We start from the raw sequence: 57,553 nt of genomic DNA on the forward strand, positions 1-57,553 counted from the left end.
GCCCGCCGTCGACATGCGCAGGGTATTCGAGCGTCTGCGCGCCGAGCGCATCGTCATTGCGCCCGGCGAGCTGTTCAGTCAGCAAGGCGCCTGGCGCCATCACCTACGCCTGAGCTACACCCTCGACTGGGGCAAGGATATCGCCCAGGCCGTAAACCTGCTGGCCCAGGCGATGCGTCAAAGCCCGTAGCAATGCCGCGCCTCGGGGAATCGCCCGTGGCGTACGTCATCGGCAAAGCGCTCGCAGGCATCGCGAATCACCGCGCCGACATCCGCGTACTGTTTGACGAAACGTGGCAGGTGCTCACCGCCCAGGCCCAGCACGTCTTCGGTGACCAACACCGGCCGTCGCAGGCGGGCGAGGCGCCGATGCCGATCGTCGGCATTTTCGCGTCCTGGGTGATCTGCCGGGCCACACCTTCGGCCACGCCTTCCAGCAGCAGGCTGAAAGCGCCCGCCTCCAGGTTGGCACGCGCATCTTCAGCGATCACCGCAGCGGTTTGAATCGTGAGCCCTTGCGCCTTGAAGCCGCCCATCACATTCACAAACTGCGGCATCAGCCCCACATGGGCCATCACCGGAATGCCGCGCGCCACCAGAAACTCAACCGTGCTGGCCAGCGCCAGGTTGGCTTCCAGCTTGACCGCATCGCAACCGGTGCGCGCCAACACCTGGGCGCAGTTGCGAAACGCCTGCGCGTGGGATTCCTGGTAGCTGCCAAACGGCATGTCGGCGATGACACAGGCCAGGCGCGTGCTATCGACCACCGCGCGAGTGTGGCCGATGATTTCTTCGAGCTGCATGCTCAAGGTTGAAGGCCGGCCATAGCCGACCATGGCCGTGGAATCACCGACCAGAATGAAGTCGACCAACGGGTCGATCAGCTTGGCAATGGCGCTGGAATACGCCGTCAGGGAGACGATTTTCTGCTGGCCTTTCATCGCGACCAGTTGCGGGACGGTGGTGCGTTGGGTGCGGGTATGCGTGCTCATCAAATGGCTTCCGTTTGCGCTGAATACCCGGCCTGATTATTGGCAAAACACCCGGTGATTCAATGCACAGATCGGCGCTGAAAAGCGACCCAGATGCCAAGACGTTCCGTTGTGGCGAGGGCCGTTGCGCGTTCGCCAACAGCACCGGGGTCACGCAGAGGGGTTTATTTGCCCTCGATCAACCGCAGCGCCAACGGCGCGCTGAACGTGCCGGCCGCCGGCCCACCATGGCAGTCGGCGATGGGCGAAGAGGCGCCGTCCGAGTTGCCCGGCAGCTTGATCCACAGCGCCAGCAGGTTGGGCATGACGACGCGCGGCAGCATGCCCAGCTTGCGCGCAGGCGGGTTGCACCAGTCGCCACGGACGGCGCCGTTGCCGTTGCGGCTGGTGTCGACGACCACGGCCTTTGTGTAGGCGTGATTGGCAAAGAGCCTGGCGTTGATCCGGTCGGCGTAGTCACGGGATTGATCGAGCGTGTAGAAATTGGAGACGTTCAGCGCAAAACCGCGTGCGTTTTTTATCCCGGCCGCATGCAGGGTATCGGCCATCTGCGCGGCGGGCTTCCAGTGCGCGTTACCAGCGTCCAGGTACACATCGGCCTGGGGCGCGCGTTGCTTGAAACCTGAGACTGCGTAGTTGAACAGCGCCAGGCGCTCGTCTCGCTGAGACTGGCTGAGGCACTGCATGTCCGGCAAGGCGTCGGGCTCCAGGATGATGATCGCCGGTTTGCGGCGAACGCCGTTGATCAGGTGGTCGATCCAGGCGCGATACGCTGCCGCATCGGCCGCGCCGCCTGCAGAGGCGCCGCCGCTGCAGTCACGGTGCGGCAGGTTGTAGGCGACCAGAATCGGTGTGGCGCGGGCCGTGGCGGCGGCGGATACGTAGCGGTGCACACGCGGCTCAAGTTGATCGCTGCCCTGGCTGCTGCCGGTCAGCCACAGGGCACTCGGCACCTGGGCAATGGCAACACGGATGGTTGCCGCGTCGGGCGCCTGCGGGTTGTGTTTTACCCACTGGGCAGCGTTCGATTCGGGATTGATGTAGAAGGCGTCGCCGGCGTGGGCAGCCGGTAGCACCGATAACAACACCAGACTGGCAACGCCAACGATGAACCTGAGCACGTATCGACTCCACAAGGCCGGGGCCTGACGCACTGCCTCAAACTGATATCATGCGATCAATTACCCGCTGAGTAGCACACCATGAACCGCCAGAAAAAACTGCAGCAGCTCTTCAAGGCCAAAGCGAAAAAGGCCAGCGCCAAATTGGCCCCCAAGAGCAAAGATAAATACATCAGCAAAGCCGACCGCGCCAAACTCGAAGCGCAGGCCGATCAAGCGTCAACCACTGCCACCGACACGCCCGGCTGAAGGCGTCCCCGCTTCATATTTGCCCCAGATACGCCGCAGATGCCGCGCCGAACCAAAGCCCGCGCGCTCGGCGACGGTTTCCATGTCCAGGGTCGACTCAACCAGTAATTCACGCGCCACGGTTAAACGCAGGGTGTGCAGATAATCCAGCGGACTGATGCCGACGTGTTCGTGAAACAGTCGCGCCAGGTGCCGGCTGCTGGTGCAAGCCAGGCTGGCCATACGCGTGACGGTCCACGGCTCACACGGGGCTGCGGCGACGGCGTCCTGCACCCGATGCACGGCGGGATGCAGGTGATTGCGCCCGGCGATCCAGGCCGACAGCTGTGGATCGGCACCGCTGCGCCGCATGTACACCACCATGTCCCGCGCAACCGCGCAGGCCAGTCGCGGCCCGGCCAGCTCGGCAACCCAATGCAGCATCAGGTCGATGCCGGCGGTGACGCCGGCGCTGCAACTGATGTTGCCATCGGTGACGTACAAGCGGTTTTCCAGTACTCGAGCCTTGGGCGCCAGGGTTTGCAAAGCGGCGCACAGCGCGTGGTGCGTGGTGCATTGGCGTCCGTCCAGCAGCCCGGCGCGGGCGGCGCTCAAGGCGCCCGCACAGACGCAGACCAGTTTCTCGCCGGACGGCGCGAACACCGCTTGCAGCCACTGGGTCAGCACGCTGCTGGCCGAGTCAAATGCCTGCAGACCCGCCTTGCTGACCTTCGACGTGGAGCCCACCAATACCACCAGCGTGCCCGGCGCCAGGGTTGGCGGAAGCGGCGCCAACCCGGTCAGGGGCAAGCCGATGGACGTTTGCAGCGTTTCAACCGGGCTGACGTACTGCAAGTCGAACTCAACGGCCGTCGAGTCCTCGACCTGAGCGGCCAGGCGCAGCACTTCGGCGGGACCGGCCAGGTCCAGCATCAGCACGTTGGGCAGCAGCACAAACAGCACCGGCACGCTCACGGGGTCAATCCTCCAATGCCTGGGCGACCGTGACGATGCGCGCAAAGCGGCCTTCCAGCACCAACTCCGTACGCTCGCGTATTTCGGCTGCGGTATAGACCCGGCCGCTGCGCGCGTGGGTCATCGGGAAGGTCAACGTCGCTTCGCTGACAAAATCCACACTCAGGCCACTGTCCGACGCCTGCCGCGTGGTGGTTTCACAGCACTGTTCGGTGCGGATGCCGCTGATGATCACTGTGGTCACTCCCATTTCCGTGAGCCGCGCCGCCAAGGGCGTGCCGGCGAACGCGCTGTGAAAGCGCTTGTGAATGACCCGGTCAGGGTTGATCGACAATTCGCTCAATGCCCGAACATTGCCCGAGGCCAGCGAAAAATGCCCCTGGTCTTCCACATGGAAGACTTGTATCACCGGGATGCCCTGTTGAACACACCCATCAATGAGGGCCTGCTGCTTTTCCAGGTAACCCGGCAGGTCATTTTCGGACCAGTAGCTTGAATGGCGGAACGAATGCTGGGCATCAATAACAATAAGGGCTTTGCGGCTCATGAGGTGTCCTGTTGGCGTGCAGTTCAGTGAATGATGCAAGCCATACTAGGCAGTGCGGCAGGTGAGCAACAGGCACGTGCCGGACCACTTGAGGACGTATTCGGACATCCACTGTCAGCGACGCAAAGCACCTTGCGAGGTTTCACGCAGGGTGGTCAAGGCAATCAACGCACAGACCGCCGCGCCGGCCATGAAAAACCCCGGGATCAGCAAATTGCCGGTCGAGCCGATCAGTGATGTGACGATATAAGGCGTGATCCCGCCGCCCAGGATGGCGCCCAGATTGATGCTGATGGCCATGCCGGTGTAACGAACCCGAGTGGGAAACTGCTCGGCATAGGTCGGGTAGCCCACCGACTGGATCACCGGCATCGGCAGCGTCGCCACAAAAAACGCCAGGACCGCGATGAACAGGCTGCTGTTGTTCATCAACACCATCATCGGAATCACCAGCACCGCATAACCGACAAAGCCGATGGCCAGGGCTTTCTTGCGCCCGATGCGATCCGACAGCCCGCCCCAGAACGGCATCAGCGCGGCCATGCACAGGCTGACGCCGGCGATGACCCAATAGATCTTGGACTTCTCGAAATGCAGGTAGGTGGTCAGGTAGATGTTCATGAACACCAGGCCGATGTAGTAGCCGGCGTTCTGTGCAAAGGCGAACACCACCACGCGCAGCACCGCCGGCAGGTTCTGCGTGAGCACCTCCTTGACCGGCGCGGTGGGCGGCTTTTCCACCGCGAGAAAGGCTTTGAACTCAGGCGTCTCCTCGACGTTGTGGCGCATGATGCACGAGAAGATCACCAACGGAATCGCCAGGAAAAACGGGATACGCCAGGCCCAGGCTTGCAGCTGCTGTGCATCGACCAGGCCGGTGGTGATGCCGCAGATGATCGCTGCCATCGACCCGCCAATCGCAACACCCACCGGCGTGAAGGCACCGTAGAAGCCACGGCGGCCCCTGGGTGAAGACTCGGCCAGAAAGGCCGCAGCGCCGATCACCTCACCGCCGGCGAAAAAGCCCTGCGCCAGCCGGATCAGCACCAGCAGGATCGGCGCAGCAATCCCCACGTGGGCCGCCGTCGGCAACAGCCCGATCATCGCGGTCGCGGTGCCCATTCCGATGACGGTGCTCAGCAATACTTTGCGCCGACCGATGCGGTCCGCCAGCCGCCCGAGCAGAATGCCGCCCAACGGCCGGATCAAGAACGCACTGCCAAACACCGCCAACGTGGCCAGCAGCGCGGCGGCGGCGTTATCACTGGGGAAAAACAACGGCGCGATAATCGTCGCCATAAAGCCGTACACACCGAACTCGTAATACTCCACCGCAGTGCCCGTCGCGGCAGCGATGGCTGCCCGCTTGGCGATCCTGGTGGCGCTGCTGTCAGCGGTCTTGTCGAACTCGCCCAAACGCGGCGATGGGATGGGAGTAGCGATCACGCGAGACATAAACACCTTCCACTCTGACCGTTGGTCATTTGAGTTATTGAGGTGGACAGTTCCACCCAGAAGTAAACCCGTCAGGTTGCGAGGGGTTTTAATGCTCGACAGTTAAAAGTTTGAACGTGGGCTTAATCATCTAGCGCTCCTGTTTTTATTATCGGTAGCGACGGCTTTTGCTCAGTGGGCGGCCTCCAGTCGTTGCAGCGCGTGTGCACGCGCCACGAACAACGCTTGAGCCGTGGGTAAATCAATCAGCGAGAATCGAATGTCATCGCCGGGCATCAGTTGCGCCAGCTTGGGTAAATCCACACTGGCCACCTGGGCGATGCGCGGGTAGCCACCGGTGGTTTGCCGGTCTGCCATCAGCACAATCGGCTGGCCGCCGGCGGGCACTTGCACGGTGCCGAATGCCACGCTTTCGGAAAGCAGCTGGCGCGGCTGCGTCAGGTCCAGCGCGGCGCCGTCCAATCGATACCCCATGCGATCCGAGGCAGCGGTCAGCTGATAGGGCTCATGCAGGAAGTCATGGCGAGCCGTTTCGGTGAAGTCGGCCCATTCGCGCCCCGGCAGCACCCGAATGCAAGCTGGACGTGTCGGCGCGCCAAGCCGCCAGCCCGCAGGAATATTCAACCGCACGGGGTTTGCGAACGATGAGCAAATGGGGATCACATCGCCGGCTTGCAGTGCGCGCCCCGACAGCCCGCCAAACCCTCCCCGGCTATACGTGCTGGCGCTGTTCATCACCGGCGTGAGCAGATAACCGCCGGCCACGGCCAGATAGGCCCGCGCGCCGTACTCACGCTTCTCGAAGCCAAGCATCGCGCCCGGTTTGACGCGCACGGCGTGCCCCGGTTGCAGCGCAACACCGTCCAGGCGCGCGCCCAGGTCTGCCCCGGCCAGGGCGATCAGCGCCTGTGCCTGAAAGCACAAGACCGGGCCTTGAAGGGTGATTTCCAGGGTTGCAGCAGTGGTCGGGTTGCCCACCAACAGGTTGGCCAGCGCATGCGCGTCCTGGTCCATGGCGCCGTTGACCGGCACGCCCCAATGCTGGAAGCCCACGCGGCCGGTGTCTTGAAAGGTGGAAAACAGACCGGGCCTGAGCACTTTGATGGTCATCGCTGCGCTCCGGCCAGTTGTTCAAATTCACGGGCGGTGATGGGCACGAAGCGCACCTGATCGCCACCGCTCAACAGGCACGGCGGCTGATTGGCCGGCGAAAACATCGACAACGGTGTGCGGCCCACAATGTTCCAGCCACCCGGCAAATCAGCGGGGTAAATCACGCTCTGACAATTGGCCAGGCCGACGCTGCCGCGCGTGACCTGCGTGCGCGGTACGGCGCGGCGCGCCAGTTTCAGCGCAGGCTCGTGCATGCCGATATAGGGATGGCCCGGTGCGAAACCCACCATCAGCACATCGACCCACTGCCCGCTGTGTGCTGCGATGACTTCGCTGGGTGTGATGGCGCAGGCGTTGGCGATGTCCAGCAGATCCGGCGCGTAGTCGCCCTCATAGCACACCGGGATTTCCAGGCGCTTTGGCGTGATGCGCGCCAGGTGGTGCTGTTGTGTCAGGGCGTTTTCCAACACCTGGGCAATTGCGTCGTAGGGCACTGATCCGGGGTACAGCCTGGCGATGATAGGCGGGGCATAATGCACGCCCACGGACACCATCGCCGGGATCACATCGGTCACGCCGCCAAGCAACCCGCGCGCCAACAGGTCATGCAGCGTGGCGCTGAATGCCACCGCACGGCGGTTGGCCGGCGCGCTGAACAGCGTTGCAAACACCACCACGATGCAGCCGTCGCCACACGGCTCGAACTGCCAGCGCTGTTCGGCACGCACAGGCCGAAAATCACAGTCAACGTCAGACATCACGTCACTTCTCTCATGCGGCAGGCATGCAGCTTCACGTCTTATTGACGCCGTCGCTCGGGTGGCGACGGTCGCGCGGATGACAACTACTTGGCGAACAACTGGCTCATGTCCTTGAACGCCTTGAACTCCAGCGCGTTGCCGCACGGGTCAAACAGGAACATGGTGGCTTGCTCGCCGACCTGGCCCTGAAAGCGGATGTAGGGTTCGATCACAAACCGGGTTTCACGCGCTCTGAGCCGATCGGCCAGGGCTTCCCATTGGTCCCAGTGCAGGATGATGCCGAAATGCGGGACCGGTACGTCGTGACCATCGACAGGGTTGGAGTGCACCGATGCCTGGGATTGAGTCTTGGGGTGTTCGTGGATGACCAACTGGTGACCGTAAAAGTCGAAATCGACCCATTGCGCGCTGGAGCGACCTTCGCGAAGGCCAAACACGTCGCCGTAGAAATGGCGGGCGGCGGCGAGGTCGTAGACGGGAATAGCTAAATGAAAGGGCGAAAGGCTCACGGTGGCTACCTGCGGGTTCTGTTATTCAGAACCCGATTCTTCACCAGAAAGACCGTGCGATAAAGCGCATATCTTTCGTCCTGAGCCTCAATTTTTTCGATGCTCGCGCCCTACTTCGGCGCACCGAGCACTTCCATGATGCACGCCCTGAATAACGCGAAGAGCGGCAGTTGGCGCTGGGTGTACTTGGTGAGCAAGACGATTTCGCGATGGAAAGTCAGCTCGTCCAATCGCAAAACCCGCACGTCGCTGCCGTGTTCCAGCCACAAGCCGGCCAGTGGCACCAGGGACACGCCGAGGCCGCTGCGGACCATCTTGACGATGGCGTCCAACTCATCAAGCTCCAGCGCCTGCTGCGTCTGAATCTTTTGCTCCTTGAGAAACTGCGTGACCTGGCGGCCACCGAACGAGCCCCGGTCGTATCGCACAAACGGCTGCTCGCGCAGGATCTGCAACGGGTCATCACCCGGCACGTCCTTGGCGGTGATCAGCACAAAAGGCTCGCGGGCGATGACCTCGACATTCAGCTCCTTTGGCAGATTGAACGGCGGGCGAATCATGATCGCCAGGTCCAGTTCACCGGCATCGACCTGGCTGAGCAGGTTCAGCGAAACCCCCGGCACCAGGTTGACTTCAATAAACGGCGCACGCTGTTTGAGGGCCACCAGCGCCTTGGGCAGGATGCCGGTCTGCACACTGCCAATGGCGCCGATGCGCAACGAACCGTGGAAGTTGTTGGCCCTGTCGGGCGTGCCCATGCGCGAGAAAATATCGAGGATTTCCTCCGCCAGCGGCACCGCACGCTGCCCTGCCGAGTTGAGCGTGGCGGAGCGGCCGGTGCGGTCGAACAGCTTCACCCCCAGCGCGTCTTCAAGGTGCTTGATCTGCGCGCTCACGGCCGATTGCGTCAGCCCCACCTGCTGGCCGGCAGCGGCAAAAGTGCCGCGCCGCGCGGCGCTGACGAAGGTCCTCAGTTCTCGAATCATGCCGCATACCTCACTGGTTCGCTCAGCAGCCGCTCAACGCCACCTGCGGCCGCTCGCCCGCAAAGAAGAAGGGACGCAACCGCACGCCCACGCCGTTACCGATAAACGCCGCCACCAACCATACCCAGCCATGCAGGCTGCCCGAGGCGATGCCGCTGAAGTACGCGCCGATATTGCAACCGTACGCCAGGCGCGAACCGTAACCCAGCAACAAGCCACCGATCACCGCCGCCACCAGCGAGCGCGCGGGGATTTTCAGGCTTGGCGCAAAACGCCCGGCCAGGCCGGCCGCCAGCAGCGCACCAAGGACGATGCCGATGTCCATCACGCTGGTGATGTCTTCCCACACCGGTGCGGCCAGGGCCTTGGCATTGCCCGGCACCTGCCAGAACACCCAGTTGGCCACGTCCACACCCAAACCGCTGGCGACCTTGGCGCCCCACAGCGCGAACGCCGAGGTAATGCCCCACGGCCGCCCGGCCAGCGCCAGGGTGGCGTAGTTGAGCAGCGCCAGGCCAATCGCGCCCCATACCAAGGGCCACGGCCCGCGCAGGAAACGGCGCAGGCCGGTGTGCTCGCTGGTCACGCCCTCTTCCAGTTGGCCATGACGGCCCTTCTCCAGGCGCAAGGTGACGGCTGCAATGATCGCGAACACCGCCAGGCTCAAGAGCAGCGCCGGTACGACGCCGAAGCTTTTGACGATGGACACCGCCGGAAACGCCGGCAGTGCAAACCACCAATCAACATGGTGGGTGGCGATCAACGACCCGCAAATGAAGAAGAACAACGTCACCAACATACGCGCATTGCCGCCGCCCACGGTGAACAACGTGCCCGAGGCACAACCGCCGCCCAGCTGCATGCCGATGCCGAAGATAAACGCGCCAAACACCACCGACACGCCGGCCGGCGCCACCAGCCCGACCACCGGCTGACCAAACAGCGTGCCTGCCCCCAGCGCCGGGAAAAACAGCACGACCGCCACCGCCAGCATCACCATCTGCGCTCGCAAGCCGGCGCCACGCCGATCATTGATGAACACGCGCCAGGCCGAGGTAAAGCCAAAGGCGGCGTGATACAGGGTCAAACCCAGTGCCGCGCCGACCACCAGCAACAGCACCTGGCGTGAGCCGACACTGCTTTGCAGGAACACGGCGCCCGCCACCAAGATGATAAAAGCCACCAGCGGCGCGATAGGCTTGCGCGCGGGGGCAAGGGAGAGAGAGGTACTCATCGGGGATCTCGGGTTGTTTGAGTTTGAAGGTTTGCAATGGGGGGCGAGTATAAACCGAGGGCCGTGGTGTGGTGCGCTCGCTTATTTTGACCAGCGGGCATCCTGTGGCGAGCGGGCTTGCCCCGCACTGGGGCGCGAAGCGGCCCTAAAACCTGCCAGCGAGGTCTTACTGGAAAATCGCGTTAACCGAACTGGGGCTGCTTCGCAGCCCAACGCGGGGCAAGCCCGCTCGCCACAACAAGCCCACTCGCCACAACAAGTAGCCTTTATGAAGAAAAATTTATACAGCCAAACTGTAGAGTTTTCCTGCACGGGTGCTACGGTTAAGGCATGACCGACTCTTCTCCTGACACCGCCACCCTGGCCGCCGAACTGCGCATCTCACTGGGCAAGCTGATCCGCCGCCTGCGCGAACAGACTCACCCCGATGATTTCACCACCGCGCAAAAGTCGGTGTTGCTGCGCCTGGACCGCGATGGCCCGACGACCGTGTCCGCCCTCGCCCGCGCTGAAAGTGTGCGGCCGCAGTCGATGCGCATCACCGTGGCTGGGCTTGAGGCAATGCAAGCCGTCAGCGGCAAGCCTGACCCATCCGATGGCCGGCAGACGCTGATCGAACTGACGCCCACCTTGCGCAAACACCTGACCCAAAGCCGCGCCGCCAAAGACGATTGGCTGCTGCACGCGCTGCAGGAACAGCTGTCACCCCAGGAACAACACGAACTCGCCGCTGCGGTGAAACTGCTGGAGCGCCTCGCCGACTTTTGAATCACCCGATTGAGGAAATAGCATGGCTGTCACCTCGCTGGATGCAACAACCGCCCTGATCATCGTGGACCTGCAACACGGCATCGTGGGTTACCCTTTTATTCATCCCATTGGCGAGGTGATAGAGCGGTCGCGTGCACTGCTCGACGCCTTTCGCGAACGCGGGCTGCCGGTGGCGCTGGTGAATGTCAGCGGCTTTGCGCCGGGACGCACCGAGCGGCCGCGTCGCAGCACTGAGCTGCCAGCCGATTGGGCCGATTTGATTGCGCAACTCGGCCAGCAGCCCAGCGACATTCTGGTGACCAAACGCAGTTGGGGCGCCTTCGCCAATACGGACCTTGAAGCGCAGTTGAAGGCGCTCAATGTCACGCAAGTGGTGATCACGGGCGTCGTCACCGGCACCGGCGTCGAAGCCACCGCGCGGCAGGCGTATGAATTCGGCTTCAACGTGACCCTGGCCATCGATGCCATGACCGACGTCAGCCCCGAGGCCCACGCCTACAGCCTGCAGCACGTGTTCCCCAAGCTGGGCGAATCGGGCACGGCGAAAGCCATCATCGAGTTGCTCGACAACCGGGGGAACTGAAGCCGTCATGAGTTTCCTCGGCACGTTCCGTTCCCTGCGCAGCCCCAACTACCGCATCTGGGCCGCCGGCGCGCTGGTGTCCAACGTCGGCACCTGGATGCAACGCACCGCCCAGGATTGGCTGGTGCTGACTCAACTCACGCCGCACAACGCCGCCGCGGTGGGTATCGTGATGGCGCTGCAGTTCGGGCCGCAACTGTTGTTGCTGCCGTGGACCGGGTTTGCCGCCGATCACTACGACCAGCGCAAGCTGTTGATCTTCACTCAGGCGGTGATGGGCCTGCTGGCGCTGACGCTGGGCGTGTTCACCATCACCGGCTTCGTGCAGCTGTGGCATGTGTACGTGTTCGCGTTTTTATCCGGCTGCGCCTCGGCATTCGATGCGCCGGTGCGGCAGATTTTCGTCGCGGAACTGGTGGGCGAGAAGGACTTGTCCAACGCCATCGCACTCAACTCCACCTCGTTCAACATGGCGCGCATGATCGGCCCGGCCGTGGCCGGCGTGACCATCGCGTCGGTGGGTACCGGCTGGGCGTTCCTGCTCAATGGCTCGAGCTTTTTTGCGGTGCTGGCGTCGCTGTTTTTCCTGCGCGTCTCAACTCAACACACCAAGGTGCGCGCGCTGCGTACCAAAGGCAGCCTTACCGAAGGCATGCGTTACGTGTGGGCACGGCCGGACCTGAAGGCGATCCTGCTGATGCTGTTTCTGATCGGCACCTTCGGCATGAACTTCCCGATTTTCATCTCGACCATGGCCGTCACCGTGTTCCATGCCGACGCGCGCGGCTACGGGCTGCTGACCTCGACCCTGGCCATCGGCACCATCGCCGGTGCGCTGATTGCCGCGGGCAGCGAACGCCCCCGGTTCAAGTCTCTGCTGACCGGTGCGGCAGTGTTTGGATTTGGCTGCATGCTGGCAGCCCTGGCGCCCAATTACTGGACGTTTGCGATTGCGCTGGTGGTCATCGGCGTGGGCGCCATGACCTTCAGCAACACCACCAACAGCCTGATGCAACTGACCACCGAGCCCGCGATGCGCGGCCGGGTAATCGCCCTGCGCGTCGCCGTCGCCTTGGGCGGCACGCCAATTGGCGCGCCCATCGTCGGTTGGGTCGCCGACCACTTGGGCCCGCGCTGGGCGCTGGTGGTCGGCGCGGTGTCAGGCATCCTGGCGGTGGGCGTGGCGCTCTACACAATCAAGCGCCAGCTGGATCGGCCGCAGGTGATCACGTCCGACCCACCGACCCCGTGACCGGCAGATTGCCCAGCAGCTTGAGGCCAGTGCTCTTCACAAACGTCTCGTAGTCCATCGGCTTCTGGATGCGCGTTTCAGCGTTGGGCAGCACATAGGCCCAGGCACGTTTCGACGAGGCGTCGTACACCAGCTTGAACAGGCGCGTCGGCACCCAGACCTTGTTGTCGCCGATGGTGCTGTAGCCCGCGTCGAACAACGGGCCAGTGAACACAAACACATCGCCGCCGGCACGCACGGCAAACTTGCGCACATCCGCCTCGACCTTGCTCCAGATCTTGCGGTTGTTGGTAGGGTCTTGCGGCACCATGTTCGACAGCGCGAAGGATTGCGCCATGGCGTTCGCGCTCGGCGCGTCGGCCGCCGGAGACTGATGACCACGGTCCACGGCCGGGTGCTGACTGCGGTAGTCGCTCAACTCGGCGCGAGCGCCTTTGGGGATGCGCGGGTCTGCGTAGAACTGGTTGGTGCGTTCCTCGCCTTTGGCGTTCCTGAGCTGCGCGGCGTTCAAGCGCTCGACCACCACCAGCGGCGTCTTGCTCGTTTGCGAGTAGAGCACCGCAAAATTATCGGAACACAACGCCATGGGTTTCATGGTGCTGGGCACGGTGGCGGTGTTGATCGGTGTTGCACCGGGGAACAGATCGGCGCAGCTGGCGAACGTGGGTTGCTGTTGCTTGCTGGAATAGAGGTCGAGGGCCGCGCGCTGGCTGGTCGAGCCTGCGCGTGAAGTGTGTGCCTGGGCGGGTGGCTTGATAAGGTCGAACAAACCACGGGCATCTGCCCCGGTGGAAAGCAAAACAAGGGCTGACAGCCCGACTGCAATTTTGCGCAGGTGCATGCATGACTTCTTTGAAAGGGAGTAAGCGGCAGGCTCCGCTGGCGGAGCCAAGTGGATGATCTTGCGAGGTTTATTGACCCTCGCAAGGCATTTTAGTGCGGCCTCTTCACGCGTTTTTCAGCAACCCTGTCAATGCCCCGCCACGGCGGGCTTGCCCGCCCCGCGCGCGCCTGGCTTGAAGGCATGGGTGTGCGCGCGCCAGGCAATCGCAAACGACAGCGCGACCAACAACGCCATCGCCCAGGGAAATGAGGCAACGCCCCAGGTATCGAGCAGTACGCCGCCCACAACGCCACTGCCGGCAATCGCGCTGTTCTATGCCACCACGTTCAGCGACAGCGCCACGTCTGCGCCGTCACCCGCCGCGTCCGCGAGGGCTGTTTGCAGCAAGGTCGCCGCGCCGCCAAAACTCAAACCCCACACTGCCACGCCGAGGTAAATCACCTGCGGCCTATTGCCTACAAAACCGAACACCACGCTCACGGCCGCAAACGTCGCCAGGCTGACCAGCACGGTGCGGCGCAACAGCGGTTCGACCAACTTGGCCGTCAGCCAAATCCCCGCCAACGCAGCAATCCCGAACACCAGCAGCACCACATCCACGCGGTCGCCCAAGCCGGCCAGCGCCACGAACGGGGCGATATAGGTGTACAGAATGTTGTGCGCCAGCATCCAACTGATCACCACCGCCAGCACGGGCCGTACACCGGGCGTGGTCAGCACCTTGCCGAGCGACACACGCTGGTGCGCGGCCTGGGGCGGATAGTCCGGGAATTTCACCAGCACCCACACAATCAACATCAGCGTCAGCGCCGACATGAGGCCGAACGTGGTACGCCAGCCCACCAGCCCGCCCAGCCAAGTGCCCAGCGGTACACCCAGCGACAGCGCAATCGGCGTGCCGACCATCGCCAAGGCCAGCGCCCTGCCCTGTTGATGCGGCGCGACCATGCGGCGGGCGTAACCGGCCAGCAGGCTCCAGGCCAACCCTGCCGCCACGCCGGCGAAGAAGCGCGCCACCAGGGTTACGCCATAGTGCGACGACAGCGCAGTGATGGAATTGAACAGCAGAAACCCGACGATGGTCAGCAACAGCACATTGCGCCGGCGCCAGCCGCGGGTGGCAATGGTCATGGGGATCACCGCCAGCACCGAACCCAGCGCGTAGGCGGTGACCATCTGCCCGGCCAACGACGGCGAAATCGCCAGGCCCTCGCTGATCAACGGCAGCAGGCCGGCGGGCAGGGTTTCGGTGACGATGCAGATGAAGCCGGTCATGGCCAGCGCGAGCAATGCGCCGATGGGCAGGCGGTCGGACGCGGCGGATACGCTGGGTGAGGGTGTCACAGGCAACTCCTTAAAGCTGAGGCGATTTAAATATCAATCTGGCGCTGCCGACCGCCATGATCTGCAACAACCTCGAAGCCCGGATTTGCTTTGCCGTGCAGGGCATCGGTATCGCCTATCTGCCCGACTTGGCCATCCGCCACGCACTTGCCGCCAACACGCGGGTGCAAATCCTCAAAGACTGTTCACGCGCATCTGCTTCCCGAGCAAGCATTAACGCCTGGCACTACGGCTGAGACGCACGCGCTCGCTGACCACTTCCACTAATTCGGTTTGATTGCGAACCAACACATTCGAATCGTGCGGTTGATGTGGGGAATAATGAAGAGATAGCCTTGAGCCGCTATTCGAGTGCGATCGTAGGACTGGCGAACCGAGAGCATCAACGCGTGATGGCGCACCAAATCCAAGGCAAAAAAAAGCCTGCATCTCTGCAGGCTTTTCTCTATCTGGCTCCACGACCTGGACTCGAACCAGGGACCCAATGATTAACAGTCATTTGCTCTACCAACTGAGCTATCGCGGAATGCGCCGTATGTTACTGATTAAAAAGAAGAAGTCAAGCACTGAGGCATATTTTCCAGAATTCCCTCGGATAACCACTGCAAACGTCTATACCGGGCTGGCCATTTCCTTGGCCAGGTCCAGCCAGGCGCGGGCGGCGGGCGGCAGGTGCGCACTGGCGCGCCACGCCAGGGCGATGTGCCAATCAGTGTGCGCCTCGTCCAGGGCAATCAAGGCGATGCCGGGTTGTTGATGCTTGTGCGCAAGCATGCGCGGCAGGAAAGCGACGCCTAGCCCCGCCGCCACCAAGTCGACGATAAAGTCGATCTGGCCGCTGCGGGCCGTCACCCTCGGCGTCACGCCTTTGCGTTCACAGGCGGCAAGGATCTTGGCATTCAGGGCAAAACCCGCTTCGAACAGGATAAACGGCGAATCCGCCAAGTCGTTGAAATCAATGCGTGTGCGTTGGGCGAGTGGATGGCTCATGGGCAGCACGGCCATCAAGGGTTCGTTGCGCACCGACTGATAGTCGAAATCTTCATCCATGGGCAACAGCAGCGCCGCCAGATCGACCTCCCCGGCTTCCAGGCATTCACGCAATTTCTTGCTGCCATACTCGGTAAGCTCGATATCGATATCCGGGTACAGCCTGCGGTAAGCGGCGAACATCGCGGCAAACAACACGCCGCAGCCCACGGGCGGCAAGCCAATGCGCAATACGCCGCGCTTGAGCCCGCGCAGGTCGTTGATCTCGGCCACCAAATCGTTGCGTTCAGCGAGCAACACCAGCGCGCGGCGGTAGGCAATTTCGCCAGCGGCGGTCAGTTCGTTCCTGTGGCCGAGGCGATTGAGCAGCGGCGTACCCAACTCATCTTCCAGCGTCTTGACCGCCTTGCTCACGGTGGACTGAGTCAGGGACACCACCTGGGCCGCCTGGGAGAAACCGCCCTGACGCACCACTTCGACAAAGGCGCGCAATGTTCTGAGGTTCATCGGTATTCCTTTAGCGACTGGCTGCTAGCGATAAAAGTTGTTTTTATCATGCCAGATATTTCCTTATGCTGAACCCACCTTGCCTTGTGGAGACCCTGTTGATGATCATCTCGTCCGCTTCCGATTACCGCGCAGCCGCAAAGCGCAAACTGCCGCGCTTTCTGTTCGACTACATCGACGGCGGCGCCTACGCCGAACACACGATGCGCGCCAACAGTTCGGATTTGGCCGAGATCAGCCTGCGCCAGCGCATCCTGCGCAATGTCGACAACCTGAGCCTCAAGACCCACCTGTTCGGCCAGGAACTGGCCATGCCCGTGATCCTGAGCCCGGTGGGGCTTACCGGCATGTACGCGCGGCGCGGTGAGGTGCAAGCGGCAAAGGCAGCGGCGAACCAGGGCATTCCGTTTTGTTTGTCGACGGTGTCGGTGTGTTCGATTGAAGAAGTGGCGTCGCAGAGCCCGCAGTCGATCTGGTTCCAGCTCTACGTGCTCAAGGACCGTGGGTTCATGCGCAATGCGCTGGAGCGTGCGCAGGCTGCCGGGGTCACCACACTGGTATTCACCGTGGACATGCCGACGCCTGGCGCGCGTTACCGCGATGCGCACTCCGGCATGTCCGGGCCGTTCGCGGCATCGCGACGCATGCTGCAAGCGGTCACCAAACCGCAATGGGCCTTCGACGTAGGCCTGATGGGCCGCCCGCACGACCTGGGCAATATCTCAAAATACCTCGGCAAACCTACTCATCTGGAAGATTACATCGGCTGGCTGGCCAACAACTTCGACCCGTCCATCAGTTGGAAAGACCTGGAGTGGATCCGTGAATTCTGGAAAGGCCCGATGATCATCAAAGGCATTCTCGACCCGCAGGATGCCAAGGATGCGCTGAGTTTCGGCGCCGACGGTATCGTGGTCTCCAACCACGGCGGCCGTCAGCTCGATGGCGTGCTCTCCACCGCCAGAGCCTTGCCGCCGATTGCCGATGTGGTTGGCGATGACCTGACGGTACTGGTCGACTCGGGCATCCGTTCCGGGCTGGATGTGGTGCGCATGCTCGCACTGGGTGCCAAGGCCTGCCTGCTGGGACGCGCGACGGCCTACGCGCTGGCCGCCGATGGCCAGCACGGCGTTGAAAACCTGCTGGACATCTTCGCCAAGGAGATGCGCGTGGCCATGACGCTGACCGGCGTGACGTCGATTGACCAGATTGACAGCACTACGCTGGTTCAATCAGCCAAATAACTGACGTCATTACCCAACGACTGTTTTTACTCTGTAAAACGGTCGTTGATTTATAAGAAGTTTTAATAAGTTAAACGAAATGGCATGAATCTCGCTCTAATCCCTTTCAAGCAGGTTAGGCGATGACAAGACGTGCGGCGGTATCCAGGGGTTATAACCCATGGTAAAGCGGTTTAAACTGTTACCAATGTTTTACGGAACTGAAGGAACAGTAAGACGCTTGGCACTCGCCACTCTCACGCAGCCTGTAAGACAGTTAAGTGCTTAGAGGCAGATAGCTTATGAAAACACCGACCCAGACTCACGCAATTGACTTCGACAGTGCCAAATTGCAACGCCTGGGTTTTGGTCAGCCATCTCTCCTGCCACCCCGTCGACCGACGTCGTTTGCCCAGCTTCGTCAGCAATTGAGCCAACAATTGCAAGTCAGTCTGGAGCCCCAGCGCATCCTTGGCCTGTTCTTTCGCGAGATTCAGCGCCTGGTGCCTCTGGACGCATTGCAGTATCGCCACGAAGCCAGCGACCTGCGCCTGGAATTTGGTCATCGCGGCCACCACTCGGTGAGCTATGCCTTGAGCCATGAAGGTGAGCACTTGGGCGAGCTGGTATTTCGACGCAATCAACGCTTGCTGGAAGACGAACTGGTCCAGCTTGAAGCGCTGCTGGCAACCTTGCTTTACCCGATGCGCAATGCCCTGCTCTACCGCGCCGCCACTCGCAGCGCTCTGCGCGACCCGTTGACCGAAACCGGTAATCGCGTGGCCATGGACCAGACCCTGCAACGCGAAATCGACATGGCCCGGCGGCACATGAACCCGTTGTCCCTGCTGATGCTGGACATCGATCACTTCAAGAACATCAACGACACTCACGGCCATGCAACCGGCGACACCGTCCTGCGCGCGGTGGCCGGGGCGATCAAGAGCCAGTTGCGCAATGTCGACATGGTGTTTCGATTTGGCGGGGAAGAGTTTCTGATCCTGCTCTCCAACACCGGCCGGGACGCGGCAGGGATGGTTGGCGAGCGCCTGCGCAAGGCGGCACAAGCTCAGGACTATTGGGCGGAGACCACACGGGTCGAGCTGACGGTGAGCCTGGGATGTTCGACGCTGTTGGCCGCCGAGTCTGCCGAAAGCCTGTTGCGCCGTGCCGACAACGCCTTGTACGTGGCCAAGCGCGAAGGTCGCAACCGCTTGGCAATGGCGGGGTAAACACCCCGCCATCACGCTTACATCACGCCTCGCTGGCGACGCGAACCTGACGTTCGCGAGTGGCCGCAGGCGCCTTTGCTTTTTCGTTCTCCAACCGCATGCAGCTTTCCAAGAACAGGTACATGTAGTCGTAGCTCTTGCACACCGCCTGACGCAGCTCTACCTGCAGGGCTTTGCTGGGGTTCATCCCGGCCAGGGTGCAGATGATTTCCAGCGCTTCCCATGGGTGGGCGTCGTCATACTGCGCGTGCATCTTCAACCACTTCATGGCGCGCTTGCGGTCTTCCTCAGGGAAGGCTGCCGCGTACACACCGGTCGAGCACACCACCGCCGACCACTCACCGGTTGCGCCTTCGATCGCGTAGTTGGTGGCGGCAATCGCGACAATCAACGAATCGGCCGAGCTGGTATGCCAGCACCAATGGCTCAGTGCGTGCAGTTCAGGCGGTACGTTCTGCGCTTGCAGTTCTTCCAGGCTGACGCCGTGGGCACGGGCCCAATGCACCCAATAGTCGGCGTGGTTGAGCTCCACGCGAATATTGCGCATCAACCACCGGCGCGCCATATCCTCCCCAGGATGACGGGCAAACTTGGTCTTGGTGAGGTTTTGTGCCATGTACAAGGCAAACTGTTCAACCACTGGCCAGCCACCGATCAGGTAGTGACGCAGGGTCTTGGCGCTGAGCGTGTTGTCACGCATGCGCTGATACAGTTCGTGCTCGACAACTCGGCGCTTGCTCTCGCTACAGTCCTGGATCAATTGCTGCGCCCAGGCGGGGTAACTCGAGGCTTCCATAAGCGGGCCGGTTCTGTTGAATGTGTCGATCACTGTAAGGCTCCTTTTTAAGTGTGATTGTACAGACCAGCAAAGTTTCAGCGGAATGTGCCGGGCGCCTTGAATAACAGAGGCTGCGGCCGCACAGGTCGACACTGCAAGCTGTCAAAGGTAAACAATTGCGGGCGTTCAATCAGGTAGCCCTGAGCGTAATCCACACCTATCTCCAGTAACGCCTGTTCGATTTGCGGTGTTTCAACAAACTCGGCAATTGTGCGCTTACCCATGACATGGCCGATGTGGTTGATCACTTCGACCATAGCGCGGTTAATCGGGTCGTCCAGCATATCCTTTACGAAACTTCCATCGATCTTCAGGAAGTCTACAGGTAAATGTTTCAGATAGGCGAATGAGGACATTCCGGCGCAAAAATCGTCGAGCGAAAAATGGCAACCTAAGGCTTTGAGTTCATTAATAAAGCGAATTGCACTGCCCAAATTCGCTATAGCGCTGGTTTCGGTTATTTCAAAACAAATCATTTCAGGCGGAATGCTGTAAGTCTCGAATTTCTCACGTAAAAACCCAAGAAAATCGTCATCTCCAATAGTTATCCCTGACAGATTTATCGCACACATGGCCATAGGTCGGCCCGCACGCTCGTGCATGCAACGAGCGATGATCTTGAATACGTTCTCCACCACCCAGCGGTCCAGCGAAGTCATTAAACCGTAACGTTCGGCGGCGGGGATAAAACTGTCGGGAAGGATGATCCGGCCCGCCTCGTCGTGCAGGCGCAGCAGGATTTCAATATGGCCATTGCCGCCATCTGTTTGGCCCAGCGGGGAGATTTCCTGCGCGTAGAGGCAAAAGCGATTCTCCTCCAACGCCATGTGCAGGCGCTGCACCCAAGCCATCTCGCCAAAACGCACGGACAACTCCGAGTCATCCGCGTGGTAGACCTGCACACGGTTGCGCCCCTTTTCCTTGGCCATGTAGCACGCCATGTCGGCGGCTCGTAACGAGGCTTCCAGCGTGGTCGGGGTTTGCGAAATGTGCACCAGGCCAATACTGACAGTGGTCATGAAGGGCCGCCCCTTCCACACAAAATGCAGGCTTTGCACGGTATGGCGCAGGCTCTCGGCGATCTTTTCCGCCACAGGTACCGGGCAGTTCTCCAGCAGAATGCCGAACTCGTCCCCGCCCAGCCGCGCCAGCGTGTCACCCTCACGCAGGTCCGATTGCAGCAGTGCGCAGATGTGGCGCAGCAACTCATCGCCCGCCGCATGACCGCAGGTGTCGTTGACCAATTTGAACTGGTCAAGGTCGAGAAACATCAGCGCATGCCGCCCGCTTTGCTGGCGCCCCGCAGGGTGCAGCACTTGCTCAAGGCGATACTCGAATTCGCGGCGGTTGGCCAGGCCGGTCAACGCATCGTGGGTCGCTTGCCAGGAGAGGTTGGCAATGTATTGACGCTCCTGAGTCATGTCGTGCAGCACCAGCACCGCGCCGCTGACCTTGCCTGCACTGCGAATCGGCGCGCCCACCAACGTCACTGAAACGGTACTGCCGTCCAGGCGCTGGATCAGCTTCGAATGTTCGCTGCCGCCACTGAGCTGGCCCTTGATAATGTGCTCCAGCAGCGTAAAACCGTCCGGCTCGGCGTTTTCGTCCAGCAGCTTGAACAGCGCCGCCAGGGGCAACCCTTGGGCCTGCGCCGAGCGCCAGTGAGTCAGTGCCTCCGCCGCAGGGTTCATGTAGGCAATGGCGCCGTCGACGTCGGTGGTGATCACGCCGTCGCCGATCGACTCAAGAGTGATCTGCGCTCGCTCCTTCTCCACCTGCAGGGCATCGGCGAAGGCATGGCGCTGGGTCAGCAACTTGTGGGTGCGCAGCAGGGCCAGCACGATCAGGCCCAGTGCGGTGGCCAGGTTAGTGATCAACAGCAGGCGCAGGATGACCCGCGAGCCCTCGCCCAGGGCATCACTGAAGGCCTTGGCAGCCGGCGTAACGCCGTCGTTGATGGCGGTGATGCGCGTTTTCCAGGCGTGCACGTCGGTGCTGCTGGCCTGGTCAGCGCTGATCGCCCGATGCATGGTGCGCGCCAGGTCATCCAGTTGCACCAGGTAACCGTCGCCCACGGTCCACAGCTCGATGGCCTTTTCCAGATAACTGAAATGGCGGAAGTTGAGGTACAGCCAGATCAGGCTGGAAACGTCATCAGGGTGGTTGCCGCCCTTGAGGATACCCAGGCGCGCGGCCGTCAGGTCGGGGGTGGGCCGGTCGAGGGCAATGCGCAATTCATGCCCGCCTTGGGGCACTGAGATGGCTTGCTGGTATTTGAGGTAAGTGGCCGGATCGCGGTTGTCGGCGTAAAGGGTCAGGTAGTAGATCGCATCTTTCTGGCCCTTGGACCACAGGCTTTCACCGGCCACATAACCGCGTACCGCCGAGAGCATGTAGAGGCTGACGCAACCCAGCAATGCCTGGAACAGTACCACCGCGATAAACGGCCAGACGATGCCCAACAACCGAGGCGTACTTAACGTCGTTCCGAGAGTGCGCTTTTGCTTCATGAGGTCCCTTGCACAAGCACTACCAAAAACAGGCGAGTGATTAACGCTCCTGACAGCACAATCTTGGCTAAATTCGCTCGATCCGCTCAAGGGCGCCGGCTCGATTCAGCGCCTGAACCTTGAACGGCGCAGGAAAGCCGCTATTTCCTGGGGAGACTCTTGTGCCTGCCAGAGTCAATCATTGCAAACCCAACATCACCTAACTTGCTGCAAATGTCCGTAGAGCTTGGCGTACAGGCCACCGTCAGCGATCAACTGCTGATGATCGCCATCCTCGGCGATGTGCCCACCATCAAACACCAGTACCCGGTCAGCCTGTTTCACCGCTGAAAGCCGGTGCGCGATGATCAGTGTAGTACGCCCACTGAGAAACCGCGCCAGCGCCAGGTGCAGGTTGTACTCGGTGGCGGCGTCCAGGGCGGACGTGGCCTCATCCAGAATCACCACTTTGGGCTCGGCCAACACCATTCGCGCAATGGCCAGGCGTTGACGCTGACCGCCGGAAAAGCGTACGCCGGAGCGCCCCACTACGCTGTCCAGCCCCAACGGCAGTGCCTTGACGGTAGCATCCAACTGGGCGATTTCCAGTGCCTGCCAACAGGCCTGGTCGCTGCGGGTGCGCCCCATGGTCAGGTTGGCGCGCACGGTGTCGTTGAACAACGCCGGGTGTTGCAGCACCACGGCGACGTTTTCGCGGATGGTCGCAAGCCCGATTTCCTGCTGGGTGGCCCCGCCGAAGCGAATGCTGCCGGCTTGCGGCGTATACAACCCCAGCAGCAGTTGCACCAAAGTACTTTTGCCGCCGCCACTGGCGCCGACAATCGCGACCTTCTCACCCGGCGCAATGGCCAGGTTCAACTGGTCGAGCACCAGTTCGTCGCCGTAGCCGAAATCCAGGCCGCGCACCTCGATGCCGACGGTCTCACGCCCGGTAAACGGGTCTGCGCCGCCGGCATACTGCGGCTCGTCGGCGCGCGCCAGCAGCTCGTTGATCCGCGTCAGCGCCCCGCCCGCCGCGTAGTAAGCGTATTGCAGGTTCAACAGTTGCTCCACCGGCCCGATCATGAACCACAGGTAGCTGAACACCGCGAGCATCTGGCCGATGGACAAGTCGGAAAACAGCACGGTGAGCATCGCCGCAGCGCGGAAGATGTCGATGCCAAACTGAAACAACAAGCCACTGGCACGGCTGGAGGCGTCGGTTTTCCATTGGGAGTGGATCGCGTAGTCGCGCACTTCCTGGGCGCGCTGGCCAAGGCGCCCGAGGAAAAAGCCCTGGCGGTTGCCCGCCCGCACTTCCTGAATCGCGTCGAGGGTTTCGGTCAACGCCTGGGTAAAGCGCGACGTGCTGTCGTTTTCAAGCTTCTTCAAGTGTTTGACGCGTTTGCCCAGCTGTACCGTGGCGTAGATCACCAGCGGATTGAACAGCAGGATCAGCAGCGCCAGCTGCCAGTGCATCCACACCAGAATCGCCGAAGTACCGACCAGCGTGAGCATGGCCACCAGGAAGCGACTGAGGGTTTCGCCGACAAATTTGTCCAGCGTATCCAGGTCGGTGACCAGGTGCGTGGTGACCGTGCCGCTGCCCAGGCTTTCGTATTCGCCAAGGGAAATGCGCTTGAGCCGCTCAATCAGGCGCACGCGAATGCGATAGACAATGTCCTTCGCCATCCGCGCAAACAGCCGCGCCTGCACCACGTTGAACACCAGTGCGCCGCAACGCAGGCACAGCGTCACCAACAACATCAGGCCGATATAACCGGCAGCCTTCTGCCAGCCCAGGGGCAACGCGTTGTTCATCACCTTGAGCGCGGCATCGCCACGGCCCAGCAACACTTCGTCGACCAGCAGGGGCAACAGCAAGGGAATCGGCACGCTGCACAACGTCGCCAGCACAGCGACGCCATTGGCAATCCACAGCGATTTTTTGTGGCGCAGGGCCAGACGGCGAATTTCCGCCCAGGTCAGTCGGTCGGTCCGGTCGGGCTGGTCATGCACAGGTGGCTCGCTCCAACCAGCGGGCGAGCAATGGCGACAGCTCGGACAGCGGCTGGTAGCCGTTGGTCAACAAGGCCAACTGACCGTTACGCTCCGCCAGAAGGGTCGGGAAACCGGCAATGCCCAGATCCTGCACCCAGGTGAAATCAGCGGCCGTCGCGGCGTGCTGCTCGGCGCGGTCGAACGCGCCGGCAAACTCGATACGCGGGATGCCCGCCTCCTCGGCCAGTTCGACCAGCACGCTGGCCAGGGTCACATCGCGGCCCTCGACGTAAAACGCGCGCTGGATCAACCCCAGCAGCTTCCACGCGCAATCCGGCGCCAGGCTGCGCGCCGTGACGATGGCGCGGCACGCGGGCTCGGTGTCATAGACAAAACCATCGGGCAACGCGCCTTCACGTGTGAACGGCTGACCGGTGGCTTCGGTGACCGCCTGCCAGTGCTCAAGGATGTAGCGCCGGGTGGTCGGCTCCAATGCCGCGCCACTGCCGGTGCGCAAACCACCCACCACCAGGTGCAGCTCAACGCCCGCAGCCTGGGCCTGCTCGACCAACGCTTCGGCCACCGGGGCAAAGCCCCAGCACCAGGAACACATCGGGTCCATCACATAGAGCAGGCGCGCGGGCATGGGTCAGGCCTCGGAAGGGGTTTGCTTATAGTTGAAGCCAATCGGGTGCGGCATATTGCGGGCCTTGGCCAGCTCGATCTGCTTTTGCCGGTCAATCGCGCTGCGACGGGTCTTCTCCGGCAGCTTATCCCAGCAATGCGGGCAGCTGATGCCAGCCACATAGTGCTCGGACGCGCGGTCTTCGACGCTCACCGGTGTACGGCAGGCATGACATTGATCGTAGTCGCCTTCGCTCAAGTCGTGGCGCACGGTCACGCGGTTGTCGAACACAAAGCAGTCGCCCTGCCATTTGGTCTCTGCCTGCGGCACCTCTTCGAGGTACTTCAGAATGCCGCCCTTGAGGTGGTACACCTCATCAAAGCCTTCGCTGAGCATGTAGCTCGAAGCCTTTTCACAGCGAATGCCACCGGTGCAGAACATGGCGACTTTCTTGTGCTTGGCCGGGTCGAAGTTGGCTTTGATGTAGTCGGGAAATTCGCGAAAACTGGTGGTTTTCGGGTCAATCGCGCCTTCAAAGGTGCCAATGGACACTTCGTAATCGTTACGGGTGTCGATCAACAGCACTTCCGGGTCGCTGATCAGCGCGTTCCAGTCCTGCGGGTCGACGTAGGTGCCGACTTTTTTGTTCGGGTCGACGCCTTCGACGCCCAGGGTCACGATCTCTTTCTTGAGCTTGACCTTGGTGCGATAGAACGGCTGCTCATCGCAGTACGACTCTTTGTGGTCGATGTCGTCCATGCGTGGGTCGTTCTTCAGCCACGCCATCAGGCCATCGATGCCTTCGCGGCTGCCGGAAACGGTGCCGTTGATGCCTTCTTCGGCGATCAGCAACGTGCCTTTGATGCCGTTGTCGACCATCGCCTGCAGCAGTGGCTCGCGCAGGGCGACGTAATCTTCGAGGGTGACGAACTTATACAGTGCCGCCACGACAATCGGTTGAGTCATGGGTGTTCTCTCCAGGTGGCTACCCTCGTAAGGGGTGAACCGGATAACGGCAGCTGGGTTTTTTAGCCGCAAGCTGCAAGTAAAAGCAAAAAAAACGCGCCGACTAGGCGGCGCGTTGGGGATTGTAGCAAGAAGGCAGCTGCGAGGGCTCTAATCTTGTCGCGTGCAGCTGACAACTTGTGGCTGCTTCAATGCCCTCCGGCGCAGGTCGGCGAGGCCGGGGCTGCGTCGATTTTCGCCCATTCTTCAGGCGTGTAGGTATGCAGCGCCAACGCATGAAACTCGCTCATCAGGTTACCCAGCGTGGCGTAGACCGTCTGATGGCGCTTGACGCGGTTAAGCCCTTCGAACTGCTGGCTGACCAGCACGGCCTTGAAGTGGGTCTGCAACCCACGGCTGTGCATATGGCTTTCATCCAGCACGCTCACGTGTTGCGGGCTCAGGGCGGCGAGCGCCGTTTCGATACGCTGTTGCATGGTCATTCCTGCTTACTTCTTCTTGGCCGGTGCGGCGGCTTTTGGCGCCAGCTCGTTGGTCATGTCTTCCAACAGCTTGTTGACTACCGGCACAGCGCTTTCCAGCTTGGCCTGGGTCATCTGGGCCGATTGCTGGGTCAGCTGCGGCATTTTTTCCAGGACTTTTTTACCCAGTGGCGACTGGTAGAAGGCAACCAGGTCCTTGAGTTCGGATTCGCTGAAGTTGGTGGTGTAGAGCTTGACCATGTCCGGTTTCAGCTTCGGCCAGCCGATGGCTTGGTCCAGCGCGGCGTTGGCCTTGGCCTGGTAGCTGTCCAGTACGGACTGCTTGGCGGCAGGCGCCTTGGTCTGTTCGAAACGCTGGGCGAACATTTGCTGCACTTGCATGTACACCGGGGTACCCAGCTTGTCAGCGTGGGCCAGGGTAAGGAAGGCTTCGGCACTGGCGTTATGGCTGGCGGTATCGGCAAAAACTTGGCCGCTGGCGCAAACCAGAGCAACCGCGGTACAGATGGCACGAAGACGAGTCATCGAGTTTCCTTTTCTAGCAGGCGAGGTAAGACCCCAAGGGCGACCATTCTGCGCCTAAAAAACCTCGCGGCTCAACCCCAGGCCTTGTTCGGCCTGGATTTGCAGGACTTGCCTGCGATGAAAAGTCTTTTATGGAACCCCCAAGGCCCATCACGGCCTAAACTGCGCAAACGAACCTGAAGGAGTGTGCCCGATGAGCCGTATCGAAACCGACAGCCTGGGAGAAGTGCATGTCCCGGATGACGCTTACTGGGGCGCGCAGACCCAACGCTCGCTGGTGAATTTCGCCATCGGTGAGCAACGCATGCCTTTGGCCGTGCTGCATGCCCTGGCCCTGATCAAGAAGGCAGCGGCGCGGGTCAACGACCGCAACGGCGACTTGCCTGCCGATATCGCCCGCCTGATCGAACAGGCCGCCGATGAAGTGCTCGACGGTCAACATGACGATCAGTTCCCACTGGTGGTCTGGCAGACCGGCAGCGGCACCCAGAGCAACATGAACGCCAACGAAGTCATCGCCGGCCGCGCCAACGAACTGTCGGGCCAGACCCGCGGCGGCAAAAGCCCGGTGCACCCGAACGATCATGTCAACCGCTCCCAAAGCTCCAACGACTGCTTCCCCACCGCCATGAGTATCGCGACGGTGCAGGCGATCAACACGCAACTGCTGCCGGCGATCACCAACCTGTCGGGTGGGCTGGCGGAACTGTCGGCGCGGCACATGAAGCTGGTCAAGACCGGCCGCACCCACATGATGGACGCCACCCCGATCACTTTTGGCCAGGAAGTTTCTGCGTTTATCGCCCAGCTCGACTACGCCGAACGCGCGATCCGCAGCGCCCTGCCCCCGGTGTGCGAACTGGCCCAGGGCGGCACCGCCGTCGGCACCGGGCTCAACTCGCCCCACGGCTTTGGCGAGGCGATTGCCGCCGAGTTGGCCGCCTTGTCGGGGCTGCCCTTTGTGACCGCCCCGAACAAATTCGCCGCCCTCTCCGGCCACGAGCCGCTGGTAACCCTGCACGGCGCGCTGAAAACCCTGGCCGTGGCGCTGATGAAAATCGCCAACGACCTGCGCCTGCTCGGCTCCGGCCCGCGCGCCGGGTTGGCCGAGGTCAAGTTGCCAGCCAACGAGCCGGGCAGTTCGATCATGCCGGGCAAGGTCAACCCGACCCAATGCGAAGCGCTGTCGATGCTGGCCTGCCAGGTGCTGGGCAATGACGTGACCATCGGCATTGCCGCCAGCCAGGGGCACTTGCAGTTGAACGTGTACAAGCCGGTGATCATCCACAATCTGCTGGAATCGATCCGCCTGCTGGCCGACGGTTGCAACAACTTCCAGGAACACTGCATTGCCGGCCTTGAGCCGGATGCAGAACAAATGGCCGAACACCTGGAACGCGGCCTGATGCTGGTGACCGCGCTCAACCCGCACATTGGCTACGACAAGTCGGCGCAGATCGCCAAGAAGGCGTATGCCGAGGGCCTGACACTGCGTGAAGCCGCGCTGGCGCTGGGCTTCTTGACTGATGAAGAGTTCGACCAGTGGGTACGCCCGGAAAACATGCTCGAAGCCGGCCACTAACCTCAGGTTGTTGATCTGCTTGTGATCTAAGGCGCCCCGTTAACCACGCTGGCTGCACACCGAGCCTAGGTGCCGAGTGGTGGGGCGAGGACCTTTTGCTTATTTTTGGCTGGGCCGGCATTCCGGTCCTCCCAAAAGTGAGCCGCTGTAAGAGCGGAACCCTAGGTAGCCGTTACTGCAGCAAAGGGTATATACGCCGACTAATATCCCAGCCAACTGACATGCCGCCTTCGCGAGCAAGCCCGCTCCCACAGTTAACAGTGTTGCGGCAGCGAGATACGGGGCGCGCCAGAGGCCGCCATCGCAGGCAAGCCAGCTCCCACATTTACACCGGTTTACCACCCTAAAGCCGCGGCGGCGACCCGGCCGCCACGCCAGGCATCAAGACGCCAGCCGTACCCGCCGAGCCCTGAGCCCCGCCAGCAACGACGGCGCCAGCGCCACCGTCGCCGACCCCAGCACCACCACCAGCGCCCCGACATAGCCCAAGGCGTTGATCTCTTCGGCCTGCACGAACGCCGGCCATAACCACGCTGCCAACGCCACTGCCACAAACGTCACCAACGGCGTCAGCGCCAACGTCGCACTGACCCGCGAGGCCTCCCAATGCGCCAACGCCTCGGCAAACGCGCCGTAAGCCACCAGCGTATTCATGCAGCACGCCAGCAACAGCCAGCCTTGCAGCGGGCTCAACTGCAGCGCCTCCAGCGGATGCGCCCACGGCGTGAGCAGCGCGGCGCACGACAGGTAGATCACCATCATCACCTGCAGCGAATTCCATACCGTCAGCAACTGCTTCTGGCCCAAGGCGTAAAACACCCAGGTGGTAGTGGCGAGCAGAATCGTCAGCACCCCGGCGGTGTAGGTGCCCAGGGACGTGAGCATTTCCACCAGGCGTTGGTTGAAGAACAGCCCGAAGCCGATGATCAACACCACCAGGCCCACACCCTGCCCCAGGCTGAAACGCTCCTTGAACACAAACACGCTGGCGACCATCAGAAAGATCGGCCCCATCTGCACCACCAACTGGGCCGTGCCGGGGCTGAGCATTTTCAGGCCTACCAGGTACAACACGTAATTGCCCACCAGCCCGCACACCGCCATGGCTACCAGCCAACCGCCCTTGGGGCCGAGCACTTTGCGGCTGGGCAGGCGCTGGGTGAGGGCCAAGTAGATAAACAGGCAGCTACCGGCGACAACCAGGCGAAACCAGGTGACGGTGACCGGGTCCATCACCCGCAGCACTTGTTTGAGTTTGATCGGCAGGATGCCCCACAGAAACGCGGTCAGCAGGGTCAAGCCAAAGCCATAGACCCAGCGGCCGGAAGAGATGTGCATGAGTGCCCCGAATGCCTGAGGAAGTGGAACCGGCATTCTAGGGGCAAGCGCACGAATTGGGATACGGCACAATTCAAATGTGGGAGCGGGCTTGCTCGCGAACACGGTGGGTCAGCCTTGCATGTGTTGACTGATACACCGCTTTCGCGGGCAAGCCCGCTCCCACATTTTTAAGCCGGGTTTCTTCAGTGCGATCTAGCGTACGGCTTCGAAGAGCCCGGTGGCGCCCATGCCGCCGCCCACGCACATGGTGACGATGCCGTAACGCAGGTTGCGCCGTTGCAGCTCGCGTACCAAATGCCCGACTTGTCGCGAACCGGTCATGCCGAACGGGTGCCCGATGGAAATCGAGCCGCCATTGACGTTGTATTTGGCGTTGTCGATCTCCAGGCGGTCACGCGCATACAGGCACTGCGAGGCAAACGCCTCGTTGAGTTCCCACAGGTCGATATCCGCGACCTGCAAGCCCTTGGCCTTGAGCAACTTGGGCACCGAGAACACCGGGCCAATGCCCATCTCGTCCGGCTCGCAACCGGCCACGGTAAACCCGCGGAAAAACGCCTTGGGCTTGAGCCCCAGTGCCAGGGCTTTTTCCAGGCTCATCACCAGTGTCATCGACGCGCCATCGGAAAGCTGCGAGGAGTTGCCAGCCGTCACCGAACCGTCTTCGGCAAACACCGGTTTGAGCCCTTGCAGGCTGGCCAGCGTGGTGTCCGGGCGGTTGCAGTCATCGCGATCCACCACACCTTCAAGGATCTGCACCGCGCCGGTGTGCTTGTCCTCAACCTTGTAGGTGACCGGCATTGGCACGATTTCATCGTCGAACAAACCGTCAGCCTGGGCCTGTGCGCTGCGCTGCTGGCTCTGCAGGGCGTAACGGTCCTGAGCTTCGCGGCTGACGTTATAGCGACGCGCGACGATTTCGGCGGTCTGGCCCATCGGAAAGTAAATGCCCGGCACCTGCTCTTTCAGCAGCGGGTTGATCAGGTTGTCGGTGTTGATGCTTTTGAGGGTCAGGCTGATCGATTCGACGCCACCGGCAACGATGATGTCGCTGCAACCCGAGGCGATCTGGTTGGCCGCGATCGCGATCGCCTGCAAGCCCGAGGAGCAGAACCGGTTGAGGGTCATGCCGGCCGTGCCGGTGCCCAATTGCGAGAGCACTGCCACATTGCGCCCGATGTTGTAGCCCTGCGCGCCTTCATTGGAACCGGCACCGACGATGCAATCCTCGACCGTCGCCGGGTCGATGCCATTGCGGCTCAGCAGTGCATTCACGCAATGGGCCGCCATGTCGTCCGGACGGGTCTGGTTGAACTTGCCACGAAAGGATTTGGCCAGGCCGGTTCGCACACTGTCGACGATCACTACTTCACGCATGGGCTACCTCGATCTTGTCGTTGTTGGGAGATCAACCGAGGATAAATCCACGCCCTCCCCACCGCGATGATCATTCACCCCGCCTATACAAAAGCATGGCACTGAGCAGGCTGGTTCTGCCAAGTGCGCTTGTCGTCATGGAAGTGGGAATGTTGTGCCGGACAGGCTCCCTGTGGCGAGCAGGCTTGCCCTGCGTTGGGGCGCGAAGCGGCCCCATAACCAGCCAACGCGTTCTAACTCATAGAACGCGGCGTCTGGGTCAGGGCCGCTTCGCAGCCCAACGCAGGGCAAGCCTGCTCACCACAAAGAGCCTGCCTGCCACAGGTCAGCGCCCGCCAACGCTATTTTTTCTTTTTCTTCTTGTCGTGCTTGTCGGTTTTGTCGAACGCCTCTTCCAGCGCGCGGTTGATGGTGCGCAATACCTTGACCCGCGCCCAGCGCTTGTCGTTGGCTTCCACCAGCGTCCAGGGCGAGACTTCAGTGCTGGTGCGGTCGACCATATCGCCCACGGCGGCACGGTAGGCGTCCCACTTGTCGCGGTTGCGCCAGTCGTCTTCGGTGATCTTGAAGCGCTTGAACGGGATATTCTCGCGGGCCTGGAAGCGCTCCAGCTGAGTGTCCTTGTCAATCGCCAGCCAGAACTTGACCACGATCACACCGGCGTCGCGCAGCTGCTCTTCAAAGTCATTGATCTCGCCATAGGCACGCATCCAGTCCGCCGGGGTGCAGAAACCTTCGATGCGCTCCACCAGCACCCGCCCGTACCACGAGCGGTCGAACACCGTGAACATGCCGCGCGCCGGAATCTTCTGCCAGAACCGCCACAGGTACGGTTGGGCACGCTCGTCTTCACTCGGCGCGGCAATCGGCACGATGTGGTACTGACGCGGGTCCAGCGCCGCCGCCACACGCCGGATCGCCCCGCCCTTGCCCGCCGCATCGTTGCCTTCGAACACGGTAACCAGCGCGTGCTTGCGCATGCGCTTGTCACGCATCAGGCCGGAGAAACGCGCCTGCTCGGTGATCAGCTGTTCTTCGTAATCGTCCTTGTCCAGGCTCAAAGTCATGTCGAGGCTGTCGAGCAGGCTCTTCTGATCCACCGAGGCCAACAACGGCGCCGGGTTCATGCCGCTGGCCTTGCCCTTGGGCAACTTCAGCGCATTTTGCAGGCTTTCGAGCAGGATCTTGCCCACTGTGAGGCTGCGGTAGTGCGCGTCGACGCCTTCGATCACATGCCACGGCGCGTAGTCGCGGCTGGTGCGGCGCAGGATGCGCTCACCAAAATGCACAAATTTGTCGTAGGTCTGGGACTGCTGCCAGTCCAGCGGGCTGATGCGCCAGCTGTGCAGCGGGTCATCGGCCAACGCCTTGAGCCGCGCTTTCATCTGTTTCTTGGACAGGTGGAACCAGAACTTAAAGATCAACGCGCCTTCGTCGCAGAGCATCTTTTCCAGGCGCTCGGCACCGGCGATGGCCTGGTCCAGGCGTGCGTCCTTGATCTCTCCGTGCACACGGCTTTGCAGCATCTGGCTGTACCAATTGCCGAAAAAAATGCCCATGCGGCCTTTGGCCGGCAATTGCCGCCAGTAGCGCCAGGCCGGCGGGCGCGCCAGCTCTTCGTCGGTCTGCTGGTCAAAGGTGCGCACTTCGATCAGGCGCGGGTCCATCCATTCGTTGAGCAGCTTGACGGTCTCGCCCTTGCCGGCGCCCTCAATGCCGTTGATCAAGATAATCACCGGGAAGCGCTTCTGCTGCTGCAGCTCGTACTGCACTTCCAGCAACGCTTCGCGCAGGGCCGGCACTTCGGCTTCATAGGTGTCTTTGTCGATGGCGTGACCGATTTCGGCGGATTCGAACATGGGCAGCTCCGTTTCAAGATGGATCAAGACTAGCGGATTGGGCAACAACGCGCGGGAGGAAATTCCACGCCAACGTGCCCTGGGTCAATTCAAAGCCCATTGATCAGCTAGAATGGCCGCCTTGCTGTTGCCCGCTGTTATTTTATGAGCCGCCCATGACCCCCATCACCCACGCCCAGCTCGACTGGGACGACCAAGGTCGCCCGCACTCGCGGGTGTTCGACGATGTGTATTTTTCCGACCAGTCGGGCCTTGAAGAAACCCGCTACGTGTTCCTCGAACAGAACCGTTTGCAGGCGCGCTTTGCCGCCCTGCCGGTGAACGGGCGGCTGGTGATCGGCGAAACGGGGTTTGGCACCGGCTTGAACTTTCTGTGCGCCTGGCAGCTGTTCGAACAGCACGCGGTGGCGGGCGCGCGCCTGCATTTTGTCAGCGTGGAAAAGTACCCGCTGAGCCACGCCGACCTGCAACGCGCCCTCGCCCTCTGGCCAGAGCTTGCGCCCTTCGCCGAGCAGCTGCTGGCGCACTACATTGCCATCCACCCAGGCTTCCAGCGGCTGGTGCTGGATAACGGCCGCGTGACGCTGACCCTGTTGATCGGCGATGCCCTGGAGCAGTTGCCGCAACTGGATGCCCAGGTCGATGCGTGGTTTCTCGACGGCTTCGCCCCGGCAAAAAATCCCGACATGTGGACCGCCGAACTGTTTGCCGAACTGGCCCGCCTGGCGGCACCCGGCTCGACCATCAGCACCTTTACCAGCACCGGCTGGGTACGCCGGCTGATCAATGCCGCCGGGTTCAAGATGAAACGCACGCCAGGCATCGGGCATAAGTGGGAGATCCTGCGCGGTGAATTCCTCGGTTGGCCGGCCGAAACGCCGCCACCGGCCCACAGCAAACCGTGGTTCGCCCGCCCGGCGCCGGTGCCTGGTGAGCGCAGCGCCCTGGTGATCGGCGGCGGCCTGGCCGGGTGCGCCACCGCGGCCAGCCTGGCGGCACGTGGCTGGCGCGTGAGCCTGCTGGAGCGCCACGGCGCCCTGGCACAGGAAGCGTCGGGCAACCCGCAAGGCGTGCTTTACCTCAAGCTCTCGGCTCATGGCACGGCGCTTTCGCAGCTGATACTCAGCGGTTTCGGCCACACCCGGCGCTTGCTTGAGCACCTGCACCGCGGCGTCGATTGGGACGGTTGCGGCGTGCTGCAACTGGCCTTCAACGCCAAGGAAGCCGAGCGCCAGGCCCAGCTGGCCGCCGCGTTTGCGCCGGGCCTGCTGCACCTGCTTGACCAGGCTCAAGCGCAGGCGCGCGCCGGCGTGGCGCTCGAACACGGCGGGCTGTTTTACCCCGAGGGCGGCTGGGTACACCCGCCGGCATTATGCCAATGGCAAGCGCAGCACCCGTTGATCGACGTGCGGCCTCATCACGAAGCCCTCGAGCTGCAGCGCGTTGACGGTCAATGGCAAGCCCTGGCCGGCGACACCCTGCTGGCGAGCGCGAGCGTGGTGGTGCTGGCAGGTGCCGCCGAGATCAAGCGGTTTGCGTTCAGTGCCGACCTGCCGCTCAAACGCATTCGCGGGCAGATCACACGGCTGGCAGAAACGACGGCGAGCCAGGCGCTGGCCACCGTGGTGTGCGCCGAGGGCTATGTCGCCCCTGCGCGCCTGGGTGAACACACCCTGGGCGCCAGCTTCGACTTCAAGAGCGACGACCTGACGCCCACAGCCGCCGAGCACGCCGGTAATCTGGAGATGCTGCGGGAAATCTCCCTCGACCTGGCCGACCGTCTGGGCGCCGATGCCTGCTCTGCCGAGCACCTGGAAGGCCGCGCCGCCTTCCGCTGCACCAGCCCCGACTACCTGCCGATTGTCGGGCCGCTGGCCGAACGCGAGGCGTTCGAGCAGGCCTACGCGGTCCTGCGCAAGGACGCTCGCCATGTGCCGCCCACACCCTGCCCATGGCTGGACGGCGTTTACATCAACAGCGGCCATGGCTCACGTGGCCTGGTCACCGCGCCGCTGTGCGCCGAACTGCTGGCAGCCTGGCTGGACGCCGAACCCTTGCCCTTGCCCAGCAGCGTGGCCGAAGCTTGCCACCCCAACCGTTTTGCCTTGCGCGCGCTGATTCGCAGCAACGCCGGCAAGCCTTAGACCTGGCCGAATCACGGGATCACACAGGGCGACAGGTCACCGAGTTTCAGCGCCTCCTTGGTCAGGCGCTCAGCTTCGCCCTTATGCGCCGCCTGCTGTTCGCGCAGGATCTGGTTCATCTGGTCAAGGTAGTCGGCGTCGTTGAGCGCGGTGCTTTTTTCAAAGACCGCCTGCAGGCGTTGGTCAAAGGGCTCGTTCAACGCCTCGAACGATCGGCTGAAGGCGACTTTCAAGTGACTGTCCCATAACGGCAGCTCCACCAGGTAGTTCAAGAGCCTGGGTGAGCGCTCCGCCGCCCGGAGTTGTTCTTCGGCAGTGTTCAGCGCTTCGACCGTGACGCCGCCCAGGCGGGCAAAGCGCATGTGCAGCGGCTGACCCGGCAAATGAAACTTGCTGGCCAGCCCTGTTCGGTAGGCCAGGCTGACTTCCAGCGGGTCGGCCTCCGGGTGCGCCTGACTGTGCGATCGTGCGTAGCTGTCCAACTGATCCAGACGAAACAGGCCCTTGGCCAACTTCAGCAGCGGCTTGGCGGTCAGCTTGCCACCTTCGACCCCTTTGGCAGCTTCGTGGATCTCCACCAGCACCTCAAGGTTGCTGAAGTTCAGCGCCGCACTGTCATCGCAATTGAGTGGCGTGGCGGCCCGGTCAAAAATTTCATCGCGCAGCTGCGTGTCAGTTCCGGCCGCCTCCAGCACCCGCCAGACGCGTCGTTCCAGGTCCTCACGCACCAGTTGAGCATCGCCGGTGCCGCCCAGTTCGGCCAATAACCGGAACAGGCTCTCAGACTCTGGCTCTTGCTGAAGTCCCGTCCAAACCGCCTCTTTTTGTGTGTACCGCGCAACCGCGCTGTCGGCCAGCCATAATTCCCGGGCTTTCTGCTCGTTGAGGCGAGCGATGTCATCTTCCAGGAAGCCCATGCCGACGCCGGTTCGGCTCCGATAATCGGCCAGGGTCTTTCGGCTGGCTTCATCCAGCGGGTTGTGGCGCAGGTTGATGGCTTCAGCCACAGGGCGTGGCGCGGTGAACAACCAGCCAGGCACGGCCGGGATCTCGTTGTCGCGCAGGTCGAGGTAATGCAGGTAAGGCAGGCGCGGTACCCCACCGGGAAACGCGCGCAGACGACAATGACGCAGCATCAGCTCACGCAACTCGAACATGTGGCCGATGGCAGGCGGGTCGATCAACGGGTTGTTGCTCAGGTTCAAGACCTGCAGGCCGCGCAGGTCAGCCAGCTTGGCGCGGGTGTGTTCGGTGAGTTGCAGGTGGTTGTCGTTGAGGTACAGGTGTTTGAGCGCGGGCATCTGTGACAGTACTTCCGGCAGGCGTGTCACCTCGTTGCTGCGCAGCTCCAACGCCTCGAGCTGCTTGAAGTGCTTGAGAAAATACGCCACGTCATCGTCGAGCCCCATTCTGTTCAACGACAACTGCCGGACATGGGCAAAGCTGACCTGCGCCGGCAAGGTGGGCAGTCGGCCCACGACCAGGCCATCGAGTATTAGGCTTGGCACCTTTACCCCGCTGGCATCGGGCAACAGGAGCGTCTGTCGCCAGCCCTCCTCGATGGCCTGCATCGCCTGGTGACGGCCCAAGCGGTAATCCGCCTGGGGATGGGGTAAACCGGCGAGGGACGTCTCGTCATTGCGCCACGCCTTGAGTGCCCGATGCAGGGCCTCGAATTGTCGCTCCAGCGCCTCCACGGACTGGGCGCGCGCCAGGTGATCGGTGCCTTGCCCGTCCAGGAACGTCGCCACCTGCCGCTCGTCAAAACCGGGATACAGCCTGTTGACCTTGCGCACCAGCGCCGCCGGGTGCCGCGTCGAGCGCACCATGGCCTGAACGCACGGTACCGGCGTCGGTTCAGGGAGTGCACGTTCTGGCCATAGATGGCGTGAAAGCACGTGGCGTTCGTCCTCGGCGCACGCCTGGATCGCGTCGCGCAATCGACTGGCACGCTCTGCCCCCGACAGGTTCAGCGCTGCCAATTGCGCAGGCGACAAGGTGGCGAGCAGAGCCTGGTAAAACCCGTCCGGGCCTGAGGCCTTTTCGCCCAGTGGCGCACCTTTGTCGTCGAACGCCTGGACCCCATCGCCAGTCTCGACCAGTGTCCGCTGCCACCGTGCATGCTGGCTGCCAGAGGTGCCTAGCAGGTCGCCGATCAAACTGTCCCGACGTACCTGCACGTGCAAATCCTGCGGCCACCCCGCGACCTTGGCCAGCAGGTGAACGGCCAGCTGTCGCGAGGGGGCAGTCGCCAGCTCCGGCAGATACAGGCCGATCAGCGCCTGGTCTTCTTCCTGCACCGCCAACGCTTCGCGTACCCGTTGTGCGAGCGACAGCGGCACGCGCCGGGTGCTGCGCAGTTGCCAGCGATGCACGGTTGGCGTTTTGGACAACAACTCCCAGGCGATGCGATTGGGCAAGAGCGGGAAATGTGCCTTGAGCAACCCGTGATCTGAATGGGTAATGCCATCCGCTTCCTGATACAGCTGCTGGAAAACCTCTCGGTGGGTGCGCTTGAGCGAGGCCAGTAACTGGCGCGCAAGCACCGCGCCCTGCTCGTCTGGCGGTACCGAGCCGCCCAGCAAGGTGTCGATCTCGTCCGGCGGCAGCACGTCGAGCAGAGTCGCCATCACTGCGCCGTCTTTGAGCGCCTGTTCAGTGATGTGGATGCTCAAGTGTCCATGCTCGAAGGTTGCGCTGCCGGGAAAACGTTCGAGCCGCGCCCCTTGGCGGTCCAGCACCTCGAAAAACCGTCCCTGCGGCCAACCTGGCATCAGCGGCAACGCCAGCAACTGAACGCGCGCGGTGCCTGCATCCGGGCGTGGCTGATGTTCCAGCTGCCAGATCAGATCGCGGACTTGCTGGTTCAAAGCGAAACGCGCCACACAATCATTGAAGCGCTCCGGCAGCGGCCTATTTTGCAGGGCCAGGGCGTGCAGGCGGGAGGGGCCCATGTCGACAATGCTCGCCACGTATTTCAATTGCTCGGGGGGCAGCGCGGCCAGGCGCGGGTTGAGCCGAGTGAGGATGTAGGACGGGGGCACCCACTCCTGAGTGTGTTCGAACGCAAACCGCCAACCGCCCTGGCGGTTGTGCAGCAGGCGCGGACGATAGGCCGTGGTCCGCGTCGGGTGAAGCGCATGCCAGTAACCCGACCGCGCATCGTAGGCCACCGAATACACCACGCCCTTGATCCTGACATATGAATGACCGCCGGCCTGGTAGATCCCGCGGCTGTTGGCCACCGTCAGGGCGTCGACATCCAGCGTCCGGCCGTAAGGCTTGAGCCGCCGACGCCACAAGCGAGGACCGGCATCAGGCAGCTGCACGGCTTCGACCGCCTCAAAGAACTCCGCGGGATTGGACTTGAACGCCCTGAACACCTTGCCCGCCACCTTCACACCGTTCGCAAACAGGGCCATGGCCGCGAGGTTTTCGGCCACATTGACCAAGTGTTCCAAGCCTTCGGCCTGGTCGCTATGCGTCCAATCATCCACGCCCTCGAACACCTCGGCGAGCATCTCGCCGACAGCCACGCCCAACATCAATTGCCCGAGCACCGGCACCATCAGGCCGGCGATGTTCAGCATATTCAGGCCCGCCTCCTGATAGCCTTGAAGGCGTTTCTGGCGTGCCTGCTCATCCAATTGCGCCGTCGGCACGGCCAATGCAACGGCGTCCAGCTGGATCTTGCGGGTCAAGGCGCCGAAAAAGAACGGCTCCAGGCCGGTGTCCACCTCCACGGGCTCCACGCGTTCCAGTGTCCTGCGTTTGTCAAAACGCTGGAAAAAACCGAACCGCTCGGCCTCATCCAGGTAGCGAATGAAGAAGCTGCGATAGGCCGGCACCTGAAGCTTGAGCGTCAGGTAGACGGTCAGATCCCCCAGCGTGGGGTATTCGTACCACGGGCGCACGGGCTCGCCTGGCATGTACACCAGCAAGGGCCCCTCGGCAAAGCCGTGCGTGGAAGCATGGCCGAACACCAGCACGCTCCACAGGCATGCCCCATGCACATTGATCCCTTGCCACACCAGTGGCCTTTCATGGAACAGCACATGCTGCAGGTTCCGCGCGGGCAAGCGTGTATTGAGCAGGGCTTGCAACGCGGTATAGCCGGACTCACTGATATCGCCCTTGGCATAGGCAATCTGCAAGTCGATTTGCATGTCCTTGATCTTGCACTGGCCGACCTCGCCGACCACCGGGTTGTAGGCCCGTTCAGCGCCGTCCTCGTCGTCGCTCCCCGCGAGGTTGAACACCTCACGCAGGTGCCGCTGATAGGCCGCGCCCAGGTCCAGTTCGCGGCAGTACCGCGCAAAGGCTCCAACGCTCAGCGTTGACACGTGTTGGCCCGCCGCTCCCGTTCGAATCACCGCGCCTACGGGCAGCCCCTTAGCCTCGGCCTGGTCCTGGGTAAAATTCTGCATGGCCGCCTGCAGCAGGTTGTGCTTGTCCAGGGACATCGTCTGCAGCCGTACGCCACGGCCGAAGGTCAACGCGGCGAAGTGCCGATTGGGCAACTCCAGCCAGTCACGTTCGACATTCAGCCCTGCATGCCCTTTTGTTACCAGGAGCGCTTTGAGTCGCTCGGCACAAAATGACCTGAGCGGCATTACACGGCGCAGCAGGCTCGCGGCCCGCTCGCGGGGTTGCTGACTGCTGGCATGCGCCGCTTCGAGCGCCTGGCGCGTTGGGGCGGCGGCACTTACCAGCCACGCAGGCAGCGTACGCTGCAGCACGTTGGCCTTGTCCAGGTCGCCAGTGATTTCCAGCAGCGCAGCGGTTATTTTCTCCTGAGAGACAGGCGCAGCGGCCTGGCTTACAGCCGGTTGTTGGGTCATCGGCAACAGTCCTTATTGCGTTGGATAATGACCCGGACAATAGCCCTCGCACCGGCGCTGAAGGGTTCAAATAGTCGCTCGATAACGCGGCGCATCCCCCCACTTTTTGCATCCGTGATTGACCTATCTACCGACCATTGAGGGGCGCCCCGCTGGCGCGCGACGTGGCTTGCGGCCACTCAAGGCTCTTTGCCTTATAACGTATTGTTCTAAAACTCCGTGAATCTGCTCGGGTCAGTCTCTGGGTACCCACCCTTTTGGTGCGGTGCCTTTTTTGTCTGTCCCCAACGGAAAAACCGGTAAGGAATATATGTGCGGATTAGCTGGCGTATTCCAAAGGCGCTATACAAGGGGTTTTAGCGCCTCTGAGGCCCGCAGAGTCCCTCAAGGGAGCATCAGTTGGTACAAACCTGGTACGAGCTCTAAACCATCCGCGGCGTCCTGCCGGGGAACATCACTCCTAAATCCCTATCACCTCGATTGCTGTACGCACACACAGTATTTGAGTTTTCTACCATGAACATTGACGAAGATATTTCAACGTGGCTCGGCTGCCCTACGCCTCTGGAAATGTACAAGCATCAGTGCGCCCTCTTGAGGACGAGCTGAACGAAACCTTGAAGCGGTTGAGTGATGCGCGCCGGAATATTGCAGGCCTGGTACAGATGAGCGACGGACTAGCCTCACGTTTAGCCGAAGCATTGGCATGCCTTAACGTTGCCCAAATCGAAATCGGTGATCTCAGAGAGCGATGCTCAGAGCCGTCAATCCTCGGCATCAAGCTGGTCACCGGACAGCGCGACTATTTGCTGAGAGAGAGTCAGCGGCTGCTGACGAACCTCAAGAAAGTCACCGAACCACAGCCCTGATATAGGCCTGACACGCGCGCAGCGCTATCAGCCCGTTATCCCCGTCGTCGGTGATGGCGATAATTCGTTGCGCATGCGCTGGGTCAAGTTGGGCTCGACGGGCTGCATGAACCACGCCGACGGCGCTGGCGGCAGTAGGCACGTTGCAGCCACTGGCTGGTTCTTCGGCAAGGAGGACTGACAGCCGCACATCAGTAGTGGCAAGGTGATCGCGCAGTAGAGCCTGGTTGCGTTGAGCATCGGATAATTCCTTCGTGTATTGTTGGTCCTGGATGGCGAGCTTCTGCTCGGTTGCCTAGCGCTTGTCCTGCTCGGCACGGGCCTGGGAGACGGCAGCGTTGCCAATTGTCGTTAGGTCCACCTGGTGCAACGGCCCTGCTCGGCGAGCTTCTTGCCCATGCGCCAGTCCTGCACCTGCCAGGCGCCGCCGGCGGCGCCAGTCATCAACACTAGGATAAGCACGGCCAGCTACTGCACTGGCGTCATGCCAGCACCTTAAGCGCCGTGTCGTAAAGCGCCTGACGCTCGGCCTGGCCTGTGAGCTCGGCATTGATACGCCTGGTGATCTTCGCTAAGCCTTTCTGGTCTGCCAGGGTCTTCATCCCACGTGTAGACCAGAACCAGGCCGCCGACATCGCCGCGTGCTGGGGCAGCTTGAGCAGCTCTGATCAGGTCCAGGCCCAGGGCTTCACCGCATGCGGCATAATTGGCTCGCCTGGTGATATTGATCAGTCCGCGCCCACTGTACTTCGAGCCGTCACCCTTGACGGTGTTGCCCAGGTCGGCCCTTCCTTCGTACGTGAGCTGCTGCGCCGTGGACTCCCAGATCTCGCGCACGTAGCGCAGTTGGCCGGACTCATGCCCGACTTGGGCAATGAATGCGGAGACGCGCGCGGTGCCGACGATGCCGTAGCGGTTCATGGCCGTGTTCAGCGCAGGAACAAAAACGCCGGCTTGGCGGTCGGCGTTCGGGAGGATCCGCAGCAACTGTTGCTCGGTGATCGGCATGCTTTTCTCCAGGCGTAAAAAAGCCCGCTCGGTGGCGGGTGTGTTTGTTTGGATCTATATCCCATGCAATGAAATCGCCCTGCCGGGCGAAGCGGCTCAATACCTAACTCTCATTGCCCATGATCGGCCCGGCAGCCGGAAGTATCGGATACGGGACTTTTTGTAAAAAAAAAGCGATCATTGCGCCCCGTTCGCCCGCGTGCGCCCTACCAAATTAGCATTTTATGGAGCGGTTATGACCAGCAAAAGGAATTCGAATGGCTCTCCATCGACCTTGCTAACCAGCGCCCGTTCTACCAACTAAGCGAGACTTATTCAATGGAAGCCGATAAACGCATTGCGGTTGTCATCCCGAGCTACAAGGTCAAGAAACATATACTTGAAGTAATTTCCGGGATAGGAAGCGAGGTCGAAAGAATATACGTCGTTGACGACCTTTGCCCGGAGCAATCGGGAGACTTTGTTGAAGAGCACTGTGCTGACCCTCGGGTAAGAATAATTCGCCACGAGGTAAACCAGGGCGTCGGTGGTGCAGTAATGTCTGGCTACAGAGCAGCCATCGATGAAGGTATCGACATCATCGTCAAAGTGGACGGCGATGGGCAAATGGACCCTAGTCTGATTCCATATTTCGTCGAACCAATCATTTCAGGTCATGCTGACTATACAAAGGGCAACAGGTTTTTCGACTTGGAAAGCGTGCGAGCGATGCCGAGAATTCGGCTATTTGGCAATGCTGCTCTTTCTTTCATGACAAAAATGTCGTCTGGCTACTGGGATCTATTCGACCCAACTAATGGCTATACCGCTATTCATGCCGACGTAGCCAAGCATCTGCCATTTGAAAAAATCAGCAACCGGTACTTTTTTGAGACGGACATACTGTTCAGATTGAACACCATCCGGGCAGTAGTTGTAGATATGCCGATGGAAGCAAAATACGAAGATGAGGAATCAAATCTAAAAATATCAAAAATCGTTGGTGAGTTCTTCATAAAGCACGTGAGAAACTTCGGAAAGCGAATTTTCTACAACTATTACTTACGCGATATGTCCCTAGCTTCCTTTGAGTTGCCTATTGGTCTTCTGTTGATATTGTTTGGTCTTACATATGGCGTATCTGGCTGGATTGAATCCATACAGCAAGGAATGCCGGCTACAGCAGGCAAAGTAATGATATCGTCACTCCCTCTTATACTTGGCGTTCAATTGCTGCTTGCGTTTATCGGATATGATATTGCATCAATGCCTAAACGGCCATTCCACAAAAGAAGGAGCTTAAAGTGACGTACTTGCTAGCCATCATCTGCGTAATTGGAATTGCAGCCGGCCAAATTCTATTCAAAATGAGCTCATCTTCCCTTAGCAAGTCGGGATCATGGTTTGACATGCAAACGCTAACAGTTCTTTTCTCGGCGTTTGCGCTATATGGATTAACAACAATCCTATGGGTTTACGTATTGCAGAGAGCGGATCTTGGAAAGATATACCCTCTGATGGCTTTGGCATTTGTAATAGTTCCCATTGGTAGCCATTTCGTTTTTGGCGAACGATTTCAAGCGCAATACTTTGTGGGTGTTGCGTTGATAATTGGTGGAATCATCGTCGCCGTAAAGTCCTGAGAGCTTCTATCAATGAGCCATAATGTTTATTCAGTCCGCAATCAAGCGCGAGCATCAATCACTTCGACATATGTCTGGCCACTCTTCTCGGTCGCTATTTTTCTTTGCAGTTTCTTTCTATCCTCGCTGATACCTCCGCTACAATCACCTGACGAGCTGGATCACCTTAAGAGAATATACCTCTTGAGCAAAGGACAGATTATGCTTGAGAACCGAGAGGGGTTTTCTTCAGGAGGTATGATCGACTCAGGGTTAGCTAGCTACATCGAAACATACGGAAGCTTCAGAAATCGACCGGACATGAGAGTGTCAAGCGACGATATTGATTTGGCTAGCAATATACGATGGGCAGGCACAAGCGAATTTAGTGCAGCATCAGGAACAGGGTATTATTTTCCTTTAATCTATCTCCCGCAAGCAATTGGACTTGCCATAGGGGAAAAGCTAGGACTAGCTGTCGACACTTCCTATCGAATGTCACGCTTCAGCGCGCTGTTGTCGTCGGCATTAATTATCATGCTCGCATTTTCCATTTATCGGCCTCCCTTCATAGCCGCAGCTCTGCTCATCTTGCCCATGAGTTTATTTCAGTTTGCATCCGCTACTCTTGATGGCATATCAACGGCGCTCTGTGTTTTAGCGATATCTTGCTTCGCAAGAATAGCAACTGACAGGGAGCTTTCGCAGCGACGTTTAATATACTTATTGATATCCTGCGTACTGTTAGTAACGTCAAGCAGGGCACATGCTCTACCTTTGTTTGCGCTGGTGTTCGGATCTTATTTTTACACAAAAGACAAAAGAGCCCTGATAGGTGGGTTGGTTTCTTCAATTCTGGTCATAGCGTGGCTCGGCTTATCAATCAAGCTAACCTCAAACATACAGTTTAAAAATGCAGCTTCGACATCTGATATTGCACTTTATTACATTATGGACCCCATAGCACTAATCAAGGTTATATATCACACAATTGCGAACGAATCAAATATAAGCTTTTACGCGCAATCCTTCGTTGGAATTCTTGGATGGTTAGATACTCGATTCTCCAGCGCGGTATATAAAATCTCATATGCGGCTATTGCATGCCTGGGAATAATCTCCATATTCACTGCCAGACCCAAGGGACTCACCGCATACAGGTATATAATTATATTGTGTGCTGTGGCCTCGATCGCTCTGATATTTATAGCGCTGCTTGTGCAGTGGAACGCCGCAGAGCACCCAGCAGTAACGATTCAGGGTATTCAGGGGCGGTACTTTTTGATTCCAGCATTGCTGCTGGCATACTCACTTGGAACAAAAAAACGTACTCAATACATCGCTTTTCAGAATTTGGGATTTCTAACAATATTCGTATTCCTTCTATTCTCGTCATACTGCACTAGCTCACTTATGATTAGCAGGTTTTATATTGCAGAGGGGCAACAACGAATTTTGAGCGCAAAGGTCACACCTACTGCGCAATTATCAACTGAAAACCCCATAAAGCTATTTTTTGACGACAAAATTGTTACTGACAACATCCCAATTCGATCAATAGCTATAATGTTTGCTAGCTACGCCAGGGCCAACTCTGGCGAGGCCATGGTTACATTAGTAGGTGCGAATGGTGAAGAATACAGCTTCGACTTAAAAATCTCCTCTATCCAAGACAATAGGTATCACGTCATAAATCTTGATAATCGATCATACACATCCGGCTTCATTAAGGCGCAAACAGGTGGAGGGGTCAGCGTATGGCAAGCTGAATATGATTCAGGCATCATAGCGTCCTGCATCGTTTATGAATTCTCCAACGGCGCCAAGCGATACACCAAGGGCTGTCCTCGCCCTTAGATGTACTCGCTCATGCGCACTTAAAAAGCCCATTATCAATCCAGACTATGGAGATATCCGGGTTAACAAATGAGCTCATGGATGGGCGGGAGTCGTCAGCCGACTGCCGTCCATCGAGCTGGCTAGGTGCGCGCTGGTCGATACGGCGTATTTTTATCAAGAAAAAATTCGGCTTTGCTAGATACTTCGTCAGACTTCCACTGCGTGCAGCTCAAATGATGCAGACGAAAACGTCATATCCCCGAAGGTGTCAGCAATATTTAGAGTGTATGACGACTCCACAATTTCAGCGAAAGGTCGAGCTGTATTAAGGTTGTTCCGATGGTGGCGAAGGGAACAGAGCCAACCAAAGCACCATTAACCGTGATTGATGTGTTCCCGTTAGAAGATGTGTTGGCCGATCCGTAAATATTCACGCGCAGACGGAACGCGAAAGATGGTCCAGTCGTTATAAAGTTTATGGGCTTGCTCGGCGCCGCCATATTGGCGGTACGCATGTAGCCGAACGTGATGGAATGATTTTTTGTAAAGTTGCGCCGCCAAAGATCCCGGCGCTTGGCTGCTGGATATCAACTCGCCGGCACACGATTGCGCTGTTGGTAATGGCGGTCGTATCGCCAGCATATAACGTTGTAGGGACTCCCACCACCTTGTTCTTACCCCATCACAGGGCATTTAAAGAGCCGTTTAGGTCCATGCCACGGCCCACTGGCGCGCTTATCGAATTCCCGTCTATATTGATATTGGAATTACGAGTAAGTGTCGTATTAACCCAGGCGGCGCTAACGCTCAAAAAGTCGATGTTTCTCATAAAAACTTCCAACTGCAATGGCGATATTACTGTCCGAATAGGTTACGCGCCAGCAGGATCCGTATGTAGGGTCAGAAGTGACGCTAATCGCTGTAACAGTTCGAGGTTTTCCCTCGTTGTAATAGTGCGTATCGCCAACTACGATAGTTCCGCTTGATGCATCCATGATCAGGACGGTGCTTGCGCTGACAATCCCAACCACGTGATCAGCCGGGCGTTGTGGCAGGTACGCTCCGGCAGGCCGCTCTAACGCGCACCCCCATAATGTCAACAAATGTCGTGTCGGCTAGGTAGTAGTAATAGTAAACCCCGTCATAAGTTCTGTTCCCGTAGATTTCTATTCCGGCTTGCGAATTGCGGAGCCGTTTGCATTCGCCTGGCTTAAGTATGTGCATAGCTCAACCGTATTCAGCTAAATCTCGCAGCTGTTAAGGTTTGCAATTCCGGCGATTCCGGATTGGCAGTTAGAAACCCAGTTTTATTTAATACAGCCGAAGAGCTGGGCGATGAGTCCGGCCATGACAAGGTCACCGAAAAAAGGATGGCCGAGCTGCTGGGCACCACACCGAAAGCCCTGCAGCGCAAACGAGAACGTAACATCATCCGCGCTGGCGCCTGGTCGAAGATCGACGGCCGAATGTTTACGGCGAATGGAGGTATGGCGAATGGCTAGAGAGCCAATGGAGGTGCCGGAGCTGAGCTTGTCGGTAAATCGATCAGGATATGGTTCTCCTGAAGCAAGAAGTGGCACTGCGAAACGCTCACTTTCCCGCAAACCGCAAGGGGAATCGCAGCAGCCGAGGCTTTACGTTCTCAAGTGATTCAGCTGGCCAAGCTGGGAGCGCTCACACCTGAAAAGTACCGGCTGCCTTTCCCGAATAGTCGAAGCGAACCCACTGGCAGCATGCCGATTTTTTTCGAATACGCCCAGGACTGGCTGAACAGCCTTCAGATCGAAGACAGCACCCGCAAGAACTACCGCAGCACCATGCAGACCTACTGGGTTCCTCACCTGGCCACTTACCCACTCGACAAGATCACACCCGTACTGATGCGGAAAATCGTCAACGGCATTACGTGGACTTCGCCGATCCGTAGGAACGGCGCCATCAGGCTGGTGACTGGTCTGCTGACCCAGGCCGTGAACGATGAACTGATCCTTAGGAACCCGGCCAATTCGATCCCGCCGACGAGCGTTACCAAGCGCGAGATAGACCCATTCAGCCGCGACGAAGCTGACAAGCTGATTACTAAGCTGTACGAAGTGACGAGCGGCTTGCAGGCCATTTACGCGTTTTTTTTGAGTTGTCTTTCTATACAGGAATGCGTCCAGGCGAGGCGACGGCCCTGCGGTGGAGCGAGGTTGATACGCGCTCGCGGCGCGCCAAGGTGTGCCGCATCAGGTTGTACGGCAAGATCAAAGAGAGGACCAAAACGAAGGCCTCGCGGGAAGTTTTATTGAACGATCGAGCGCTACAGGCACTCGAAAAAGCCAGATTACTTACGGCGGCGCGCTCTGATTATGTTTTCGCGCCGGACGGTTCGGGTGACAGATCAGAGCTATACATCCGATCCGAAACTGGGGCTAAGCGTTATTGGTTGTCAGCCCTGCGCAAGAGCGGTATCCGATACCGCCGGATGTACGACACCAGGCACACCTACGCAACAATGTGCCTCATGTCCGGGATGAACCCTGCGTTCATCGCTGCGCAGCTTGGACTCAGCGTTCAGGTATTGCTTTCAACCTATGCCAAGTGGATCAGTTCTTCGAGTGATTTCGCGGAGCTTGAAAAGCTGGATTTGCCGAAAAACGGTACAAAATTGGTACTTGAATCACGGTAGATACGCCTAGGCCCAGCAAATTTAAGGCCCTATGGAATATGTGCGGATTAGCTGGCGAGTTACGTTTTGATCACCAACCTGCCGACCTGGCAGCGGTGGAGCGGATCACCCATCATTTAGCACCACGCGGTCCTGACGCGTGGGGCTTCCATGCCCAAGGGCCGATTGCCCTGGGCCATCGACGCCTGAAAATCATGGACCTGTCGGACGGCTCGGCCCAACCGATGGTCGACGCCCAACTGGGGCTGTCCCTGGCCTTCAACGGCGCGATCTACAACTTCCCGGAATTGCGTCAAGAGTTGGAAGCCCTGGGCTACGCCTTCTATTCCGGTGGTGACACCGAAGTGCTGCTCAAGGGCTACCACGCCTGGGGCGAAGCACTGCTGCCCAAGCTCAATGGCATGTTTGCGTTTGCCATCTGGGAGCGCGACGCGCAGCGCCTGTTCATCGCCCGCGACCGCCTGGGTGTAAAACCTTTGTACCTGTCGCGCACCGGCCAGCGCCTGCGCTTTGCCTCGGCACTGCCGGCGTTGCTCAAGGGCGGTGATATCAACCCGATGCTTGATCCGGTCGCGCTTAATCACTACCTGAACTTCCACGCCGTGGTACCGGCACCGCGCACGTTGCTGGCAGGTGTTGAAAAACTGCCGCCAGCCAGCTGGATGCGCATCGACGCCAACGGCAAGACCGAACAAAAAACCTGGTGGACCCTGCCCTATGGCCCCCATGACGATGAAAAAAACCTGACCCTGGAAGACTGGACCGACCGCGTGCTCGACAGCACCCGCGAAGCCGTGGCCATTCGCCAACGCGCCGCGGTGGATGTCGGCGTGCTGCTCTCCGGCGGTGTCGATTCGAGCATGCTCGTGGGCCTGCTGCGTGAAGTCGGCGTGCAGGACCTGTCGACCTTTTCCATCGGCTTTGAAGACGCAGGCGGCGAGCGCGGCGACGAATTCCAGTATTCGGATCTGATCGCCAAGCACTACGGCACCCGCCACCATCAACTGCGCATCGCCGAAAGCGAGATCATCGAGCAACTGCCCGCCGCGTTCCGTGCCATGAGCGAGCCGATGGTCAGCCACGACTGCATCGCCTTCTACCTGCTGTCGCGGGAAGTGGCCAAGCATTGCAAAGTGGTGCAAAGCGGCCAGGGCGCGGATGAACTCTTCGCCGGTTACCACTGGTACCCGCAAGTGGATGGCGCCAGCGATCCCTATGCCGCCTACCGCGACGCCTTTTTCGACCGCAGCTACGACGACTACGCGGCCACCGTCGCCCCCAAGTGGCTGACCGCCAACGATGCTGCCGGTGACTTTGTGCGTGAGCACTTCGCCATGCCCGGCGCCGACGCCGCCGTGGACAAGGCGCTGCGCCTGGACAGTACGGTGATGCTGGTGGACGACCCGGTCAAACGGGTCGACAACATGACCATGGCCTGGGGCCTGGAAGCACGCACGCCGTTTCTGGACTACCGCCTCGTCGAATTGTCAGCCCGTGTGCCCGGCAAATTCAAATTGCCCGACGGTGGCAAGCAAGTCTTGAAAGAAGCCGCGCGCCGCGTGATCCCGAGTGAGGTCATCGACCGCAAAAAAGGCTACTTCCCGGTGCCGGGCCTCAAGCACTTGCAGGGCGACACCCTGAACTGGGTGCGTGAACTGCTGCTGGACCCGAGCCAGGATCGCGGCCTGTTCAACCCGGCCATGCTCGATCGCCTGCTGACAGACCCGCAAGGCCAACTGACGCCGCTGCGCGGTTCAAAGCTGTGGCAACTGGCGGCGCTGAACCTGTGGCTCAGCGAACAAGGAATCTGATTGATGAAACCTCTTGCAGCGGCTTACAGCCAACGCTTGCTGAAGGGCCAGGCGCCGACCTACGAGCGCCTGCAAGCCCGCCTGGCTGAAGATGGCAGCCCCATGGGCGCCGAACCGATTACCGTGCATTGTGGTTGGGGCCGATTGTTGATCGGCCATACGTTCCCGGACCCGGCGAGCCTGGCCCAGGAACTGCTCAAGGAACAGCCTGGCGAGCGCGACATCGCCCTGTATGTGGCAGCGCCCCAGCAGATTCTGGGGATCGATCCGCAGCAGTTGTTCCTTGACCCGTCCGACACCCTGCGCCTGTGGTTCAGCGACTATCGCCCCGCTACCCGCGTGTTTCGCGGTTTTCGTATTCGCCGGGTACAGACCGAAGCCGATTGGGCGGCGGTCAACGTGCTCTACCAGGGGCGCGGCATGTTGCCGGTCGACGCTGAACGCCTGACCCCACGCCATCAAGGCGGCCCGGTGTATTGGCTGGCCGAAGACGAAGACAGCGGCGCGGTGATCGGCAGCGTGATGGGCCTGAACCATCAGAAAGCCTTTCACGACCCGGAAAACGGCTGCAGCCTGTGGTGCCTGGCGGTTGACCCGCAGTGCACGCGCCCCGGCGTGGGTGAAGTGCTGGTGCGCCACTTGGTGGAGCACTTCATGAGCCGTGGCTTGAGCTACCTCGACCTGTCGGTGCTGCACGATAACCGTCAGGCCAAGAGCCTCTACGCCAAGCTGGGTTTTCGCGCGCTGACCACCTTTGCGATCAAACGCAAAAACGGCATCAACCAGCCGCTGTTTCTGGGCCCGGGCCCGCAGGCCGGGTTCAATCCCTATGCGCGCATCATTGTCGAAGAAGCCCACCGACGTGGCATCGATGTGCACGTGGATGACGCCGATGCCGGCCTGTTCACTCTCAGCCATGGCGGGCGCCGCGTGCGTTGCCGTGAATCATTGAGCGACCTGACCAGTGCCATCAGCATGACCTTGTGCCAGGACAAAAGCCTGACCCACAAAGTGCTCAAAGCCGCCGGCTTGAACCTGCCGTCTCAGCAATTGGCGGGCAGTGCCGACGACAACCTGGAGTTCCTCGACGAACACCAGCGCATCGTGGTCAAGCCGCTGGATGGCGAGCAAGGCCAGGGCGTGGCGGTGGATTTGCAGACCATCGAGGACGTGCAGAAAGCCATCGAAACAGCGCGCCAGTTCGACAGCCGCGTGTTGCTCGAGAGCTTCCATGAAGGCCTCGACCTGCGCATCCTGGTGATCGGTTTTGAAGTGGTTGCCGCCGCGATTCGGCGCCCGGCCGAGGTGACCGGCGACGGCCAGCATTCCATCGGCGCCTTGATCGAAGCCCAAAGCCGTCGTCGCCAGGCGGCCACTGACGGTGAAAGCAAGATCCCGCTGGACGACGAAACCCAACGCACTCTGCATGCCGCCGGTTTTGACTACAGCAGCATCCTGCCGCGTGGCCAGACCCTGGCCGTGCGCCGCACCGCCAACCTGCACACCGGCGGCTGCCTGGAAGACGTCACGGCGATTTTGCACCCCACATTGGTGGACGCTGCCGTGCGCGCGGCGCGTGCGCTGGACATTCCCATGGTCGGCCTGGACCTGCTGGTGCCTGCCGCCGATCAACCTGAGTATGTGTTTATCGAAGCCAACGAACGGGCCGGGCTGGCCAACCATGAGCCGCAACCGACAGCGGAGAAGTTTGTGGATTTGCTGTTTCCGCACAGTCAGCCGACCGCCCAATAACCTGTGGAGAGGGCCCGTCGTAGCTAGCGGGCTTGTTGTGGCGAGCGGGCTTGTCCCGCGTTGGGGCGCGAAGCGGCCCTGACCCTGGCACCGCAGTCTTTCAGCCAGAATGCGTTGGCAGGTTTTGGGGCTGCTTCGCAGCCCAACGCGGGGCAAGCCCGCTCGCCACAGCAAGCCCGCTCACCACAACAGGGCCACTTGCCACAACAGGCCCGTTCGCCACACAAAATCCGCTCGCCCCCATTCATCAGGAGTCTTTATGAGCCGAACCATCCCCGAACCGGATCTCAACTACCTGCAGAAGGTGCTGCTGGAAATGCTCGCCATTCCCAGCCCTACCGGCTTCACCGACACCATCGTGCGCTACGTCGCCGAGCGCCTGGAAGAGCTGGGGATTCCCTTTGAGATGACCCGGCGCGGCACGATTCGCGCCACCCTCAAGGGCCAGAAAAACAGCCCCGACCGTGCCGTCTCGGCCCACTTGGACACCATCGGCGCCGCCGTGCGGGCGATCAAGGACAACGGCCGCCTGACCCTGGCGCCCGTCGGTTGCTGGTCCAGCCGTTTTGCCGAAGGCAGCCGCGTCAGCCTGTTCACCGACAACGGCGTGATCCGTGGCAGCGTGCTGCCGCTGATGGCCTCCGGGCATGCCTTCAACACCGCCGTGGATGAAATGCCGGTGAGTTGGGACCATGTCGAACTGCGCCTGGACGCCTACTGCGCTACCCGCGCCGACTGCGATTCGCTGGGCATCAGTATTGGTGACTACGTGGCGTTTGACCCACTGCCCGAGTTCACCGAAAGCGGCCACATCAGCGCGCGCCATCTGGACGATAAAGCCGGCGTGGCTGCCCTGCTCGCCGCGCTCAAGGCGATCATCGACAGCGGCGAACCGTTGCTGATCGACTGTCACCCGCTGTTTACCATCACCGAGGAAACCGGCAGCGGCGCCGCCGCGGCATTGCCTTGGGACGTGAGTGAATTTGTCGGCATCGACATCGCCCCGGTCGCGCCCGGCCAGCATTCGAGTGAACACGCCGTGAGTGTGGCGATGCAGGATTCCGGCGGGCCGTATGACTATCACCTGTCCCGGCATTTGTTGCGCCTGGCCTCGGAAAACGACCTGCCCGTGCGTCGCGACCTGTTCCGCTACTACTTCAGCGATGCGCATTCGGCGGTCACCGCCGGGCACGACATTCGCACTGCGCTGCTGGCGTTCGGTTGCGATGCAACCCACGGCTACGAGCGCACGCACATCGACAGCCTGGCCGCATTGAGTCGCCTGCTGAGCGCGTACATCCTCAGCCCGCCGGTATTTGCCAGCGATGCGCAACCGGCCCAGGGTTCGCTCGACCGCTTCAGTCATCAGATCGAACACGAGACGCAGATGGAGAGCGATACACGAGTGCCATCGGTGGACAGCCTGGTAGGACAGAAGTCCTGAGGCTGGCAACCTGCTACTGGCAAGACGGGTCCCGGCGCAGTAGCATCGCCGGGATTCTACCTCTGAGGCTTTTATGCTGATTCCCTACGACGCACTTGAAGTCGACACCCTGACCCGGCTCATCGAAGACTTCGTCACCCGCGACGGCACTGACAATGGCGATGAAACGCCCCTGGAGACCCGCGTGCTGCGCGTGCGCCAGGCGCTGACCAAAGGGCAGGCGCTGATAGTGTTCGACCCTGAAAGCGAGCAATGCCAGTTGATGCTCAAGCACGACGTGCCCAAGCATCTGTTCGATTGAGGAGGTGCTAGGGGTTGGTTTCAGGTTGGGTGGCTTGGCGTTCGAGGATTTTCTGATACACCTCGGCGCGGTGCACGTTGACCCCTACCGGTGCCTGGATGCCGAATTTCACCTGGGTTCCGTTCAGCTCGAGGATATGCAAGGCGATGTCATCGCCGATGGAAATGATTTCGCCTACGGCGCGGCTTAAGACCAGCATGGCGGTTGTCCTTTTGGAGTGACAGGACCTTGACCATGCGCGCTCGGAGGGGGTGCGACAATGGCTTGCCACTAAATCAGGCGAGACCTACGCGAGCTGGTAATTTGCCTGACAGACATCGGCCTCATTGGGCCGGTCGGGTACCTATCCGTTACCGGGCTGTCGCCGGGTAAGGCGCAATCCAGCTGCGCCGTTACCGGCATAACGCATAGGTACACGCCCAACACCTCAGGCCTTGACCGCCTGAGCCTTGGCCCGCATCTTGTCTGCCATGCTGGTCATCTCGTCATACAGCAGCTGCGGATTTTTCTGCTTCAACGCCCAGGCCATGCGCCCTTGCTCGTGCGGCAAAATCATGAATTCACCCTGTGCCACGCGCTGGTAGATATAGTCGGCAATGTCAGCCGCCGAAATGGGCGAACTCTCCAGCAACTTGCCCACCTGCGCCTTCATCGCCGGCGTCGGCCCACGAAACGAATCCAGCAAGTTGGTCTGGAAAAACGACGGGCACACCACGTGCACGCCAATTTCCTGATGCTTGAGCTCGACCAGCAAGCTCTCCGACAACGCCACCACCCCGGCCTTGGCCACGTTGTAATTACTCATGGCCGGCCCCTGCATCAATGCCGCCATCGACGCAATATTGATGATCCGGCCCCTGCTCTTCTCCAACAACGGCAGGAACGCCTTGCAGCCCTTGACCACGCCCATCAGGTTAATCGCGATCTGCCAGTCCCAATCCTCCAGCGACAACTCGGCAAAGAAGCCCCCCGACGCCACACCGGCATTGTTGACGATCACATCGATACCGCCCAATTTCACCTCGCACGCCTGTGCAAAGGCGGTGAGCTGGCTGTAATCACGCACATCGCAGCGCTGCACAAACCCATCACCACCCGCCTCGCGCACCAGCTTGAGCGTTTCCTGCAGGCCCGGCTCGCTGACATCCGACAAGGCCAGCTGCCAACCCTCACGGGCCCAGCGCAGCGCGATTTCGCGGCCCAGGCCGGACCCGGCGCCGGTGATCATCATGCGATTTTGCATAGGAAATAAGCCTTGTGGTTCACGTAGGAAGTGACCGGCAGTGTAGCGAAGGTTTTTGCGACACCCACGCACCATCCAATTGATGAATGCCTCGGGCAAACCTGAGGCCCGGTGCGAGGATGGTTTATAGCGTAAGTTCAATAAATTTCAACTAAGCGCACCTGATTGCGAACGCATTAAAAGAAATAAGCAACTTTGCAAAATGCTTTAAAAAAGCAGGGAATTTTCTTTGAAGTGACAGAGTCGGAGTTATTAAGGCGTCCGTAAATAAACCCACGGGCCTGTCGTTAATAACCGGTCTTTTCAGAAGGCCCTATAAGGAAAAAAACCATGAGCCTCATTCTGATCATTATCTTGATCCTGCTGTTGGTCGGCGGCCTGCCGGTGTTCCCGCACTCGCGTAACTGGGGCTATGGCCCGTCGGGTATTCTGGGCGTTGTCCTGGTAGTGCTGGTGGTACTGTTGCTGCTCGGTCGGATATAAATTCCGCACAAAAAAAAAGAGGCCTCAATGAGGCCTCTTTTTTTATGCCCGGTTAATTAATCCGGCTTGCCGTCAATCACGCCGGCAGTGTTATCCAACAGGCTCTTGGTGGCCGTCTGCAGGAACGACTCGAGTTTCTGCTTCAGCGCCGCTTCGTCCGGTGACTCGGGAATCACTTTACCGGTCGGGTTCGCGCCCAACTCATATTCCCACAGCTTGGGCGGCATCTCCTTGGGCAGTACCAGAATGCGGTCTGCGGTAACCAGCGCCACCGTCTGATCGCTGCCCGACGGCTTGATCACGCCAAAGCCCTTGTCGCCTTCCGGCAGGTTCAGCAGGTCACGGCCCCAGCACTGGTGAAGGGTGTCGCCACCGAGGCGGCCCATGATGGTCGGCACGATGTCGATCTGAGTGCCCACGGTGTGGTCACGCTCGCCGAACTTCTCCTGCATGCCCGGTGCAATCATCAGCATCGGCACGTTGAAGCGGCCCAGGTCCATTTCGGTGATCTGCTGTTCGTTACCAAAGCCATGGTCGCCCACGATCACGAACAGGGTTTCCTTGAAGTACGGCTCTTTGCGGGCTTTTTCAAAGAACTGGCCCAGGGCCCAGTCGGAGTAACGCATGGCCGTCAAATGCTCGTTGAGGCTGCCACGGTCGGTGACTTTCTCGACCGGCAATGGCGTCGGCAACGCGTACGGCGTGTGGTTGGACAGGGTTTGCAGCAGTGCGTAGAACGGCTTGCCGCCTTCGCGGGCTTTCAACTCTTCCAGGCCACGGTTGAACATGTCCTGGTCGGACACGCCCCACGTCGGGTCGGAGAACACCGGGTTGACGAAGTCATTACGCCCGATGAAGTTGGTCATGCCTTGGTTGCTGAAGAAGCCCGACTGGTTGTCCCAGGCGAAATCGCCGTTGTAGACATACACGTCGTCAAATTTGCGCGCGCTGAGCAACTGCGGCAGGCCCGACAGCTTGTGGCTGCCTTCCGGGGTCTGCATCAGGTATTCGAAACCCGGCAGGTTCGGGAAGCACGCCATGGTGGCAAACATGCCCTGGTGGGTGTGCGTGCCATTGGAGAAGAAGCGATCGAACAGCAGGCCTTCCTTGGACAACTTGTCGAAGTACGGCGTGATGTTGCCCGGGCGCCCCAGGGCGCCCACCGAGTGACCGGCGAAGCTTTCCATCAGGATGACCACGACGTTCTTGATCGGCAGAGTCTTCTCGGCCGGTGGCGTGTAGTCACGACGCACGGCGGCGGTGTCGGTATCCACCAGTTTCTCTTGCGGCAGCACCAGCATGTCGCGCACGGTCTGGGTGGCCAGCGGCTGGTCCAGGGTGGCCTTCCAGATGTTGGAGCGTTCCTCGGAGAAGCGCGCCTTGGCCGCAGCGATCAGCGACAGCGTGCCGTTGAGGCCCAACTGGTTGGCGAAGTTCGATTCGGTAGTGTAGACATCACCCCAACGCAGCGGCGGGCCTTGACGCAAGGTGCCACGGATGGCGACTACGGCGATCAACAGGCAGACCACAAACACGGCGATGCGGCTGTACCACGGCGCCACTTGGCGGGTACCGATGCTGCCGCCGCTGAACGGGCCGCGGGGGCGCGTTGCACGGTCGGCACCTTTGAAGGCCATGCTCAGGATCAGCGTGCCCACGGCCCAGGCCAGCAGGTAACGCACCACCGGGAAACCGTACCAGAGCATGCTCATCACGGTTTTCGGGTCTTCCTTTACGTACTGGAAGACCAGGCCGTTGAGGCGCTGGTGGAATTCGCGGTAGAAGTCCATTTCCATCAGCCCCAGGAACAGGGCAATGCTGGACGCGACGGTCAGCCACAAACGGAAGAACCCGCGTGCCGCCATCGCCCGTACGCTGAACAAGGCCAGCAGCAGCGGGACCAACACGTACATCACCAGGCGTATGTCAAAACGCAGCCCGTTGGCGAACGCTTCCAGGAAGGTCGAGGCCGGCGTGTCGAGGATCATCTCGCGGTTGTAGACCAGCAGCGCCAGGCGCAGCAGGGAGAACATCACCATCATGACCAATGCGCAGAGCAGCGTGTACGCCAGATGGGATTTGACGGTCGGTTGCAGCAGGCGATTTGAAGCTCGCTGCTGACTCAGGGCGTCCGGGTTTGCCATGTCGTTTCAGGACCCATTGGAAGTTTAAGTTGCGAAAAAATGCAGTGGCGTCCGTCCCTCGCCCAGGCTGGCTGGGGTAGGCGGTTAACGCGGTGGCGCAAATGGTGCCCGATCAATGGCATCAACGCTATTAATTACTGAACGTGCGCCGCGCTTGTACCTTTAACGGCACTCGAGATAGAGCCTTGGCAGCGTGATAAAGCCGGCGAATTGTCTTGGAAAAGATGTGAAAATTTCGTGCAGCGAATACTTTCGACACATAAAACTCTATATACGCTGGAAACGAATGTGGGAGCGGGCTTGCCCGCGATAGCGATGTGTCAGCCCGCACAACTGTGGCTGATAAACCGTTATCGCGGGCAAGCCCGCTCCCACATTGACAGGGCCCACTCAGGATCAGAGCGGGCCCAGGTGTCGTCAGATCCGCACGTTACCGCGTGGCCCGGCGATTGCCCAGATGATCAGGCCCAAGACAGGCAGCAACAGGATCAGCAAAATCCACAGCACCTTGGCACCGGTGCTGGCGCCGCTTTTGAACACGTTGATGATCGCCCAGATATCCAGCGCCAGGATGATCAGGCCAATCAAGCCATTAAAAGTGGAACCCATGGTGTCGCTCCTAAGTGAGGGCATGCACTTGTAGGATAGTC

46 protein-coding genes, 1 tRNA gene and 6 pseudogenes (1 of these 53 cut by a window edge) are annotated in these 57,553 nt (G+C 60.4%); 21 read left to right on the top strand and 32 right to left on the bottom strand.

Going from position 1 to position 57,553, the window contains the following annotated elements:
• Positions 1-190: pseudogene (locus tag ACP7B3_RS05485) on the top strand (aminotransferase class I/II-fold pyridoxal phosphate-dependent enzyme); it begins 868 nt to the left of the window's first position.
• Here the strand turns inward: ACP7B3_RS05485 and panB are convergent.
• Positions 178-992: pseudogene (gene panB, locus ACP7B3_RS05490) on the bottom strand (3-methyl-2-oxobutanoate hydroxymethyltransferase). The pseudogenes ACP7B3_RS05485 and panB sit on opposite strands and share 13 nt — an antisense overlap.
• 164 nt (positions 993-1,156) lie before the next feature.
• On the bottom strand, positions 1,157-2,113 hold the full coding sequence (locus ACP7B3_RS05495; protein ID WP_426178337.1) for a glycoside hydrolase family 6 protein: 957 nt from the start codon (positions 2,111-2,113) through the stop codon (positions 1,157-1,159).
• An 81-nt stretch (positions 2,114-2,194) separates the two neighbouring features.
• Here ACP7B3_RS05495 and ACP7B3_RS05500 point away from each other — a divergent pair, with 81 nt between their 5' ends.
• Positions 2,195-2,362, top strand: coding sequence for a DUF2986 domain-containing protein (locus ACP7B3_RS05500; RefSeq protein WP_426178339.1), 168 nt, complete (start codon positions 2,195-2,197; stop codon positions 2,360-2,362).
• On the opposite strand, the gene ACP7B3_RS05505 is transcribed toward ACP7B3_RS05500, so the two are convergent.
• The 8 genes from ACP7B3_RS05505 to ACP7B3_RS05540 form a co-directional block, all read right to left on the bottom strand.
• Positions 2,333-3,316: a GlxA family transcriptional regulator gene (locus tag ACP7B3_RS05505; protein ID WP_426178341.1), complete on the bottom strand. Its 984-nt coding sequence runs from the start codon at positions 3,314-3,316 to the stop codon at positions 2,333-2,335. The genes ACP7B3_RS05500 and ACP7B3_RS05505 overlap by 30 nt on opposite strands.
• A gap of 4 nt (positions 3,317-3,320) precedes the next feature.
• Positions 3,321-3,863, bottom strand: a complete 543-nt coding sequence (locus ACP7B3_RS05510; protein ID WP_426178343.1) for a cysteine hydrolase family protein — start codon at positions 3,861-3,863, stop codon at positions 3,321-3,323.
• A 114-nt stretch (positions 3,864-3,977) separates the two neighbouring features.
• Positions 3,978-5,318 (bottom strand): MFS transporter, encoded by a 1,341-nt coding sequence (locus ACP7B3_RS05515; protein WP_426178345.1) that lies wholly within the window; start codon positions 5,316-5,318, stop codon positions 3,978-3,980.
• Positions 5,319-5,489: 171 nt separating this feature from the next.
• On the bottom strand, positions 5,490-6,428 hold the full coding sequence (locus ACP7B3_RS05520) for a biotin-dependent carboxyltransferase family protein (protein ID WP_426178347.1): 939 nt from the start codon (positions 6,426-6,428) through the stop codon (positions 5,490-5,492).
• A complete protein-coding gene (locus tag ACP7B3_RS05525; RefSeq protein WP_426178349.1) occupies positions 6,425-7,189 on the bottom strand; it encodes a 5-oxoprolinase subunit B family protein in 765 nt (254 codons plus the stop codon). The genes ACP7B3_RS05520 and ACP7B3_RS05525 overlap by 4 nt, the downstream gene beginning before the upstream one ends.
• Positions 7,190-7,275: 86 nt before the next feature.
• Positions 7,276-7,701, bottom strand: a complete 426-nt coding sequence (locus ACP7B3_RS05530; protein WP_262207892.1) for a VOC family protein — start codon at positions 7,699-7,701, stop codon at positions 7,276-7,278.
• 110 nt (positions 7,702-7,811) lie between these two features.
• Positions 7,812-8,687 (bottom strand): LysR family transcriptional regulator, encoded by an 876-nt coding sequence (locus ACP7B3_RS05535; RefSeq protein WP_242195409.1) that lies wholly within the window; start codon positions 8,685-8,687, stop codon positions 7,812-7,814.
• Positions 8,688-8,709: 22 nt separating this feature from the next.
• The gene (locus ACP7B3_RS05540; RefSeq protein WP_426178352.1) at positions 8,710-9,921 is read right to left on the bottom strand and encodes a YeeE/YedE family protein; all 1,212 of its coding nucleotides are present in this window, start codon (positions 9,919-9,921) and stop codon (positions 8,710-8,712) included.
• Between the two features lie 330 nt (positions 9,922-10,251).
• On the opposite strand from ACP7B3_RS05540, the gene ACP7B3_RS05545 reads away from it, so the two are divergent.
• Genes ACP7B3_RS05545 through ACP7B3_RS05555 form a run of 3 tightly spaced genes read left to right on the top strand, consistent with a single transcriptional unit; the run spans position 10,252 to position 12,527 of the window.
• Positions 10,252-10,689 (top strand): MarR family winged helix-turn-helix transcriptional regulator, encoded by a 438-nt coding sequence (locus ACP7B3_RS05545; protein WP_262207896.1) that lies wholly within the window; start codon positions 10,252-10,254, stop codon positions 10,687-10,689.
• A gap of 22 nt (positions 10,690-10,711) precedes the next feature.
• Complete coding sequence (locus ACP7B3_RS05550) at positions 10,712-11,275, top strand: isochorismatase family protein (protein WP_426178354.1); 564 nt, start codon at positions 10,712-10,714, stop codon at positions 11,273-11,275.
• A 7-nt stretch (positions 11,276-11,282) separates the two neighbouring features.
• On the top strand, positions 11,283-12,527 hold the full coding sequence (locus ACP7B3_RS05555) for an MFS transporter (protein WP_426178356.1): 1,245 nt from the start codon (positions 11,283-11,285) through the stop codon (positions 12,525-12,527).
• Here ACP7B3_RS05555 and ACP7B3_RS05560 read toward each other — a convergent pair.
• Together ACP7B3_RS05560 and ACP7B3_RS05565 are read right to left on the bottom strand one after the other, a co-directional pair.
• Positions 12,502-13,368: a DNA/RNA non-specific endonuclease gene (locus ACP7B3_RS05560; protein ID WP_426178358.1), complete on the bottom strand. Its 867-nt coding sequence runs from the start codon at positions 13,366-13,368 to the stop codon at positions 12,502-12,504. The genes ACP7B3_RS05555 and ACP7B3_RS05560 overlap by 26 nt on opposite strands.
• Before the next feature lie 129 nt (positions 13,369-13,497).
• Positions 13,498-14,715: pseudogene (locus ACP7B3_RS05565) on the bottom strand (MFS transporter).
• Positions 14,716-14,771: 56 nt separating this feature from the next.
• Between ACP7B3_RS05565 and ACP7B3_RS05570 the strand changes: the two are divergent.
• Positions 14,772-14,951, top strand: coding sequence for a hypothetical protein (locus ACP7B3_RS05570; RefSeq protein ID WP_426178360.1), 180 nt, complete (start codon positions 14,772-14,774; stop codon positions 14,949-14,951).
• A 214-nt stretch (positions 14,952-15,165) separates the two neighbouring features.
• Here the strand turns inward: ACP7B3_RS05570 and ACP7B3_RS05575 are convergent.
• Positions 15,166-15,241 (bottom strand) — tRNA-Asn (locus tag ACP7B3_RS05575).
• Positions 15,242-15,327: 86 nt separating this feature from the next.
• The gene (locus tag ACP7B3_RS05580; RefSeq protein WP_119742410.1) at positions 15,328-16,212 is read right to left on the bottom strand and encodes a LysR family transcriptional regulator; all 885 of its coding nucleotides are present in this window, start codon (positions 16,210-16,212) and stop codon (positions 15,328-15,330) included.
• Between the two features lie 101 nt (positions 16,213-16,313).
• Between ACP7B3_RS05580 and lldD the strand changes: the two genes are divergently transcribed.
• On the top strand, positions 16,314-17,456 hold the full coding sequence (gene lldD, locus ACP7B3_RS05585; protein WP_242195446.1) for an FMN-dependent L-lactate dehydrogenase LldD: 1,143 nt from the start codon (positions 16,314-16,316) through the stop codon (positions 17,454-17,456).
• A gap of 281 nt (positions 17,457-17,737) precedes the next feature.
• The gene (locus ACP7B3_RS05590; protein WP_369301195.1) at positions 17,738-18,667 is read left to right on the top strand and encodes a GGDEF domain-containing protein; all 930 of its coding nucleotides are present in this window, start codon (positions 17,738-17,740) and stop codon (positions 18,665-18,667) included.
• 22 nt (positions 18,668-18,689) lie between these two features.
• Here ACP7B3_RS05590 and ACP7B3_RS05595 read toward each other — a convergent pair whose 3' ends face one another.
• The 7 genes from ACP7B3_RS05595 to ACP7B3_RS05625 form a co-directional block, all read right to left on the bottom strand.
• Complete coding sequence (locus tag ACP7B3_RS05595) at positions 18,690-19,463, bottom strand: TenA family transcriptional regulator (protein ID WP_277933581.1); 774 nt, start codon at positions 19,461-19,463, stop codon at positions 18,690-18,692.
• Positions 19,464-19,540: 77 nt separating this feature from the next.
• On the bottom strand, positions 19,541-22,015 hold the full coding sequence (locus tag ACP7B3_RS05600) for an EAL domain-containing protein (RefSeq protein WP_426178363.1): 2,475 nt from the start codon (positions 22,013-22,015) through the stop codon (positions 19,541-19,543).
• Positions 22,016-22,210: 195 nt separating this feature from the next.
• Complete coding sequence (locus ACP7B3_RS05605) at positions 22,211-24,013, bottom strand: ABC transporter ATP-binding protein (RefSeq protein ID WP_426178365.1); 1,803 nt, start codon at positions 24,011-24,013, stop codon at positions 22,211-22,213.
• The gene (locus tag ACP7B3_RS05610; protein ID WP_177410076.1) at positions 24,006-24,608 is read right to left on the bottom strand and encodes a DsbA family protein; all 603 of its coding nucleotides are present in this window, start codon (positions 24,606-24,608) and stop codon (positions 24,006-24,008) included. The genes ACP7B3_RS05605 and ACP7B3_RS05610 overlap by 8 nt, the downstream gene beginning before the upstream one ends.
• Before the next feature lie 36 nt (positions 24,609-24,644).
• Complete coding sequence (locus ACP7B3_RS05615) at positions 24,645-25,586, bottom strand: rhodanese-related sulfurtransferase (RefSeq protein ID WP_131700399.1); 942 nt, start codon at positions 25,584-25,586, stop codon at positions 24,645-24,647.
• Positions 25,587-25,774: 188 nt separating this feature from the next.
• Positions 25,775-26,068, bottom strand: coding sequence for a BolA family protein (locus ACP7B3_RS05620; RefSeq protein WP_426178367.1), 294 nt, complete (start codon positions 26,066-26,068; stop codon positions 25,775-25,777).
• 6 nt (positions 26,069-26,074) lie between these two features.
• Complete coding sequence (locus ACP7B3_RS05625) at positions 26,075-26,593, bottom strand: DUF2059 domain-containing protein (RefSeq protein WP_003175221.1); 519 nt, start codon at positions 26,591-26,593, stop codon at positions 26,075-26,077.
• 193 nt (positions 26,594-26,786) lie between these two features.
• Between ACP7B3_RS05625 and ACP7B3_RS05630 the strand changes: the two genes are divergently transcribed.
• Positions 26,787-28,175, top strand: coding sequence for a class II fumarate hydratase (locus tag ACP7B3_RS05630; RefSeq protein WP_242195464.1), 1,389 nt, complete (start codon positions 26,787-26,789; stop codon positions 28,173-28,175).
• Between the two features lie 381 nt (positions 28,176-28,556).
• Here ACP7B3_RS05630 and ACP7B3_RS05635 read toward each other — a convergent pair whose 3' ends face one another.
• The 3 genes from ACP7B3_RS05635 to pap form a co-directional block, all read right to left on the bottom strand.
• Positions 28,557-29,513, bottom strand: a complete 957-nt coding sequence (locus tag ACP7B3_RS05635) for a DMT family transporter (RefSeq protein WP_242195467.1) — start codon at positions 29,511-29,513, stop codon at positions 28,557-28,559.
• 195 nt (positions 29,514-29,708) lie between these two features.
• The gene (locus ACP7B3_RS05640) at positions 29,709-30,893 is read right to left on the bottom strand and encodes a thiolase family protein (RefSeq protein ID WP_426178370.1); all 1,185 of its coding nucleotides are present in this window, start codon (positions 30,891-30,893) and stop codon (positions 29,709-29,711) included.
• Positions 30,894-31,234: 341 nt separating this feature from the next.
• Entirely contained in the window at positions 31,235-32,752 is a 1,518-nt protein-coding gene (gene pap, locus ACP7B3_RS05645; protein WP_145158741.1) for a polyphosphate:AMP phosphotransferase, read from the bottom strand.
• 155 nt (positions 32,753-32,907) lie between these two features.
• Here pap and mnmC point away from each other — a divergent pair, with 155 nt between their 5' ends.
• Positions 32,908-34,896: a bifunctional tRNA (5-methylaminomethyl-2-thiouridine)(34)-methyltransferase MnmD/FAD-dependent 5-carboxymethylaminomethyl-2-thiouridine(34) oxidoreductase MnmC gene (mnmC, locus tag ACP7B3_RS05650; protein WP_145158743.1), complete on the top strand. Its 1,989-nt coding sequence runs from the start codon at positions 32,908-32,910 to the stop codon at positions 34,894-34,896.
• An 11-nt stretch (positions 34,897-34,907) separates the two neighbouring features.
• On the opposite strand, the gene ACP7B3_RS05655 is transcribed toward mnmC, so the two are convergent.
• Positions 34,908-39,737, bottom strand: a complete 4,830-nt coding sequence (locus ACP7B3_RS05655) for an NEL-type E3 ubiquitin ligase domain-containing protein (protein ID WP_426178373.1) — start codon at positions 39,735-39,737, stop codon at positions 34,908-34,910.
• Between the two features lie 542 nt (positions 39,738-40,279).
• On the opposite strand from ACP7B3_RS05655, the gene ACP7B3_RS05660 reads away from it, so the two are divergent.
• Entirely contained in the window at positions 40,280-40,606 is a 327-nt protein-coding gene (locus tag ACP7B3_RS05660) for a hypothetical protein (RefSeq protein WP_426178375.1), read from the top strand.
• On the opposite strand, the pseudogene ACP7B3_RS05665 reads toward ACP7B3_RS05660, so the two are convergent.
• Both ACP7B3_RS05665 and ACP7B3_RS05670 read right to left on the bottom strand, forming a co-directional pair.
• A pseudogene (locus ACP7B3_RS05665) lies at positions 40,587-41,050 on the bottom strand (lysis system i-spanin subunit Rz). The gene ACP7B3_RS05660 and the pseudogene ACP7B3_RS05665 sit on opposite strands and share 20 nt — an antisense overlap.
• A 38-nt stretch (positions 41,051-41,088) precedes the next feature.
• Positions 41,089-41,614 (bottom strand): annotated as a pseudogene (locus ACP7B3_RS05670) (glycoside hydrolase family 19 protein).
• Positions 41,615-41,932: 318 nt separating this feature from the next.
• On the opposite strand from ACP7B3_RS05670, the gene ACP7B3_RS05675 reads away from it, so the two are divergent.
• The 3 genes from ACP7B3_RS05675 to ACP7B3_RS05685 all read left to right on the top strand — a co-directional run bounded on the left by ACP7B3_RS05675 (position 41,933) and on the right by ACP7B3_RS05685 (position 45,072).
• Positions 41,933-42,901, top strand: a complete 969-nt coding sequence (locus tag ACP7B3_RS05675) for a glycosyltransferase family 2 protein (RefSeq protein ID WP_426178644.1) — start codon at positions 41,933-41,935, stop codon at positions 42,899-42,901.
• 101 nt (positions 42,902-43,002) lie between these two features.
• Complete coding sequence (locus tag ACP7B3_RS05680) at positions 43,003-43,236, top strand: EamA family transporter (protein WP_426178645.1); 234 nt, start codon at positions 43,003-43,005, stop codon at positions 43,234-43,236.
• Positions 43,237-43,248: 12 nt separating this feature from the next.
• The gene (locus ACP7B3_RS05685; RefSeq protein WP_426178377.1) at positions 43,249-45,072 is read left to right on the top strand and encodes a DUF2142 domain-containing protein; all 1,824 of its coding nucleotides are present in this window, start codon (positions 43,249-43,251) and stop codon (positions 45,070-45,072) included.
• Between the two features lie 1,289 nt (positions 45,073-46,361).
• On the opposite strand, the gene ACP7B3_RS05690 is transcribed toward ACP7B3_RS05685, so the two are convergent.
• Positions 46,362-46,634 (bottom strand): hypothetical protein, encoded by a 273-nt coding sequence (locus ACP7B3_RS05690; RefSeq protein WP_426178379.1) that lies wholly within the window; start codon positions 46,632-46,634, stop codon positions 46,362-46,364.
• 153 nt (positions 46,635-46,787) lie between these two features.
• Here ACP7B3_RS05690 and ACP7B3_RS05695 point away from each other — a divergent pair.
• The 6 genes and pseudogenes from ACP7B3_RS05695 to ACP7B3_RS05720 form a co-directional block, all read left to right on the top strand.
• Positions 46,788-46,895 (top strand): annotated as a pseudogene (locus tag ACP7B3_RS05695) (site-specific integrase); the annotation flags it as partial.
• Between the two features lie 311 nt (positions 46,896-47,206).
• Positions 47,207-47,725: a site-specific integrase gene (locus ACP7B3_RS05700; protein ID WP_426178381.1), complete on the top strand. Its 519-nt coding sequence runs from the start codon at positions 47,207-47,209 to the stop codon at positions 47,723-47,725.
• A gap of 38 nt (positions 47,726-47,763) precedes the next feature.
• Positions 47,764-49,536, top strand: coding sequence for an N-acetylglutaminylglutamine amidotransferase (locus ACP7B3_RS05705; protein ID WP_145158746.1), 1,773 nt, complete (start codon positions 47,764-47,766; stop codon positions 49,534-49,536).
• Between the two features lie 3 nt (positions 49,537-49,539).
• Positions 49,540-51,288, top strand: coding sequence for an N-acetylglutaminylglutamine synthetase (gene ngg / locus ACP7B3_RS05710; RefSeq protein ID WP_426178383.1), 1,749 nt, complete (start codon positions 49,540-49,542; stop codon positions 51,286-51,288).
• 259 nt (positions 51,289-51,547) lie between these two features.
• On the top strand, positions 51,548-52,732 hold the full coding sequence (locus ACP7B3_RS05715) for an osmoprotectant NAGGN system M42 family peptidase (protein ID WP_145158752.1): 1,185 nt from the start codon (positions 51,548-51,550) through the stop codon (positions 52,730-52,732).
• A gap of 73 nt (positions 52,733-52,805) precedes the next feature.
• Complete coding sequence (locus tag ACP7B3_RS05720; RefSeq protein ID WP_064453367.1) at positions 52,806-53,033, top strand: YheU family protein; 228 nt, start codon at positions 52,806-52,808, stop codon at positions 53,031-53,033.
• Between the two features lie 7 nt (positions 53,034-53,040).
• On the opposite strand, the gene csrA is transcribed toward ACP7B3_RS05720, so the two are convergent.
• Positions 53,041-53,232, bottom strand: coding sequence for a carbon storage regulator CsrA (csrA, locus tag ACP7B3_RS05725; RefSeq protein ID WP_106576545.1), 192 nt, complete (start codon positions 53,230-53,232; stop codon positions 53,041-53,043).
• A 228-nt stretch (positions 53,233-53,460) separates the two neighbouring features.
• Positions 53,461-54,276, bottom strand: coding sequence for an SDR family oxidoreductase (locus tag ACP7B3_RS05730; protein WP_262207934.1), 816 nt, complete (start codon positions 54,274-54,276; stop codon positions 53,461-53,463).
• A gap of 330 nt (positions 54,277-54,606) precedes the next feature.
• Here ACP7B3_RS05730 and ACP7B3_RS05735 point away from each other — a divergent pair, with 330 nt between their 5' ends.
• Positions 54,607-54,759, top strand: a complete 153-nt coding sequence (locus ACP7B3_RS05735) for a DUF3309 family protein (protein ID WP_003236711.1) — start codon at positions 54,607-54,609, stop codon at positions 54,757-54,759.
• Between the two features lie 56 nt (positions 54,760-54,815).
• Here the strand turns inward: ACP7B3_RS05735 and ACP7B3_RS05740 are convergent, their stop codons facing one another.
• Complete coding sequence (locus tag ACP7B3_RS05740; protein WP_106576543.1) at positions 54,816-56,903, bottom strand: LTA synthase family protein; 2,088 nt, start codon at positions 56,901-56,903, stop codon at positions 54,816-54,818.
• A 417-nt stretch (positions 56,904-57,320) separates the two neighbouring features.
• Entirely contained in the window at positions 57,321-57,512 is a 192-nt protein-coding gene (locus tag ACP7B3_RS05745; protein ID WP_003172956.1) for a PLDc N-terminal domain-containing protein, read from the bottom strand.
• Between the last annotated feature and the right edge of the window lie 41 nt (positions 57,513-57,553).

The sequence above is a fragment of the Pseudomonas sp. TWRC1-2 genome (genome assembly GCF_049896685.1).
Lineage (GTDB): Bacteria > Pseudomonadota > Gammaproteobacteria > Pseudomonadales > Pseudomonadaceae > Aquipseudomonas.

Excerpts from the sequence above, each read along its gene's own strand:
- ACP7B3_RS05500 (WP_426178339.1), top strand. The coding sequence starts at position 2,195 with ATGAACCGCCAGAAAAAACTGCAGCAGCTCTTCAAGGCCAAAGCGAAA.
- ACP7B3_RS05510 (WP_426178343.1), bottom strand. The coding sequence starts at position 3,863 with ATGAGCCGCAAAGCCCTTATTGTTATTGATGCCCAGCATTCGTTCCGC.
- ACP7B3_RS05515 (WP_426178345.1), bottom strand. The coding sequence starts at position 5,318 with ATGTCTCGCGTGATCGCTACTCCCATCCCATCGCCGCGTTTGGGCGAG.
- ACP7B3_RS05520 (WP_426178347.1), bottom strand. The coding sequence starts at position 6,428 with ATGACCATCAAAGTGCTCAGGCCCGGTCTGTTTTCCACCTTTCAAGAC.
- ACP7B3_RS05525 (WP_426178349.1), bottom strand. The coding sequence starts at position 7,189 with ATGTCTGACGTTGACTGTGATTTTCGGCCTGTGCGTGCCGAACAGCGC.
- ACP7B3_RS05535 (WP_242195409.1), bottom strand. The coding sequence starts at position 8,687 with ATGATTCGAGAACTGAGGACCTTCGTCAGCGCCGCGCGGCGCGGCACT.
- ACP7B3_RS05540 (WP_426178352.1), bottom strand. The coding sequence starts at position 9,921 with ATGAGTACCTCTCTCTCCCTTGCCCCCGCGCGCAAGCCTATCGCGCCG.
- ACP7B3_RS05545 (WP_262207896.1), top strand. The coding sequence starts at position 10,252 with ATGACCGACTCTTCTCCTGACACCGCCACCCTGGCCGCCGAACTGCGC.
- ACP7B3_RS05550 (WP_426178354.1), top strand. The coding sequence starts at position 10,712 with ATGGCTGTCACCTCGCTGGATGCAACAACCGCCCTGATCATCGTGGAC.
- ACP7B3_RS05555 (WP_426178356.1), top strand. The coding sequence starts at position 11,283 with ATGAGTTTCCTCGGCACGTTCCGTTCCCTGCGCAGCCCCAACTACCGC.
- ACP7B3_RS05560 (WP_426178358.1), bottom strand. The coding sequence starts at position 13,368 with ATGCACCTGCGCAAAATTGCAGTCGGGCTGTCAGCCCTTGTTTTGCTT.
- ACP7B3_RS05570 (WP_426178360.1), top strand. The coding sequence starts at position 14,772 with ATGATCTGCAACAACCTCGAAGCCCGGATTTGCTTTGCCGTGCAGGGC.
- ACP7B3_RS05580 (WP_119742410.1), bottom strand. The coding sequence starts at position 16,212 with ATGAACCTCAGAACATTGCGCGCCTTTGTCGAAGTGGTGCGTCAGGGC.
- lldD (WP_242195446.1), top strand. The coding sequence starts at position 16,314 with ATGATCATCTCGTCCGCTTCCGATTACCGCGCAGCCGCAAAGCGCAAA.
- ACP7B3_RS05590 (WP_369301195.1), top strand. The coding sequence starts at position 17,738 with ATGAAAACACCGACCCAGACTCACGCAATTGACTTCGACAGTGCCAAA.
- ACP7B3_RS05595 (WP_277933581.1), bottom strand. The coding sequence starts at position 19,463 with ATGGAAGCCTCGAGTTACCCCGCCTGGGCGCAGCAATTGATCCAGGAC.
- ACP7B3_RS05600 (WP_426178363.1), bottom strand. The coding sequence starts at position 22,015 with ATGAAGCAAAAGCGCACTCTCGGAACGACGTTAAGTACGCCTCGGTTG.
- ACP7B3_RS05610 (WP_177410076.1), bottom strand. The coding sequence starts at position 24,608 with ATGTGTTCCTGGTGCTGGGGCTTTGCCCCGGTGGCCGAAGCGTTGGTC.
- ACP7B3_RS05615 (WP_131700399.1), bottom strand. The coding sequence starts at position 25,586 with ATGACTCAACCGATTGTCGTGGCGGCACTGTATAAGTTCGTCACCCTC.
- ACP7B3_RS05620 (WP_426178367.1), bottom strand. The coding sequence starts at position 26,068 with ATGACCATGCAACAGCGTATCGAAACGGCGCTCGCCGCCCTGAGCCCG.
- ACP7B3_RS05625 (WP_003175221.1), bottom strand. The coding sequence starts at position 26,593 with ATGACTCGTCTTCGTGCCATCTGTACCGCGGTTGCTCTGGTTTGCGCC.
- ACP7B3_RS05630 (WP_242195464.1), top strand. The coding sequence starts at position 26,787 with ATGAGCCGTATCGAAACCGACAGCCTGGGAGAAGTGCATGTCCCGGAT.
- ACP7B3_RS05635 (WP_242195467.1), bottom strand. The coding sequence starts at position 29,513 with ATGCACATCTCTTCCGGCCGCTGGGTCTATGGCTTTGGCTTGACCCTG.
- ACP7B3_RS05640 (WP_426178370.1), bottom strand. The coding sequence starts at position 30,893 with ATGCGTGAAGTAGTGATCGTCGACAGTGTGCGAACCGGCCTGGCCAAA.
- pap (WP_145158741.1), bottom strand. The coding sequence starts at position 32,752 with ATGTTCGAATCCGCCGAAATCGGTCACGCCATCGACAAAGACACCTAT.
- mnmC (WP_145158743.1), top strand. The coding sequence starts at position 32,908 with ATGACCCCCATCACCCACGCCCAGCTCGACTGGGACGACCAAGGTCGC.
- ACP7B3_RS05655 (WP_426178373.1), bottom strand. The coding sequence starts at position 39,737 with ATGACCCAACAACCGGCTGTAAGCCAGGCCGCTGCGCCTGTCTCTCAG.
- ACP7B3_RS05675 (WP_426178644.1), top strand. The coding sequence starts at position 41,933 with ATGGAAGCCGATAAACGCATTGCGGTTGTCATCCCGAGCTACAAGGTC.
- ACP7B3_RS05680 (WP_426178645.1), top strand. The coding sequence starts at position 43,003 with ATGCAAACGCTAACAGTTCTTTTCTCGGCGTTTGCGCTATATGGATTA.
- ACP7B3_RS05685 (WP_426178377.1), top strand. The coding sequence starts at position 43,249 with ATGAGCCATAATGTTTATTCAGTCCGCAATCAAGCGCGAGCATCAATC.
- ACP7B3_RS05700 (WP_426178381.1), top strand. The coding sequence starts at position 47,207 with ATGCGTCCAGGCGAGGCGACGGCCCTGCGGTGGAGCGAGGTTGATACG.
- ACP7B3_RS05705 (WP_145158746.1), top strand. The coding sequence starts at position 47,764 with ATGTGCGGATTAGCTGGCGAGTTACGTTTTGATCACCAACCTGCCGAC.
- ngg (WP_426178383.1), top strand. The coding sequence starts at position 49,540 with ATGAAACCTCTTGCAGCGGCTTACAGCCAACGCTTGCTGAAGGGCCAG.
- ACP7B3_RS05715 (WP_145158752.1), top strand. The coding sequence starts at position 51,548 with ATGAGCCGAACCATCCCCGAACCGGATCTCAACTACCTGCAGAAGGTG.
- ACP7B3_RS05720 (WP_064453367.1), top strand. The coding sequence starts at position 52,806 with ATGCTGATTCCCTACGACGCACTTGAAGTCGACACCCTGACCCGGCTC.
- csrA (WP_106576545.1), bottom strand. The coding sequence starts at position 53,232 with ATGCTGGTCTTAAGCCGCGCCGTAGGCGAAATCATTTCCATCGGCGAT.
- ACP7B3_RS05730 (WP_262207934.1), bottom strand. The coding sequence starts at position 54,276 with ATGCAAAATCGCATGATGATCACCGGCGCCGGGTCCGGCCTGGGCCGC.
- ACP7B3_RS05735 (WP_003236711.1), top strand. The coding sequence starts at position 54,607 with ATGAGCCTCATTCTGATCATTATCTTGATCCTGCTGTTGGTCGGCGGC.
- ACP7B3_RS05740 (WP_106576543.1), bottom strand. The coding sequence starts at position 56,903 with ATGGCAAACCCGGACGCCCTGAGTCAGCAGCGAGCTTCAAATCGCCTG.
- ACP7B3_RS05745 (WP_003172956.1), bottom strand. The coding sequence starts at position 57,512 with ATGGGTTCCACTTTTAATGGCTTGATTGGCCTGATCATCCTGGCGCTG.